Source organism: Methylobacterium sp. WL19 (genome assembly GCF_008040005.1).
Taxonomy (GTDB): Bacteria; Pseudomonadota; Alphaproteobacteria; order Rhizobiales; family Beijerinckiaceae; genus Methylobacterium; species Methylobacterium bullatum.
Genome location: NZ_VRVC01000033.1, coordinates 1 through 40455, shown reverse-complemented (window position 1 = coordinate 40455; position 40455 = coordinate 1). Strand labels below are relative to the sequence as shown.

General features: G+C 65.7%; 40 protein-coding genes and 2 pseudogenes. 18 read left to right on the top strand and 24 right to left on the bottom strand.

All coding sequences use genetic code 11. The features are described from left to right. Nucleotides 1-567: pseudogene (locus FV220_RS09130) on the bottom strand (IS3 family transposase); the annotation flags it as partial. 558 nt (nucleotides 568-1125) lie between these two features. Here FV220_RS09130 and FV220_RS09125 point away from each other — a divergent pair. The 5 genes from FV220_RS09125 (at nucleotide 1126) to FV220_RS09105 (ending at nucleotide 7407) form a co-directional block, all read left to right on the top strand. Further along, nucleotides 1126-3339 carry an EAL domain-containing protein gene (locus tag FV220_RS09125; protein ID WP_147830882.1) on the top strand — a complete coding sequence of 738 codons (2214 nt, stop codon included), beginning with the start codon at nucleotides 1126-1128 and terminating at the stop codon, nucleotides 3337-3339. A gap of 347 nt (nucleotides 3340-3686) precedes the next feature. After that, entirely contained in the window at nucleotides 3687-4496 is an 810-nt protein-coding gene (locus tag FV220_RS09120; RefSeq protein ID WP_147830880.1) for an EAL domain-containing protein, read from the top strand. After that, the gene (locus FV220_RS09115) at nucleotides 4486-4884 is read left to right on the top strand and encodes a hypothetical protein (protein WP_210245939.1); all 399 of its coding nucleotides are present in this window, start codon (nucleotides 4486-4488) and stop codon (nucleotides 4882-4884) included. The genes FV220_RS09120 and FV220_RS09115 overlap by 11 nt, the downstream gene beginning before the upstream one ends. A gap of 10 nt (nucleotides 4885-4894) precedes the next feature. Beyond that, nucleotides 4895-6181, top strand: a complete 1287-nt coding sequence (locus FV220_RS09110) for a sensor domain-containing diguanylate cyclase (protein ID WP_147830878.1) — start codon at nucleotides 4895-4897, stop codon at nucleotides 6179-6181. 17 nt (nucleotides 6182-6198) lie between these two features. Further along, on the top strand, nucleotides 6199-7407 hold the full coding sequence (locus FV220_RS09105) for an AMP-binding protein (RefSeq protein ID WP_147830877.1): 1209 nt from the start codon (nucleotides 6199-6201) through the stop codon (nucleotides 7405-7407). Between the two features lie 283 nt (nucleotides 7408-7690). On the opposite strand, the gene FV220_RS09100 is transcribed toward FV220_RS09105, so the two are convergent. Next, complete coding sequence (locus FV220_RS09100; RefSeq protein WP_210245940.1) at nucleotides 7691-8380, bottom strand: YoaK family protein; 690 nt, start codon at nucleotides 8378-8380, stop codon at nucleotides 7691-7693. Between the two features lie 266 nt (nucleotides 8381-8646). On the opposite strand from FV220_RS09100, the gene FV220_RS09095 reads away from it, so the two are divergent. Both FV220_RS09095 and FV220_RS09090 read left to right on the top strand, forming a co-directional pair. After that, on the top strand, nucleotides 8647-9207 hold the full coding sequence (locus tag FV220_RS09095) for an HAD domain-containing protein (RefSeq protein WP_348642080.1): 561 nt from the start codon (nucleotides 8647-8649) through the stop codon (nucleotides 9205-9207). Between the two features lie 187 nt (nucleotides 9208-9394). Then, a complete protein-coding gene (locus FV220_RS09090) occupies nucleotides 9395-10132 on the top strand; it encodes a hypothetical protein (RefSeq protein WP_147830872.1) in 738 nt (245 codons plus the stop codon). Nucleotides 10133-10343: 211 nt separating this feature from the next. On the opposite strand, the gene FV220_RS09085 is transcribed toward FV220_RS09090, so the two are convergent. From FV220_RS09085 to FV220_RS09065, 4 genes and pseudogenes are all read right to left on the bottom strand, one after another. Next, complete coding sequence (locus FV220_RS09085) at nucleotides 10344-10574, bottom strand: heme-binding protein (RefSeq protein WP_147830870.1); 231 nt, start codon at nucleotides 10572-10574, stop codon at nucleotides 10344-10346. A gap of 189 nt (nucleotides 10575-10763) precedes the next feature. Continuing rightward, nucleotides 10764-11150: pseudogene (locus FV220_RS09075) on the bottom strand (cytochrome c biogenesis protein CcdA); the annotation flags it as partial. Nucleotides 11151-11156: 6 nt separating this feature from the next. Beyond that, nucleotides 11157-11546 carry a thioredoxin family protein gene (locus FV220_RS09070; RefSeq protein WP_147830868.1) on the bottom strand — a complete coding sequence of 130 codons (390 nt, stop codon included), beginning with the start codon at nucleotides 11544-11546 and terminating at the stop codon, nucleotides 11157-11159. 41 nt (nucleotides 11547-11587) lie between these two features. Beyond that, on the bottom strand, nucleotides 11588-12388 hold the full coding sequence (locus FV220_RS09065; RefSeq protein WP_147830866.1) for a pentapeptide repeat-containing protein: 801 nt from the start codon (nucleotides 12386-12388) through the stop codon (nucleotides 11588-11590). 211 nt (nucleotides 12389-12599) lie between these two features. On the opposite strand from FV220_RS09065, the gene FV220_RS09060 reads away from it, so the two are divergent. The 3 genes from FV220_RS09060 (at nucleotide 12600) to FV220_RS09050 (ending at nucleotide 14374) form a co-directional block, all read left to right on the top strand. After that, nucleotides 12600-12938, top strand: coding sequence for a hypothetical protein (locus tag FV220_RS09060; protein WP_246689418.1), 339 nt, complete (start codon nucleotides 12600-12602; stop codon nucleotides 12936-12938). 250 nt (nucleotides 12939-13188) lie between these two features. Beyond that, nucleotides 13189-13653, top strand: a complete 465-nt coding sequence (locus FV220_RS09055) for an Rrf2 family transcriptional regulator (protein ID WP_147830864.1) — start codon at nucleotides 13189-13191, stop codon at nucleotides 13651-13653. Then, nucleotides 13643-14374 (top strand): class I SAM-dependent methyltransferase, encoded by a 732-nt coding sequence (locus FV220_RS09050; protein ID WP_147830862.1) that lies wholly within the window; start codon nucleotides 13643-13645, stop codon nucleotides 14372-14374. The genes FV220_RS09055 and FV220_RS09050 overlap by 11 nt, the downstream gene beginning before the upstream one ends. Nucleotides 14375-14672: 298 nt before the next feature. Here FV220_RS09050 and FV220_RS09045 read toward each other — a convergent pair whose 3' ends face one another. Further along, nucleotides 14673-15347: a Crp/Fnr family transcriptional regulator gene (locus FV220_RS09045; RefSeq protein WP_147830860.1), complete on the bottom strand. Its 675-nt coding sequence runs from the start codon at nucleotides 15345-15347 to the stop codon at nucleotides 14673-14675. Between the two features lie 213 nt (nucleotides 15348-15560). Here FV220_RS09045 and FV220_RS09040 point away from each other — a divergent pair, with 213 nt between their 5' ends. Genes FV220_RS09040 through FV220_RS09030 form a run of 3 tightly spaced genes read left to right on the top strand, consistent with a single transcriptional unit; the run spans nucleotide 15561 to nucleotide 17521 of the window. Beyond that, a complete protein-coding gene (locus tag FV220_RS09040) occupies nucleotides 15561-16361 on the top strand; it encodes a pentapeptide repeat-containing protein (RefSeq protein WP_147830858.1) in 801 nt (266 codons plus the stop codon). A gap of 44 nt (nucleotides 16362-16405) precedes the next feature. Beyond that, nucleotides 16406-16795 (top strand): thioredoxin family protein, encoded by a 390-nt coding sequence (locus FV220_RS09035; protein ID WP_147830857.1) that lies wholly within the window; start codon nucleotides 16406-16408, stop codon nucleotides 16793-16795. A gap of 6 nt (nucleotides 16796-16801) precedes the next feature. Continuing rightward, the gene (locus FV220_RS09030; RefSeq protein WP_147830855.1) at nucleotides 16802-17521 is read left to right on the top strand and encodes a cytochrome c biogenesis protein CcdA; all 720 of its coding nucleotides are present in this window, start codon (nucleotides 16802-16804) and stop codon (nucleotides 17519-17521) included. A gap of 256 nt (nucleotides 17522-17777) precedes the next feature. Here the strand turns inward: FV220_RS09030 and FV220_RS09025 are convergent, their stop codons facing one another. The 10 genes from FV220_RS09025 to FV220_RS08980 all read right to left on the bottom strand — a co-directional run bounded on the left by FV220_RS09025 (nucleotide 17778) and on the right by FV220_RS08980 (nucleotide 29791). Beyond that, nucleotides 17778-18938, bottom strand: a complete 1161-nt coding sequence (locus FV220_RS09025) for a hybrid sensor histidine kinase/response regulator (protein ID WP_147830853.1) — start codon at nucleotides 18936-18938, stop codon at nucleotides 17778-17780. Nucleotides 18939-18952: 14 nt separating this feature from the next. Continuing rightward, nucleotides 18953-19378: a response regulator gene (locus FV220_RS09020; RefSeq protein WP_018042937.1), complete on the bottom strand. Its 426-nt coding sequence runs from the start codon at nucleotides 19376-19378 to the stop codon at nucleotides 18953-18955. Next, entirely contained in the window at nucleotides 19362-20501 is a 1140-nt protein-coding gene (locus tag FV220_RS09015) for a PAS domain-containing sensor histidine kinase (RefSeq protein WP_147830851.1), read from the bottom strand. Before FV220_RS09015 ends, FV220_RS09020 begins: the two co-directional genes overlap by 17 nt. Nucleotides 20502-21048: 547 nt before the next feature. Further along, the gene (locus tag FV220_RS09010; protein WP_246689416.1) at nucleotides 21049-23805 is read right to left on the bottom strand and encodes a PAS domain-containing protein; all 2757 of its coding nucleotides are present in this window, start codon (nucleotides 23803-23805) and stop codon (nucleotides 21049-21051) included. Nucleotides 23806-23875: 70 nt separating this feature from the next. Then, nucleotides 23876-25591 (bottom strand): HWE histidine kinase domain-containing protein, encoded by a 1716-nt coding sequence (locus FV220_RS09005; RefSeq protein ID WP_147830849.1) that lies wholly within the window; start codon nucleotides 25589-25591, stop codon nucleotides 23876-23878. Nucleotides 25592-25729: 138 nt separating this feature from the next. Further along, nucleotides 25730-26983 (bottom strand): sodium:proton antiporter, encoded by a 1254-nt coding sequence (locus FV220_RS09000; protein ID WP_147830847.1) that lies wholly within the window; start codon nucleotides 26981-26983, stop codon nucleotides 25730-25732. Nucleotides 26984-27041: 58 nt separating this feature from the next. Further along, nucleotides 27042-28109, bottom strand: a complete 1068-nt coding sequence (locus FV220_RS08995) for an endonuclease/exonuclease/phosphatase family protein (protein ID WP_147830844.1) — start codon at nucleotides 28107-28109, stop codon at nucleotides 27042-27044. After that, complete coding sequence (locus FV220_RS08990; protein WP_147830842.1) at nucleotides 28106-28642, bottom strand: YetF domain-containing protein; 537 nt, start codon at nucleotides 28640-28642, stop codon at nucleotides 28106-28108. Before FV220_RS08990 ends, FV220_RS08995 begins: the two co-directional genes overlap by 4 nt. A gap of 100 nt (nucleotides 28643-28742) precedes the next feature. Next, nucleotides 28743-29078: a hypothetical protein gene (locus FV220_RS08985; RefSeq protein WP_246689415.1), complete on the bottom strand. Its 336-nt coding sequence runs from the start codon at nucleotides 29076-29078 to the stop codon at nucleotides 28743-28745. 158 nt (nucleotides 29079-29236) lie between these two features. After that, on the bottom strand, nucleotides 29237-29791 hold the full coding sequence (locus tag FV220_RS08980; protein ID WP_147830840.1) for a fasciclin domain-containing protein: 555 nt from the start codon (nucleotides 29789-29791) through the stop codon (nucleotides 29237-29239). Between the two features lie 424 nt (nucleotides 29792-30215). Here FV220_RS08980 and FV220_RS08975 point away from each other — a divergent pair, with 424 nt between their 5' ends. The 4 genes from FV220_RS08975 to FV220_RS08960 all read left to right on the top strand — a co-directional run bounded on the left by FV220_RS08975 (nucleotide 30216) and on the right by FV220_RS08960 (nucleotide 33350). After that, nucleotides 30216-30638, top strand: a complete 423-nt coding sequence (locus tag FV220_RS08975; protein ID WP_348642082.1) for a PRC-barrel domain-containing protein — start codon at nucleotides 30216-30218, stop codon at nucleotides 30636-30638. A gap of 26 nt (nucleotides 30639-30664) precedes the next feature. Further along, nucleotides 30665-30946: a hypothetical protein gene (locus FV220_RS08970; RefSeq protein WP_147830839.1), complete on the top strand. Its 282-nt coding sequence runs from the start codon at nucleotides 30665-30667 to the stop codon at nucleotides 30944-30946. A gap of 107 nt (nucleotides 30947-31053) precedes the next feature. Continuing rightward, nucleotides 31054-32049 (top strand): mechanosensitive ion channel family protein, encoded by a 996-nt coding sequence (locus FV220_RS08965; RefSeq protein WP_147830837.1) that lies wholly within the window; start codon nucleotides 31054-31056, stop codon nucleotides 32047-32049. After that, the gene (locus FV220_RS08960; RefSeq protein WP_147830835.1) at nucleotides 32046-33350 is read left to right on the top strand and encodes a DUF2254 domain-containing protein; all 1305 of its coding nucleotides are present in this window, start codon (nucleotides 32046-32048) and stop codon (nucleotides 33348-33350) included. The genes FV220_RS08965 and FV220_RS08960 overlap by 4 nt, the downstream gene beginning before the upstream one ends. Nucleotides 33351-33394: 44 nt before the next feature. On the opposite strand, the gene FV220_RS08955 is transcribed toward FV220_RS08960, so the two are convergent. From FV220_RS08955 to FV220_RS08930, 6 genes are all read right to left on the bottom strand, one after another. Next, nucleotides 33395-34786 carry an SLC13 family permease gene (locus FV220_RS08955; RefSeq protein ID WP_147830833.1) on the bottom strand — a complete coding sequence of 464 codons (1392 nt, stop codon included), beginning with the start codon at nucleotides 34784-34786 and terminating at the stop codon, nucleotides 33395-33397. A 254-nt stretch (nucleotides 34787-35040) separates the two neighbouring features. Beyond that, nucleotides 35041-35430 (bottom strand): exopolysaccharide production protein YjbE, encoded by a 390-nt coding sequence (locus tag FV220_RS08950; protein WP_147830831.1) that lies wholly within the window; start codon nucleotides 35428-35430, stop codon nucleotides 35041-35043. 164 nt (nucleotides 35431-35594) lie between these two features. Further along, nucleotides 35595-36275, bottom strand: a complete 681-nt coding sequence (locus tag FV220_RS08945; RefSeq protein ID WP_147830829.1) for a response regulator transcription factor — start codon at nucleotides 36273-36275, stop codon at nucleotides 35595-35597. Nucleotides 36276-36278: 3 nt separating this feature from the next. After that, on the bottom strand, nucleotides 36279-38354 hold the full coding sequence (locus FV220_RS08940) for an ATP-binding protein (RefSeq protein WP_147830827.1): 2076 nt from the start codon (nucleotides 38352-38354) through the stop codon (nucleotides 36279-36281). Nucleotides 38355-38459: 105 nt separating this feature from the next. Next, a complete protein-coding gene (locus FV220_RS08935; protein ID WP_147830825.1) occupies nucleotides 38460-38690 on the bottom strand; it encodes an Rmf/CrpP family protein in 231 nt (76 codons plus the stop codon). 228 nt (nucleotides 38691-38918) lie between these two features. Continuing rightward, nucleotides 38919-39368: a hypothetical protein gene (locus tag FV220_RS08930; RefSeq protein ID WP_147830823.1), complete on the bottom strand. Its 450-nt coding sequence runs from the start codon at nucleotides 39366-39368 to the stop codon at nucleotides 38919-38921. Between the two features lie 529 nt (nucleotides 39369-39897). On the opposite strand from FV220_RS08930, the gene FV220_RS25445 reads away from it, so the two are divergent. After that, complete coding sequence (locus FV220_RS25445) at nucleotides 39898-40068, top strand: hypothetical protein (RefSeq protein ID WP_187273364.1); 171 nt, start codon at nucleotides 39898-39900, stop codon at nucleotides 40066-40068. Nucleotides 40069-40321: 253 nt separating this feature from the next. On the opposite strand, the gene FV220_RS08925 is transcribed toward FV220_RS25445, so the two are convergent. Further along, the coding region (locus FV220_RS08925; RefSeq protein ID WP_147830821.1) for a BA14K family protein at nucleotides 40322-40455 on the bottom strand (134 nt) is incomplete at its 5' end.

Genomic DNA, 40455 nt, shown 5'->3' with positions numbered 1-40455 from the left:
AGGAGCCGTCGTTGAGCCAAAGGCGTGCCCGTTTCGGCTGGCGAGCGGGAACCTTGAGCCCTTCGAGCCGCCAGATGCGTTCAACGCGCTTTACGTTCACCGTCCAGCCGTCGCGCCGGAGCAGGGCTGTGATCCGGCGATAGCCGTAGCGCCCGTACTGCAGAGCCAAAGCGACGATGGCGGACGTCAGAGCGGCCTCGTCCTCGATCACCACGGCGGATTTGCGCTGGGTCGAACGATGCTGACCCAGAACACGGCAGGCGAAGCGTTCCGACACGCCGTGCTCGGCAATGACGTAGTCGACACAAGCCCGGCGGCGAGCCGGGCTCAGAAGTTTTGCTGGCGCTGCCCTTCGGGTCCCGCAGCCGCCTCCTTCAGGATGAGCTTCTCCAGGGTCAGATCGGAGATTGCTCGACGAAGGCGCTGGTTCTCGGTCTCCAGAGACTTCAGCCGCTTAACTTGGTCACCCTTCAGACCGCCGTACTCGGAACGCCAGCGGTAGTACGTGACCTCGGTCACTTCGATGGACCGGATTGCATCAGCAACTTTACGGCCCTGCGAGACCAAGACATCGACCTACCGCAGCTTAGCGACGATCTCTTCAGCCGTATGCTTCTTCCGTCTCATGAAAACATCCTCCACATGGCTCGAAGCCATACCTCAGGGAGGACCACTTTTCAGGAGGCAGACCAATCAAGCCAGATCGGCCATTAATGCGTTCTTCTTGCCGCGGCAGATGAACGCGAATTGCTACGACAACCTCTCCATATGCCTAAGGTTGTGTTCACGGAGGATCAGCGTTCTTCTGGCATTAGCCCAATCCCCATACTGCTCCCGGCATGGGCCTAAGCTAAATGGGCAGCCTGTTACGCATTGGAATCCGTTTGTCTTCTAATGCGCTCGCCGAATAATTTGTTTAGACAATGGCTTCCATGGAAGTGCAATTTATTCGGCGGATGCTCGTAATTTTGCAGCGAAAAACAGAACAACATTTTTCAACCAAAGCGATATTAAAGTATGTGAACGCACACACCTGCCTCTGCGGCACAGTAACTCCAAATTTCGTCTATTACCGTACAAATCCTGTTAATATCTGACAGACAAGATCACCCTCGGACACAACCGATGGCCCTCGCCGTGCAACTGCCTCACAACTCATCTGACGAAGCCATAGTCGACAATGGCATAGCTGATCCCGAATTGACGGAAGCAGCTTCGGTAGCCGCCTTCACCGACATTGTGGCATTAGCTACTCGCATGTTTGATGTCGAAGCCGCCTTCGTTTCCCTGCTAGATAAACAGCGCCAAGTATTTCAGGCACATATCAATTCAAGCTTGTACGAAATCGGCCGCGAGGTGGCATTCTGCTCACATACCGTGTCGCAGGAAAATGCCTTCGTAATCTTAGATGCTGCTAATGATCCATGTTTTAAGGACAATCCCTACGTCGTCGGAGCGCCCCACATCCGTTTCTATGTTGGTATCCCCCTACGTACACCTTCGGGCAACGCTGTTGGGGCACTTTGCCTCGCGGATACAAAGCCGCGCGACGGTTTCTCTGATGTGGACGTGCACTCACTTCGGCAACTGGCCAACCTCGCGATTAGTCACATGGAGCTGAATAGGCTCGAAATAGCGCAACGCGAAAGCCAAAGTCGTTTCGAACACATTACCTCGACATCACCCGATGGAATCGTATGCGCCGACGCAGACGGCCACATCACTGTTTGGAATGCCGCTGCGGAGCAAATGTTTGGTTACAGCGGTGCCGAAGCAGTCGGGCAGTCTATCGACCTGATCGCCCCCGAACGCATGCGCGGGAGCCGTGTCGACGGTCTCCAGCGTGTGGCAAGCGGAGGAGATCCTTTGATGATTGGCAAGACTATTGAGCTACAGGCTCGACACAAGAATGGCGAGGAATTTCCTATCGAGCTCTCATTGTCGCAATGGCAGGAGGACGGGCGGACCGCCCTCGGCTCGATCGTACGCGATATCCGTGGACGGCGCGCAAATGAGGAACGTCTTTTCCGGCTAGCTCATCTTGACCCTTTGACAGAACTTCCAAATCGTTCAGTTCTTCGCAAGCGCCTCATCGAAATTACAAAAGCAACACAGCCTGTTTCAGTACTGATGATTGATCTTGATGGCTTCAAGGAGATCAACGACAATTATGGCCATGCTACTGGTGATGCGCTTCTTAAAAAAATGGCTTCCCGACTGTGCAACTGCGTAAAGCCGACTGATACAGTGTCGCGCCTGGGCGGTGACGAATTTGTGCTTCTCCTTAATAATATTGACGATCCAGTCAGAGCAGCCGACGTTGCCAATGCAATTATAGCAGCTGTTGCGACACCATTCGACTTTGAAGGCCAGGCGCTGATAATACGCTGCAGCATCGGCATTGCGTTATCATCAGATAATAAAGAAGGTGCAGACAGCTTACTTTCGTGCGCCGATCTTGCGCTTTATCAAGCTAAAAATGAGGGGCGCAATTGCTATAGAATTTTTACGCGAGTTTTGAGAGACAGGGTAAGGCGCACTCGCACTTGTAGAGAAAATATAGGCCGCGCAGTCGAATTTAATCAGTTTAGATTGCACTATCAGCCGCAGGTACGGCTTAAGGACGGTGCCCTCGTGGGGGCCGAAGCCCTGATTCGGTGGCAGCATCCAAAGCACGGTTTACTGACGCCCGAGGCATTCCTAGACGTTCTGGATAACAGCCCTCACGCCACCGAGGTGGGCAACTGGGTGATGAGAACTGCATGTGCGCAGGCTGCAGAATGGCGGAGATCAGGAGCCAGTGAGTTCCGCATGGGGGTGAATTTATGTAGCGCACAGTTTCGGCAGGGTAATCTCGCCGAGACGGTCCGAAAAACCCTCATGGTCACAGGCCTTCCCGCTGCGAATTTAGAGCTAGAGATAACTGAAAACATTGTGCTTCGACAAGAAGCTGGTTTAGCAGAGACATTACATTCCGTACGTGAGAGCGGCGTTGGCATTGCATTTGATGATTACGGGACTGGCTACGCCTCCCTGAGCCTTCTTAAGCGATTTCCGCTGACCCGCCTAAAAATTGACCGCTCATTTGTGACGGGCATGATGGGGTCGAGCAAGGATGAAACGATCGTACGTGCGATTCTTCAGCTTGGACATGGATTCGGTTTGCAAGTGATTGCTGAGGGTATCGAGACAGCGGCCGAACACGCACGGCTGCGTGCTAAGGGATGTCAGGAGGGACAAGGCTATCTGTTCGGCAAACCGATGCCAGCAGATATGTTTGCGGCCCGGTTTGATCTCGGCAATAGAGACGATCTGGCCAATAAGCTTGCAGCCCACTAGTTCTTCGATTGCGTACGCCCGAAGCATCGTGCGATCTATACCTATATTTAAACGACATAAAATTACAATCCGTTTATACAAACTTAGATTTATTATATATTGATCGTTAGATGATTTTTTCGAAAGTTATCATCAGAACTATAGTAGCATCTAGCTTGTTCGAAATTTATGGTCCACCAATTTTTCTGAAAGCGGCTGCTTTAGGACGTCTCAGCGGGCAGCGTCAAAATGGAACATTTAAACATCCATTTTTGTTGTTAACACAGCCCCCTGCTTTCATTTACGCGGCCTCAATGTTTACGAGGGCAGGGTTGTATGGCGCGGAATACCCATCGGAAAGTTGACCTATGACACGCGGATGCAAGGGCTGCCAGAATGGCCAGCCGCTGCCTTTCGAGTTCACGATGGCGTTTCACCCCATTCTTGACCTCGTTGAAAACACCGTCTGGGGCTACGAGGCTCTGGTCCGGGGCACGGAAGGCCAAGGTGCCGGGCAGATCCTCGCCATGGTCGACGATGCGAACCGATACAAGTTCGACCAATCTTGCCGTGTTAAGGCGATCGAACTTGCCGGCGCGCTGTTTCCCAACGCTGAGACCCGCCTGTCCATTAATTTTATGCCCAACGCTGTCTACGAACCCGCCGCGTGCATTCGTGCAACCCTGGATGCCGCTCGCCGTGTCGGCTTTGCGCACCGGCAGATCATGTTCGAGTTCACCGAGAATGAGCGCATGACGGATGTCGTGCACGTACAGCGGATCGTCGCAGAGTATCGCAAGCAGGGGTTTGCAACGGCGATTGACGATTTTGGGGCCGGCTACGCCGGGCTAAATCTCCTGGCAAACTTCCAACCCGATTTCATCAAGCTCGACATGGAGCTCATCCGCGGGATCGATACATCGCGGCAGCGCCAGACCATCGTCGCCGCAGTGGTCGCTATGGCCCAGAAGCTGGGCGTGGCGGTGATCGCGGAGGGGATCGAGACGCAAGCAGAACTCGTGACCCTACGAGCGGCTGGAATTCATCTGGTCCAGGGCTATCTCTTCGCCAAACCGGCCGTCGCTTCTTTACCAGCAGTATGGCTTCCGCAACGGGATCTCAGCGCTATAAGCGCTAAATTGCCTGTCCTCGACGCGATCGATGCGCATGCAGCCTGAGCATCATATGCCCAACCTCCAAGGCACAACCATGCTCTCCTTCGAAACAATCTCGTTGCGTGATCTCAACACCCACGACGTGGAAGGGCTGGATGCGCTGCCATTTGGGGTCGTTGGCTTCTCGTCGGACGGCATTGTCGAACTCTATAACGCAACAGAAGAGCGGCTGGCCGGCCTGCCTCGCAAGAGTGTGCTCGGCACACATTACTTCTCAACAACGGCGCAGTGCATGAATAATTTCATGGTTGCGCAGCGCTTTGAGGATGAAACGGAGATCGACGCCATCATCGACTACGTCCTTACCCTGCGCATGCGCCCTACGCCCGTTCGTCTTCGGCTCTTGAAAGCATCCGGAATGGATCGGCGCTACATCCTCATTCAGCGTTGAGAGTGGCCCCGTGACAACCGAGCTCGAAGCCGAAAACACGACCCTCCTTCAGTTCCTCTACGCGTGTCCTGCTGGCCTCATCGAGTTCTCGGCTGCTGGCGATATTGGCTTGGTCAATCCGGTCGCGATGGGCCTCCTGCTCCCGATTGCCGGGCGTCCCTTCGTCACCAATCTCTTTGAGGTCATGGACGGCTGCGCGCCGGAATTGTTGAACATGATCCAGCAGTTCGCATCGGTTCACGGTACGGTCTGCGATAGCCACCGCATCGTGACCGGGCGCGGAGGGCAATCGGCGGTCCTCGCATGCAGCATCGTGAAGCTGACCGAGGACCGTTACATCGCGACGCTGTCGGACGTGACCGAACAGGTTGCGCGCGAGAAGCGGCTGAAGCAGGCGGAAGTTTGGTTCGCGTCGCTCCTGGACGGCATTGATGACGTTGCCGTCCTCTCCTTGGACGTTGACGGCTGCATCGATGGAGTGACATCGTCCGTGGTCCGGCAGACCGGTTTTACGGAAGTCGATTTGCTCGGTCGGCAATTCGAATCCTTCGCCCGGCCAGATCGTGCTTCGGCGATGCCGCTCCCCGGTGAGGCTATCACCGTTGCCCGAAGAGACGGCTGGCACCTGCACGAGGGCTGGCATGCCCGTGCCGACGGGAGCCGATACTGGTGTCAACGGCTGGTTGCCGTACGCGATAACTCGGATGGAACAACGGCCGGCTTTACGCTCGTGTTGCGAGCGGTGACACGACAGGGACGGGACGCTGCAGATCTGCGGCGGATGCTGACGCGCGATCACCTGACCGGCGTGAGCAATCGCGCTCATTTCTTCGAGGCGGCGGAGCGCCACTTCGCTCGGTGCCTTCGAGATGGCCGATCCCTGGCGCTGATCGTTCTCGATGTGGATCATTTCAAGCAGGTGAACGACGAGCACGGGCACGCAGCTGGCGACACCGTGCTCTGCGAGGTGGCGCGCCGCTGCCAGAGCGAGCTCCGCCCCGAGGACGTCTTCGCCCGACTGGGAGGCGAAGAGTTCGTTGTCCTTCTGCCCGGAGCGACACTTGAGACAGCGGCGGTGGCGGCCGAGCGCTTGCGCATCGCGCTCGCAAGCGATGGCTTCGATATGGGAGGGATTGAGCTGCGGATCACGGCAAGCTTTGGCTGTAGTGCTCTCGATGCGGGAACGACCGCGTCCCTCGCCGGACTGCTCGCGGCCGCTGATACCGCCTTGTACCAAGCCAAACGAGCAGGTCGAAATCGGGTCGCCGTGTCGGAAGCGGACCAGGTGGCAGCCTGAGCACCGGCTCTCCAGCGATGCTGTCGCGACGCGCGCTTGCGACCGTCCTCCAAAATCTCCTTGGCGCAGAGCTTCTTGTCGCGCGCGGTCGTGGCAACCCCGGCGCACGGCAGCCCATCGACCTTCCGTCCGAATGGCCACTGGCCCTGCAGATCACTGACAACACGAAGGTGGGGCTCGGATGTGACTCCCTAGAGGCGATGTGGCTCGCCTCTGCGGTCAACGAGATGTTCCATCTGCACGAGGCGGCCAGCGAAGAGGTACTTCTGACGGACACAACGTTCGGAGACTGGATAGAGCGCATTGAGGCGGCGTGGAGGTCCGGAGTGGCCGCGATCACCTTCACGACGTCGGGAACGACGGGGACACCGAAGCGATGCGCCCATTCTGCCGAAGCCCTGCTGACAGAAGCGTCCTTTCTGGCCCGGCTCTTCCGGGATCGGCGGAGGGTCGTCTCCCTGGTGCCTGCACACCATGCCTACGGCTTCCTGTTTGCCGCGCTTCTGCCGGATATGCTCCGTGTCGAGCACCTCGACGCAACGCGCTTCAGCGCCGCGGAATTGGCCCGCAACCTTACACCGGGCGATCTCGTCGTCACCTTTCCCGATCGCTGGCGGTGGCTGGAGCGATCCCTGCCGATCTGGCCCCGGGACGTGGAGGGTGTGATCTCGACGGCACCGTGCCCGCCAGCCCTGATTACATCCCTTTGCGAGCGCGGCCTCTCGGCGATGACGGAGGTCTACGGGTCGTCGGAGACGATTGGTGTGGCAGTGCGCCGGTGGCCGCAAACCTCCTACCAGCTCATGTCGCATTGGCGCTTCGCCGAACCCATCCGTGAAGACGCACCAGAAATCGTCCATCGATCCGGCCGTCACTTCCCATTGCCGGATCGCATCCGGCTCCAGGACGGGGGTCGCTTCCACTTGGCGGGCCGGAACGATGGAGCCGTACAAGTCGGCGGCGTCAACGTGTTCCCGGATCGCATAGCGGCGACCCTCCGAGACATACCGGGTGTTCGAGAAGCAGCTGTGCGGCTCATGCGGCCGGAGGAGGGAGCTCGCTTGAAGGCTTTCGTCGTACCCGAGCCAGAGACCGACCTGACCGTCTTACGGAGAGAGCTCGATGCATGGATCGACGCATCCCTGCCGGCTGCGGAAAGGCCGACGGCAATCACATTCGGTCCCAAATTGCCGAAGAGCATGATGGGCAAGCTGGCCGAATGGTAACCGACGAAGGCGGCTATCCCATCTCATCTCCTCATCCCGAATTTCGTCAGCATAGTCAGCGGCTAAATAAGGGCGACCGGTCGTCGTCTCGGCGAAAACGACGGGCGACCGATCGATCCCGCTTCGCTGCATCGAGAAGTAGCTCTATCTGGGCCGGTCTGCGCCGTTCCGAATAACCCTCGATCGTTGGCACATGGAAGAAGAAGGTACGTATCTCGGCTGGTGAACGGACCTCGTCCTATCATTCGGAAGCGGACGTTCCACTTCGACTTAAAGCAGTGGTTTACGAACTCGGCTTCTGATCGGGAACGATCAACAATCCGACCAAGATGAAGGCAGGCACAAGCACGCACCAGAAGGACAAGGCGGCAACACCGAACGCCCCCGCCAATGCGCCCGCCGCGAACGCCAGCACGGCGGACAGTGTGCGCCGCAGCCGGATCCTAACCTGCTCACTGAGCCTCGCCCCGCACAGGCGGTCGGTTAGGTCGATCACGGCCTGCGTGACGTTTACGGTCATCACCGTCGTTGCCGCCAAGTGGCCGATCACCAGACGCCCGATCCCGTTCTGGATGCCCATCGCAGCGACCCCGAGCATGCCGACGCCAATCGCCTTCGCGCCATCCGGTGAGCCGAGCGGCGACATGGCCGCGCCCACAATCGCAAAGGCGATCAGGACGACGGCTTCGAGCGCCAGCAAGGGGCGCAGCGGCGACGACCCTCTCCGCTCAAGGGCCAGGGCAATCAGGCGCGTGGCAGCGACGGCCAAGATGAACGTCGGCAAGGCGAGGAGCTTTGCGATAACACCGGTCGAGGTCGAGATTAACTCCGCACCGATCAGGACGAAGTTGCCGGTGACGTGGGCCGTGAACAGGCCAGTTAGGGCGATGAAAGCGGCGGCATCCACGAAGCCGGCGACGAAGGCAAGCCCGGCACCGATTGCGGTGTCTCTAGCAGTGTGAGCGGACACGATGCATCGGCCTCCTCAGCACCCAACCCGGTTATAGGGCTTCATCCACCAGGCTGCTGTAAAGCGGAACTACCGAGAGTCTGCAACGGGTCGGTTTCCGCCCGTCGACGTTTAAGAATTTTCCTCGCAACAGCGGATGGTCGATCTCTGCTGAACGCTTTACCGCCCGCGCTTGGGATGTGCTTCATCCGCGCGCTGGACGGTCGTAGCGACGCATTGTAGGCGTCCGCGGCGGAAGCGAGATCGCTGCACCAGACGAGGTTGGCCTTTTGAATGAGCATGGAGGCACCGCACCGTTGACGGTCTACCTCGACGTGGACGGCGTCGTGACGACGGTCAGCTATCAACAGCAGGCCGGCAAGGACAAGCTCAACCCGGCCCAGGTCGCCATCGTCGCTGGCTTGGTGAGGGAGTTCGACGCCAAGGTGGTCGTCTCCTCGACGTGGCGCGTCGACGACTGCCGTCCGACCCTGGTTGATGCCGGCCTTCCCGAGACCTGCTTTCACCCCGACTGGCGCACTGCCATCCTGCCGACGAGCCGAGATGCTGCAACGGGCGGCATGCTCTCCGCCGAACGCGCCGGGCGCGGCGACGAGATCGCCGAGCACGCGACCCGAAATCGCATCACGGATTACCTCGTCCTCGACGACGTCGAGGTTGGCCCTGCCCATCTGGGTCGTCACGTCCGACCGCTCGCGGATTTCGGCCTGAGCGAAGCGGATCGGCGCTTGGCCCGGAGGCTGCTGGCCGGGATGGTCGATCTCCGCCGGGCCATGGATCGGAATGGCTCACGTTCCACGACCGTCGATTTACGCTTCCGTAGGGATTGAACTTTCCGAAGGCTCGGGTCATTCCATGACAGCGGTGTGACACACGCGTCATGCTGCCCCCGACATCGATAAGGTCACCTCGACCTTCGCCGGACCAGCCAGTCCGGTCCGTCCTCGGCACCGCATCCGTGCGACCGCTGGGAATGCGTCGCGTCGGATTTTCGCGTGGCGGGAAGGAGTGGCTGCGATGTTAAGGTTCAAGAATCAGGACACGCTGTCCAGTCCCTCGCTTTCCGCCTTGGGGATCGTCGAACGGTCGGCCGCAAAGGCCTATGCTGATCTCATCGCCACTGGCTGGTCCGAGATCGGTTTCGGGTACCATGGCACCGTCCATGCGCATCCGGACCACCCGGACGTTGTCGTGCGCTTTGCACGCAAGGCGGACGGGTTCGGCGATTATGCGGCTCTGCTTCGCAAAGGTTTTCCGGGCTCCGACGGACCGCATGCGCCTCGTGTCCACGACATGCATGTCAGCCGTTGCGGCGCGCTGATGACCGTGGGGTCGCGTCTCACCGATCCCGCGCGCGACGCCTGGTGGCTGGCTTATGCCCACGCCGTCATCGCGGACCACCCTGGCGTCACGATGGATGAGGGCGTGCGCGACCGGTTCAAGGTGGAATGGCCGGCGCACGAGCCCCGGGTCGATCATCCGAGCTTCGACGGCATCCGCGAAGCGTTCAGGGCTGCATGGCCCGGATACGAGGCCTATGTCGCCGACTTGCGGGCCGTGTCGCCGCAGGGGCTCGACCCTAATATCGGCAACGTCCTTGTCGGCGGTGACGGCAGTCCTGTCGTGAACGATCCGCTATGCGACGACGGATACGGCCTGTGGCGCTCACCGCTCTTGCGGATTCTGTCTCGCTGCGCGGATGTCTCGCGGCGGCTGATCGGTGACGCAATCGGCAGAACCCCCGCTCCCGCCTGATCGCGGGGGCGACCCCGGAGGGCGGACGGGCGCGTCGGACCGATGACTAGAACACCATCGACGGTTTCTTCGTACGAGACCTGCTTTCGAGAGGCCATCTCAACACGGCATTCCCTAATGTCCGATTCGGCGATGAACCAAACATCGTCGCCGCGACTGGGTCGGGTCGCGAGCAGACCCAGTGGCATCGCTACCGACATCAGAGTTTCCGTCACGCAAAAGCTAAACCCGGCCGCGTACCCGATCCCCGCGCCCCTCTCCATGCGGTGGCTCCGGCGGTCGCGCAGGCGAGGTCCTGTACCAGGGTCGCCTCGCCGTAGACGCCGACTGCGCCGATCAGGATACCATCCCGCCTCAGGGGTATGCCGCCGCGCTCGTGGAACGCTGCGGTACCCTCGCCCTCGACGACGGAACAGTAGAGGTCGTCCCCGGGCGGGGGCATAATCTCGCTCGGCTCGCCCGATGTCCGTCGTCAGATGATTTGGGATATTCTGCGGTGTTCAGGAGCGGAGGCTCTGGTCCATCTGGGGTAAGAGGTTAGGCGGCCTGCGCGTGGTGGCGCAAGCGGCGATCCATGAGGGTCTGGCGCTTGATGCGTTCCCGCTCGGCCAGGATCCCTTCGCCGCGTCCGAAGTAGCACCCCGACGCCGAACTGGCCGGGCAGCCCGGCGGTGGAGAAGCCGCCGAACCGGCTCTCGGTCCAGTTGCTCACCGGACCGGCGGCCACGGCGAGCCGCGTCTGGGCCGCCGGGACCATCAGGACCATTCCGATCAGGATCAGCATGACGGCCGCGCCGGTCCGGAAGATGCCGGCGTCGAGGCCGATGGCGAAGCCGACGGTCGCCACGAACAGGCCGATGACCACGAACGACAACGCCAGGCCGGCAGCGAGTGCCGCCGGGCCGAGCCTATGCTCCGACGCCGCCGCGCCGAGCACCAGCGGCAGCAACGGCAGCACGCAGGGCGACAGCACCGAGAGGATGCCGGCGAGGAAGGCGAGGCCCAGGCTCGTGACCATGACGGCTCAGATCGCCTTGTCGAGGAGCGAGGAGATCGCCTCGGGCTTGGTCTCGCCGGCCGAGCGCCCGGTCTCCTTCTCGCCCTTGTAGGTGATGAGCGTGCTCTGCATCGTCGCGCCGAACCGCTTCACCACGTCCTTGCGGCTGTCGAAGTCGACGTCGAACACCTGCAGGTCCTTGAACTTCGGGTCGGCCTCAAGCTTCGACAGGATCGGCTTCTGGGCGGCGCAGGTGGTGCACCACGGGGCGGTGATGTGCACCAGGATCGGCTTGCCGGCCTTCTGGGCAGCCTCGAAGGCGGCGGGCGTGTATGCCATCTCGGCGGCGCCGGCGGCGGTGCCGAACAGCATGGGGGCGACGGCGAGGGCGGCGAGCAGGATGCGGCGGGTGGTCATGGATGTTTTTCCTTCGCGGATGGATCGATGTGGAAGAGGGCTCAGTTCGAGACCTGGGTGATGGCGCGGTCGACGTTCACGCGGGCCGACCAGTCCTTGGCGCTTTCCTGACCCTTGAGATCGATGAGCCGGGCGGCTGTGACGTCGACGTTCTTGAAGTCGGCCCCGGCGACGGTCGCGCCGGTGAGGTTGGCGCCCGACAGGTCGGAGCCCATCAAAACCACGTCGGTCAGGTTCGCATCGGTGAGGTCGGCGTATTCGAGGCGCGAGCGTCCGAGGTTCGCCCCCTTCAAGTTGGCGCCCTTCAGGTTCACCGAGACGAACACGGCTCGCATCAGGCCCATGGACTGGTTCTTGATGTCGGCGCCGCCCTTGAGGTCGACCAGCGTCGCACCGGCCATGTTGGCGCCCTTGAAGTCGCCGATGGGCATGGAGCGGCTGAGGTCGGCCTCGCTGAGGTTGGCGTCGCGGGCGGTGATGCCGAACATCTTGGCGCCGACGAGCTTGGCGCCCGAGAGATCGGCCTTGATGAACCAGGCCTGCTCCAGGTTAGCGCCCGACAGGTCGGCGCCGCGCAGGTTGGCCTTGTTCAGGCGGGCGGTGCGCAGGTTCGCGCCCTTCAGGTTCAGGCCCGACAAATCGAGGCCGGCGAGCGCCTTGTCTGAAAGGTCGATGGGCTTGCCGTCGGCCTTGGCGATCAGGGCCTCGACGTCGGCCCGGGTCATCTCGGCCTTCGTCATCGCCGCAGAGCCCATGTCGGCACCGAGCAAGAGGTCCTGTTCGGCATGGGCCGGCAGGGCCAGAAGCATGGAGGCGAGCAGAAGGGGGGCGAGGCGGCGCATGGTTTCTCCCGATGGTTTCGCCCCGGCCCACGGGAAGCCTTTGCCTCCTCATGCCGTCGCCTGAGCGGATTTTTGTTCTCTGGGGACGATGGTACTGAGGACGTTTCCACGCGTCTGTGACCCAGGTCACCGAAGGCTGTGGATCCCCAGGTTTCGCGCATCGACCAGGGCATGGTGGCGTTCGACGACCGCCAGCCCGAGGAGGAAGACCATGCAGAGCGCCCATCAGGTCGAGCGCTGGATCGAGCGCTTTCCGCTGGTTCGAGGTTTCAGCGCGAGCCATCTTCAGCTCGCGCGGGGCACGGTCGGTTTCCCCACCCTGGAAGCCGGGGCGATTGCCTACGAACTCCAGGACTCATGCGCGAACTACCTCATGTGCATCGACGGCCGGACCCGGGTGTTCCGGATGTCGGAGGGCGGTCGCGAGATGCTGATCTATAAGGTCGGTTCCGGCGGTACCTGCTGCTGGGCCCCCCAAAAGTTGTCAGTGGGCTGCGGAAACCTGTCAGCTGAGAAGGCCATAAGTGGCAGTCGCCGAACGCACGATTGAATCGACCTTCCAATGAGGGGACCGCCGGGCCTGAAAGGATCGGCGTGAATTGACCATCGCGGTCCCTCTGGCTGTCAGGAAGGGCGCCGTCGTTGTCACGCGCCCTCGGCCATCCGATCCCGCGCCCATTCGGCATCCACCTCGGGCCCGCTCGATGGCTCCTGATGGGCTGGAGGACATCAGGGTACTGTGACGGCCACGGAATGTGGCGGCATTGACAGGCGTGCCATCATGACACTATTGAAGTTACATGAGACGGGACAGTCGACTGTCGGGCGTGCTCCACGTCCTTCTCCACATGGCCGAGTTCGAGAAGCCGGTCACATCCGAGCGGCTGGCCGTGATGATGCAGACCAATCCGGTCGTCGTCCGACGCGTCATGGGCGGGTTGCGTGAACTCGGCCTCGTCGCCTCCGGCAAGGGGCATGGCGGGGGGTGGACGCTCGCCTGCGACCTCGACCGGGTAACCCTGCACGACGTCTACCTCGCCCTCGGCGCGCCAGGGATCCTTGCGATGGGCCATCGCAGCGAGACCCCGGAGTGCCTCGTCGAGCAGGCCGTCAACGCCGCGCTCGCGGCCGCTTTCGAAGATGCGGAGCGCTTGCTGCTTTCGCGCCTGGGCGACGTGACCCTCGGACAGCTCAGCGTCGATTTCCATGCCCGGCTCTCCGGGCGGCAACGCAACCTGCAGGACAATCATCCCGATGACGCCTAGCGACCGGAACGAACCCTTGCACGAGCACCGGCACGAGCCCTTGGACTTCATCGCCGCCTTCGAGGAGCCCGAAGCGGCCGCCAGGTACGCCGAGGGTCCGCGCCGCTTCGTGCCCGGCTTCGACGCCCTTCACAGGATGACGGGCATCCTTCTGGCCGAAAGCACTCCGCCCGACGCCCGTGTCCTCGTGCTCGGCGCGGGAGGGGGATTGGAGTTGCGGGCCCTGGCCGAGGACCATCCGGGATGGACCTTCGTCGGCGTCGATCCGGCGAGGGAAATGCTGCGGCAGGCGGAACGGACGCTCGGTCCCCTGATGGACAGGGTGACCTTGATCCACGGGTACATCGACGACGCGCCGGCGGGGCCCTTCGATGCCGCGACCTGCTTGCTGACCCTGCACTTCCTCCACGCCGGCGAACGGGAGAGCACGGTCCGCGCGATCCACCGTCGACTGAGGTCGGGCGCCCCGTTCGTCGCCGCACACGCGAGCTTTCCCCAAGCCGAGGGCGAGCGTTCGCAATGGTTGGATCGCTACGAGGCGTACGCCGTGGCGTCGGCCGCGGAGCCGCAGATGGCCCGGAAGGCCCGCTCGGCCGTGGACCTGGGCCTTCCCGCCCTCGGACCGGATGAGGATGCCGCGATCCTGCGTAACGGGGGCTTCCGGGACGTGGCGCTTTTTTACGCGGCCTTCACGTGGCGTGGCTGGGTCGCGCGAGCCTAGTCGTGGAAATCCGACGCTTGGCACCGGCGACGAACGTTAGCGATGGACGGCATGTCGCGTGTCCGCTTCCGACCATCCTGGACATGAAGCCGACCTTCCTCGGTTGCATCCGATCTACGGAACCGACAGCTTGACGACGCGCGGAGGGATGGGCCCGGCATGGACCTACGATCCTTGTGCAACCGTGGAGGCAGCCAAGCCGCAGTCTACCCAGTTCGGACGTAGGGCGGACCAGCGGTTAGCGACCCAATTTGGTCATTCTGTCTGTTCGGCCAGTGGCTCTTACTCGGAGGTAGGGTCAGTTCGGCATTCTCGCTGCCAAGCTCGCCCGGTCGATCACCTGCACCTGGCCTCGGCGGATCTCGATAAGCCCGATGTCCGCCCATTCCCCAAGAAGGCGGCTGATGACCTCCCGAACGCTGCCGACGTCCGATGCGAGTTGCTGGTGCGTCTTCCAGACGATGCCTTCAGCGTCGGCCTCGATCAGCAGCCGCCTGGCGAGGCGCTGCTCCAGGGGGGCGAAGGCGATCTCCTCGACCAAGTCGAACATGCCGGACAGGAGCCTTGTGAAGTCATCAAGGACGAAGTCTCGGAACGTGTCGCTCTCCCGCATCAACTGGCGAAAAGTATCTGACGGCAGCGCCGCCAGTTCGGTCCTGGCTTCCGCGATGCTTTGCGCCGGGAATCCCCCGCCCGACAGCAAGCATTGGGTGGTGAGCACGCAGGTGCCGCCGGCACTGACCTTGTAGATCAGCATCTCCCGCCCGCCCTCGGACATCCGAAAAACCCGAGTTCGCCCGTCGATGCACATCAGGTAGTTCGCGCAGGTGTCCTGAAGCTCGTAGGCAATCGCGCCAGCCTCAAGCACGGGGAAGTGTACCGTGCCGCGGGCGATCTGGAGATGGCCGGCGCTGAAGCTCCGGACCAGCGGAAAGCGCTCGATCCAGCGCTCGACCTGATGGGCGCTCTGCATGGTTCGTCCTCCCGGAGGGGGCGGTCGTTGGATGCCGCCATACCCCGTTGAAGCAATGGATCTTCGCATTCCGGACCCATCGGTGACCTGGGTCACAGACGGTGGGAGCAGACCCCAGTACCACCGTCGTCAGAGAACAAAAATCCGCCCAAACGGCGTCTTGAGGAAGCACGGGCTTTCCATGGACGCGGGCGAGATGATCCGGGAGAAACCATGCGCCGTCTCGCCCCCCTTCTGCTCGCCTCCGTCCTTCTGGCCGCCCCCGCCCATGCCGAGCAGGACCTGCTCTTGGGAGCCGATATGGGCTCTGCGGCGATGACGAAGGCCGAGATGACCCGGGCCGACGTTGAGGCGCTGATCGCCAAGGCGGACGGCAAGCCTATCGACCTCTCCGACAAGGCGCTCGCCGGCCTCGACCTGTCGGGCCTGAACCTCAAGGGTGCCAACCTGCGCACCGCCCGGCTCAACAAGGCCAACCTGCGCGGCGCCGACCTGTCAGGCGCGAACCTGGAGCAGGCCTGGTTCATCAAGGCCGACCTCTCCGGTGCCAAGCTCGTCGGCGCGAAGATGTTCGGCATCACCGCCCGCGACGCCAACCTCAGCGGAGCCGACCTCAGCCGTTCGATGCCGATCGGCGATTTCAAGGGCGCCAACATGGCCGGGGCGACGTTGGTCGACCTCAAGGGCGGCGCCGACATCAAGAACCAGTCCATGGGCCTGATGCGGGCCGTGTTCGTCTCGGTGAACCTCAAGGGGGCCAACCTGAAGGGAGCGAACCTCGGGCGTTCGCGCCTCGAATACGCCGACCTCACCGATGCCGACCTGACCGACGTGATCCTGATGGGCTCCGACCTGTCGGGGGCCAACCTCACCGGCGCGACCGTTGCGGGAGCCGACTTCAAGAACGTCGACGTCACCGCCGCCCGCCTCATCGATCTCAAGGGCCAGGACAGCGCCAAGGACTGGTCCGCCCGTGTGAACGTCGACCGGGCGATCACGCAGGTCTCGAACTGAGCATCGACTTCCACCTCTAGCCATCCATCACGGGAACAACATCCATGACCACCCGCCGCATCCTGCTCGTCGCCTTGACCGTCGCCCCCATGCTGTTCGGAACAGCTGCCGGCGCGGCCGAGATGACCTACACGCCCGCCTTGTTCGAGGCTGCCCAGAAGGCCGGCAAGCCGATCCTGGTGCACATCACCGCTCCGTGGTGCACCACTTGCGCCGCTCAGAAGCCGATCCTGGCGAAGCTCGAAGCCAACCCCAAGTTCAAGGACCTACAGGTGTTCGACGTTGACTTCGACAGCCGCAAGGATGTGGTCAAGCAGTTCGGCGCGACGATGCAGAGCACGCTCATCACCTTCAAGGGCGAGAAGGAGACCGGGCGCTCGGCCGGCGAGACCAAGCCCGAGGCGATCTCCTCGCTCCTCGACAAGGCCATCTGAGCCGTCATGGTCACGAGCCTGGGCCTCGCCTTCCTCGCCGGTATCCTCTCGGTGCTGTCCCCCTGCGTGCTGCCGTTGCTGCCGCTGGTGCTCGGTGCGGCGGCCGCGGAGCACAGGCTCGGCCCGGCGGCGCTTGCCGTCGGCTTGGCGCTGTCCTTCGTGATCAACGGCCTGTTCGTGGCGACCGTCGGCTTCGCCATCGGCCTGGATGCCGGCATCTTCCGGACCGGGGCGGCCATCATGCTGATCCTTGTCGGGCTGATCCTGACGGTCCCGGCGGCCCAGACCCGGCTGGCCGTGGCCGCCGGCCCGATGAGCGACTGGACAGAGAACCGGTTCGGCGGCTTCTCAACCGCAGGCCTGCCCGGTCAATTCGGCGTCGGCCTGCTCCTCGGCGCGGTGTGGAGCCCCTGCGTTGGACCGACCCTTGGCGCTGCATCCCTGCTCGCCTCCCAAGGACGCGACCTTGGCGTCGTCGCCCTGACCATGCTGCTGTTCGGCTTAGGTGCCGCCCTACCGCTCCTGCTGATCGGCACCCTGTCACGCGAGGTGCTGATGCGTTGGCGAAACCGGATGATAGGTCTGGGCAAGGGGCTGAAGGTGACGCTTGGATTGATTCTGATCGTCACCGGCATGACCATCGTGGCCGGTTACGACAAGGTGCTGGAGACCGGTTTAGTAAACGCTTCGCCGGCCTGGCTGACAGACCTGACGACAAGGCTCTGAGCCCTCAAGCCATATCTGTCGAACGAATGTCTGCGACTGCGGTGCTCCGACCGGAAGCGGGCTGGCAGGAACCCACCCGTCCCGGACGCTCGGTGCCGGAGACCGTCGCTCCAGTCGAGATCGAGGATCTGCCGAACGCCCCCGACATCGGCTACTCGCCGACCCTGTGCGATCAGGGCCCGTTGGCAAGAGCGGTTACTGGGATGATCAAGGCAACGCATGGTATGCTTGGATACGCTTCACATCGGGGCGGACCTCAGGCAACCGCCAGGGACCTTGGGCTCGGGTCTACGGCAGGTAAGCGGAACCGGAAGGTCGTTCCTTTGTCCACGGCACTTTCGACGGTGAGCGCGCTGCCCTGGCGCTCGACGAGGTCGCGGCAGAGCAGGAGCCCGAGGCCGCTGCCGCGCTCGCCCGCGGTGCCGTTCGTGGTCGTGCGCCGGTCCAGGCGGAACAGGTCGTCGACCTTGCCCGGAGGCATGCCGACCCCGGTGTCCGTGACGGAAATCTCGACGGCGTCGCCATCGTGCCAGCCGGTGACCGTGATGGTCCCGCCGGGAAGCGTGAACTTGACCGCGTTGTTGACGAGGTTTCGCAGGACCGTGGCGAGCATGTCGCGCTGCGCCCGAACCTTGATGCCGTCGCAGGCGACCGTCAGGGTCAACCCTTTGTCGGTCGCCGCCTCGGCGCAGCCCTGAATTACCTCGGAAGCAACTATCCCTAGTTCGACGTCGGTAATGGTGACCGCCATCGTGTCCATCTGCAGGCTCGCCCAGGAGAACAGGCTTTCCAGTAGGGAGTAGGCCTGGGTGGCGGCGTCGTTAATGCCTTTGGCCCGGCGTTCGATGGAGGCATGGTCCCGCGAGGCTACCGCCTTCCCGAGCACCTCGGACAGCCCCAGCAGCGCCTGAAAGGGATTACGCAAGTCGTGCGCGATGATCGAGAACAGCAGGGTCTTCTGCCGGTTCAGAGTATCGAGCTCCAGCGACTTCGCCTCGGCCTCGCGCCGGGATTCGTCGAGTTCGATCTGGAAGCCGCGGCGAGCCTCCGCGTACCGGATCGCGCGTGCAAGGCTCGACGGCGTTGCCTCCGCCTTGTCGAGGTAATCGAGGGCACCGGCGCGCATCAACCGGAACGCCAAGTCCTCGTCCGCCTCACCCGTCAGCATCAGCACGGCGTGCCCCTCACCCGGAAGGGCGAGGAGGGAGGCCAGCAGGTCGAAGGTGTCGACGTCCGGCAGTCGGTAGTCGAGCAGGATGCAGTCGAACGCCCCCTCCCGCGCCAGGCGCAGGCCGGTTGTGCCGTCGGGCGCCTCGGTCAGGTCGTGCGCGAGCCCCGACTTCTTCAGGGCGCGGCGCACGGATGTCCGGTCGACGGCGTCGTCGTCGATCAGCAGGATGCGTGTGGGGGATTCCACTAGGGTGCCGAACCCTATTGTGGGAACTCGACCACCTTCCAGAAGTGCTCCAGCATGGAGACCGCCTCCATGAAGGTGTTGGCCGGGTCCCGCTTGACGATGTAGCCGGCGACGTTGTGCCCGTAGGCCCGCATGCGGTCCTCGTCCGCCTTCGAGGTGGTGATCATGAACACCACGGCGGTGCGCAAATCCTCGTCGGCCCGGATCTCCTCCAGGAACTCGATGCCGTTCATGCGCGGCATGTTGAGGTCAAGCAGGATGAGGTGAGGCTTCGGTAGCTTCTCCTTGCCGTTCTGGCCTCGCAGGTACTCCAGCGCCTCGATGCCGTCGCGGGCGACCGTGATCGGGTTGCCGATCTTGCTCTTCTTGAAGGCACGCTTCAGCCCCTGGACGTCAACCTCGTCGTCGTCGACCAGCAGCAGGTTAACCGTCGAACCCATCAGTTCCCCCCTTCGCGCCGTCCTTCGGCCACGTGAAATGGACCGAGAGGCCACGCCCCTCCCGGCCCTCGGTCAGCCAGACCTTGCCACCCTGACGCTCGACGAGCTTCCTGACGATGGCCAGGCCCATGCCGCTCCCCTCGACCTCGTCGCGTGGCCTCAGGGTCTGAAACATGCCGAACACGCGTTCGCGGAACTGCTCGGGGATGCCGGCACCGTCGTCCGTCACGACGAACTCTACCATATCGCCCATGGAGTGCGCATCGACCCGGACGCGACCGTCCCCCGGATGGTCGTGGTGCTTGATCGCGTTGCCGATGAGGTTCTGGAGCGCCTGGGTTAGGGGGGCCTTCGCGGCATTCAGCGTCGGCAGGTCATCCGCAGCTGCGATCGCGAACCCCTCCGGCGGGCTAACCAGGACGGCGAGTTCCTCGACGAGGGCCTTGGTGTCGACTTGCGTGAAGGCCACGTCCGCGCGTCCGGCCCTTGAGTAGGCCAGCAGGTCGTCGAGTAAGCTCTCCAGGCGCCGGACCCGGCTCTTCAGGAGCTCCATGTTGGTCTGGACGTCGCCGGTCAGCGAACCTTCGAGGTCCTCCTCGATCCAGCCGACGAGGTTCTCAATGCCGCGCAGCGGCGCCTTCAGGTCGTGCGAGGCGACGTAGGCGAACTGCTCCAGCTCCTCGTTGGTGCGGCGCAGGTCGCGGGCCTTGCTGGCGAGGCGCGCCTCCATGCGCTTGCGGTCGGTGATGTCCGTGTTGGTTCCGTACCAGCGGATGACCTCTCCCCCCGCGTCGCGAAAGGGGTTGGCCATCGAGAGGAACCAGCGGTACTCGCCGGTGGCGGCGCGTAAGGGAAAAGTGTCGTTCCAGGCTTCGCCGGATTTAAAGGCGCGCGAGATCCGCTCGACGACCCGGTCGACGTGATCGGGATGGTGGACGGCCTTCCAGCCCCAGCCCTTCATGGAATCGATGGTTGTGCCGGTGTATTCGTACCAACGCTGATTGTACCAGAAGATGTCACCGTTCGCGTCCGCGATCCAGGCCATCTGCGGCAGGGTGTCGGCCAGGTTGATGAAGTCGGCTGCGTCGGGAGCGGTCGTGGCAGGGGCCGTCGGCTCGCTCATGGCTGCTTCCTCCGAAAACATGAGCCGGGTTCGTTCCGGCGGGAAGGGATGGGGGAAGGCTCCGCAGGCGATAGCGACGCTACCGACGCGAACGGGTCGGATCGGAGTTATGGAAATGGGATCGACCGATCCGGGACCGGCCGACGTCCCTCGGCGACCGCGCCATGTTTGTCCATCGAAAACGCATCCGAAACACTGGACCCTTCCGAATGATCCGGCATGCCGCTGCCCAGGGTTGTCCTATCATAGGGAACCATTAGCTCCATGCACGCTCGGATGGAGCCGGAGGGGCAGGCGCACTGCGCCTCGGAAGCGATCCGGGCCATCACATGTCGGACGGCGAGACCGAAAAATCCATGCCCTTCATAGAGAGCGACCGGGTTTACGCGTCCCCGGCGAACGCCAGCGAGAAGAACCTCGGCAGGACGTTGCGCGCGATGTACGACGCCGTGCCGTCACAACCGCCTTCCCGGAGGCTCGGAGAGCTGCTCCATCGTCTCCATAGGGCCTTTGTGGGAACGTCTCGCTAGGTCCCCATGGCTTGATGCTATGGCGGAGGCGTGTCCTCCGCCTGCAGGCCGCGCAGCGGGGCGTCGATGGTGCAGACCACGCCGGTGACAGGGTAGGACAGATCGACCTCGCCCCCGAAGCTGCCGGCCAGGCCCCGTCCGATGAGACGCGTGCCGAACCCGGTCCGTTTCGGCGGTTCGACGGACGGGCCGCCTTCCTCCGACCAGCGCAGGGCGCAGTAGGGCTCATCCGCCTCCTGCCGCACCTCCCAGGCCACGGAGATCTTCCCCTCGGCCGTGGAAAGCGCGCCGTACTTGGCCGCGTTCGTCGCGAGCTCGTGCAGGATCAGCGACAGCGACATCGCCGCCTTCGCGCCGACGGTGAAGGTCGGCCCTTCGACGACGAAGCGCCCGGGGTTGTCCTGGTGGGTCCTCAGCGCCCCCCGGATCACGGAGCCGATCGGGGCCGCGCCGACCTCGCCGCCGAGAAGCAGGTCGTGCGAGTTGCCGAGGGCGATCAGGCGGCCAGCGAGGACGTCCTTGGCGGTGTTGACGTCCGTGGCGTTGCGCATGGTCTGCGTGGCGATGGCCTGCACCATCGCCAGCATGTTCTTCATGCGGTGGCCGAGTTCCAGGTTGAGTGTGCGCTGGCGTTCCTCCGCCTCGATCCGGGCCAGCGCGGCGCGGGTCCGGTCCGCGATATTGCTGGCGAAGCTGACTTCCTCGGGCTTCCAGGCGTACGGCTCGGCCTTGAGCGCGAACAGCAGCGCCACGAACCGCCCGTGCTCCATCAGGGGCAGGTTGAGCAGCGAGCGCACGTGGATGGCCGCTAGGGCTCCGGCGTCCCCGGCCGTGCGCGGATCCTCGGTGACGTCGTCGATGATCACGGCGTGGCCGTTCTTCAGGCCGTCGATGTAGGTGCCGTAGTCCCGGAACCCGTGCAGTCCTCCGATGCCCGGGATGCCCGGGGCGGACCAACCTTCCCCGACGGCGATGGTCTCACGGTCATGGTCCACGTCGCCGTATCCGGCATGCGACAGTCCAAGCGTGCGGCCGAGGATCTCCGCCGCCACCCGGGCGATCTCCGTGCGGTCGCCGGTGTTGCGCAGGCGGTCACCGAGTTCCGCGAGGGCCGCTCGCCTCGCATCGGCGCGCCGCCGCTCGGAGACGTCGATGAACATCGCGGCGAAGCGGTTTTCGGATTCGCGATAGGCGCGGACCTCGAATGTCCGCATCAGTTCGGGCACCGTGATCTCGAAGACCTCCGGGACGCCGGTGTCGACCACCCGTGCGTAGGTCTCGATGACCCAGCCTGGAATGCCCGGGATCACCTCGCGCACGGTGCGTCCCACGGTCTCCACCTTGAGCCCGGAATGCGCGGCGAAGGCCGGGTTGATCTCGACGAACCGGTAGTCGAATACCCGTCCATCCGCATCCCGAAGGATCTCGCCGCTGAAGAACCCCTCCTGCATGCCCTCGAACAGGCCGCGCCAGCGCTGCTCGCTCTCGACGATGCGCTGCTCGGAGGCGCGCTGGGCCGTCACGTCGCGCGAGACCACCAGCAGCCGCTCGGGCCGGCCGTCCGGTCCGCGGATGGGAGTGACCTGTACGTCCCACCACTTCGCCTTACCCTTCAGGGTCTCCGCCGGTCCCTGAAAGTGCCCGGTGCCGCCGGCCAGCGCCGTCCAGAACGCCGCCTTGGCGTCCGCCTGGGCCTGTCCCTGCCAGAACCCGGTCCAGTCGCAGCCCTTCACTTGATTGAAGTCGTCGGCCTCCATCACCGACAAGCCTCCCTCGTTCATGAAGGTCAGCCGGGCGTCGGGGTCGAGCACCTTAATGCAATCGGCCGAGGACGACAGCACCCCGCGCATGAAGGCGGCGTCCGCCTGCTCCTTGGCGGCGGCGTTACGTTGCGTCGTGCGGTCGCGCAGGACCTTGATGAAGCCCTCGTGCCGCCCGTCCTCGTCGCGCAGCGGCATCATCTCGCCGTTGGCCCAGAAGCGGCTGCCGTCCTTGCGCACGTGCCAGCGCTCGTCGGCCCCGCGCCCGTGCAGAAGCGCCGCCCCCATCTCCCTTTCGGGTACGCCACCGGCGACGTCCTCCTCGGTGAAGAACACGTGTGCGGGCTTGCCGCACATCTCCGCCTCGTCCCATCCGAGGATTTGCTCAGCACCCGGGGACCAGCTCGTCACCATGCCGTCGAGGTCCAGGGAAACGATGGCGTAATCGACCGCGCTCTCCAGGATGGCCTTGTTGCGACGGTCGCTCTCTTTCCGCAGCCGGAGCGAACGGCGCAGCTCCAGGGTGGTAACAACCTGATGTGCCAGCGTGCGCAGCACGAACGCCTGCGAGGCCGTTAGCTTGTTCGGCTTTGTGTCGAGAACGCACAGCGCCCCGAGGGCGACGCCGTCCGCGGTCCGGAGCGGGGCGCCGGCATAGAAGCGGACCTGCGGTCCGCCCGTCACCAGGGGGTTGTTCGCCGTTCGGGTGTCGAGGGTCAGGTCCTCAATTTCGAACACGTCGTCCTGCCGCACGGTATAGGCGCAAATCGACTGGGAGAGGGGCGTCTCGCTCTGCCCGAAGCCGGTCTCGGCCTTGAACCACTGGCGGTCGCGGTCCCGATCAAGAAGCGAGATCAGGGATACGGGCATGCCGCAGGTCTCGGATGCCACCCTCACGATGTCGTCGAACTCGGCCTCCCCGGGCGTATCGAGGATATCGTAAGCGGCCAGCGCGACGTCCTTGCGCGCCTTGACCTTCTCGCCACCGTCGGTCTTGCCCCTCATAGCATCCATTGTCTTCGTGAGGCTGTATCAGCGGCCAGATGGTGTCGCGCGTAGCTCCGCGAAAGCATCCGTATACATATCAATGGACGGTCGCGAGAGGGCTTAGATGCGCCGCCCCCACCGGTCCCAGCGGCACGTCGAAGGAGAAGCGAAGGCCCGTCGGAGCAAAGTCCATCGAGACCGTGCCGTCGAGTTCGCTCTCCACGCTCACCGTGATCAGACGCGTGCCGAACCCTCGCCGGGCAGGGGGCGAAGTCGGCGGGCCGCCGGTCTCGGTCCAATCGAGCCTCAGGCGACCCGCGCCCCCGGCAGCGGCCAAGACCGACCAGCGCACCCGGATCCCGCCGCCCGCCACCGACAGCGCCCCGTGCTTGACCGCGTTCGTCACGAGCTCGTGCAGCGTCATGCCGAGGGAGAGGACATGCCGCGGCGGCAGGTCGACATCGGGACCATCGAACACGAAGGCGTTGTCGCCGCCGCGATAGGGACCGAGCTCGCTCTCCAACACAGACCGTAACGCGGCGCCCGACCAGTCGTCCCGCGTTAGCAGGTCGTGGGTCTTGGACAGGGCCAGTATGCGCGCCTCAAGCCGTTCGCCGGGGGCGTCGCCGCCGCGGGTCGATTGCCGTGCGAGCGCCTGAACCGTGGCGAGCGTGTTCTTCACGCGATGGTTCAGCTCGTGCAGCATCGTAACCTGCCGCTCCTGCATTTCCCGGCCGTTGCGGACCTCTTCGCGGAGCTCCGTCTCGTTGCGCTGCAGGCTGGCCGCCATGCCATCCAGCTTCGTCCCTAGCCGGCCGAACTCGTCCGGTCCCCGGAGGCCGGTCCTCGCGCACAGGTCACCGGACTGCCAGGCTGCGGCAGTCCGAAGGAGGCGGTCGACGGGCCGCCGGATGAAGAGCCGGCCGGCCACCAGCGCCGCGGCGATGGCGAGGACGGCCCCGAGCGCGATCAGCACGATTCCCCTGCGGGTCGCCGCGTCGATGTCGGCATAGGCGGTCTTGCGGTCCCGCCCGACCGTGATCCAGGCCGCGGCGGCCGGTCCCGCAGGATGCGCGTTGGCGAGCACGCGCTCGCGCCCGTCGATGCCCAGGTCGACCCGGACGCCCTCGCCGCGTTCCATCAGGATGCGCTGACGTTCCTCGGGTATGGGCTTGCCGATCCACGGCTCGCCGTCCGGGTAGCGGACCATGATGGTCCTGTCCTCGTCGGCCACCGTGACGGAAGTGCTTGGCAGGCGCAGGTTCCGCTGCAGGTGGCGCGAGAACCAGTCGAGGTCGATGGCCGCGACCAGCACGCCGACGGTTCGCCCATCGGCGTCCTTAAGGGGCTTTGCGAAGTGCAGGGACGACCGTCCCGTCGCGGTGCCCCTGACGTAGTTGCCCATGGCGAACCCGTCCCGGGCGATGGCGCGCCTGTGATAGGCGCGTTCGGCATTCGTGTAGGCGCCCGGTGCCGAGCCGACGCTGTTGCAGACCACGGTTCCGTCCGGAAGGGTGAGCGCGACGAGCGCGAGATGTGCCGAGTTCGCGGCCGCGCGGCGCAAGTACTCCGTGCAGCCGGAGGAATCGAGGCTGCGCACAGAGGGGTCCTGGGCGACGTAGTCGAGGGCCTGGCGCACGTTCTCGGCGACCTGCGCGACATCCTCGGCGACGGTACGGGCGGTGGCCATCGTGTCGGCGCGGATGACCGCGTCGCGCGAGGCGCGCAGTGCACACTCGTTGTAGCCCTGGATGGCCAGGGCCGGCGCGAGCGCCAGCAGGACGAGCAGGAGGATACGGTAGGTCAGCGACATGCGGCGTCAGGAGGCCGTCGAGGGGCTACGTGCGACCTTAGCCATGCGGCGCGGAAGCCTCATCGAAATCGCCATGCTGGATAGGCGTGCGGAAGGCATTGGCATCGAAGTCTCGTCTCGGCCATCGGTACCTCGTTCTCAGCCTTCCCGCAGCGTGCGCCGCGCCACCATGCCGAGGGTGGAGCCCTGGACGATGATGGTGAAGAGCACCACCGCATAGGTCGCCGCCAGGATCGCGGGCTTGGCGTCGCTCTCGGGAATGGAGAGCGCCAGCGCCACCGAGATGCCGCCGCGCACCCCGGCCCAGGTCAGGAACGGAACGTTGCGGGGGGAAAGGTGGCCGCCCCAGCGAAAGATGAGGAGAGGCGTCGAGACCGCCACCAGTCGGGCCAGGAGGACGATGGGAACCGCGCAGGCGGCGAGGATCAATCCATTCGTCTCGAAGCGCAGCACCAGCACTTCCAGCCCGATGAGCAGGAACAGAACCGAGTTCAGCACCTCGTCGATGAGCGTCCAGAGGGCGGAGACGTAGCCTTGGGTCCGCTCGCTCATCGCGTCGCGCGGAGCCCGATCCCCGACCAGCAGCCCGGCCGCGACCACCGCGAGGGGACCGCTGGCATGAAGCTTCTGGGCGAGCGCGTAGGTTCCGGCCACGAGCGCCAGGGTGATCAGCACCTCGACGGGGAAGTCGTCGATGGTTCGCATGGCCCGGTAGGCGACGTAGCCGGTGACGACCCCGAGGAGGAGGCCGCCGCCAGCTTCCTGCAGGAGGAGCCAGGAGATGCCGGTGGCGCTGGTGGCCTCGCCTCCGGTCCCGGCCGCAAAGGCGACGAGGACGGTGAACAGTACGATGCCGACGCCGTCGTTGAACAGGGCCTCGCCCTGCATCTCGACCTCCAGCGTCTCGGGGACTTTGACGTTCTTCAGGGTCGCCAACACCGCCACCGGATCGGTCGGGCTGATGAGCGCGCCGAAGACGAGCGCCCACGCGAGCGGGATGGGCCGGCCGACGAGGTCGGCCGCTAGCCAAAACGCGCCGCCGACGAGGGCCGTGGAGATCAGGGTGCCGAGGAGTGCCAGCGTCGCCACGGCCCAGGCCCGGTCGCGCAGCGTGCGAAGGTCGAGGCTCATGGCGCCGGCGAACAGCAGGAAGGCCAGCATGCCGTTCATCACCACGTCGGTGAAATCGACCTGACGCAGGACCTTGGTAAGGTCCTCGTAGAGGTGCTGGGCCGGGAAGGCGAGGTCGAGGCCGACGAGGGCCAGCGAGGCGGCAAGCCCCATCACCAGGAGGCCGATGGTGTGCGGCATCCGCAGGAACCGGCGGTTCAACCAGCCGAACAGGGCCGAGAGGGTCAGCAGCATCGCGGCAAGGTCGAAGATGGAGATCACGGGCGCTCCCCGCCCGCGCAGCGAGAGACTGCCGGGACCTGTCGATGGGTGATGGTCGTCAACGCGAGCCCAGCCGTTCTGTCGCGCCCGCCGAAGCAAGCACCGCGTTGGCCGTGGCGACATCGTCCGCATCCCGCTCGGGTGGAGCCTTCGCACCTTCCCCGGCCTGACGGCAGAGGCGGACGAGGTAGGGGAAGTGGTCCGATCCGAACGCGTCGAGGCGCTCGACGGACACCGTCGCGAACCCGCCTCCGTAGAAGACGTGGTCGAGGGGCCAGCGCATCCACCACGCCTTCGCGTTCCAGGTCGCGACGTAGCCGTAGCCGCGACGGGGATCGATCAATCCCGACAGTCTCGCCATGCGCTCGACTGCGATCTCCCAGGGCGTGGCGTTGAGGTCGCCGGCGAGGATGCCGGGCTCGACCCGCGCTTGCAGCACCTCAGCCGCCGCGTAGAGCTGGGCATCCCGTCCGCGTGCGGATTGCCAGGCTTGCGGGGGCTTCGGGTGAATGCCGACGAAGTCGACGGTCTCGCCGGTGCGCAGGGTGACGCCGGTGACGATGGCCGGGGTGTCCTGACCCGCGAGGTGCCGGATGCTCCCGTTTACCAGCGGCAGCCGGGAGTACAGGTGGATGCCGTAATACGAACCCGTGATCCGCTGGAGGGCATGGGGCATCGCCACGAGTACGGGCTTCAGGGCCTCGTCCCACCAGGCGTCAGTCTCCATCGCGAGGAACAGGTCCGGCTCGACCCGCGCGACGGCTTCGACCAGGGGGGCGGCCTTTCGGTTCCCGAGCTGCACGTTGGCGACCATTACGGACAGCCGCCGCTCGGCGGGACAGGCGTCGACGCTCAGGCCCCCGGTCGGCAGGTAGGGCCGAAGCACCCACGCATCGACGGTGAGGGCGACCGCCACGAGGGCCAGCGTCGACGCCGTCGATCTCGGGGATTCCCGGAAAAAGAACAGGAGGCCGAGGCCGACCGCGAGCAATCCCAGGGCGAAGGGCAGACGCGGGAAGTCGAGCAGGCGCACCCACCACCACTCGGTAGGCACCAGCGGGATCATGCTCGCGGTCGATAGGACCACCGCGAGGACGAGGAGCGCGTAGCGGACGAGAGATCTCACGGGCGGCCCGGATTGGGTCGGTCACTCTCGCGCGGCGGCACCCCATCCAAGCCGTCTTCGCGGCCGGAGAGCGACTTGAGCACGCTGATAGAGCCATCGGTCTCCAGAACCACCGCCGCAGCCTGGGAGAGGTCATCCAGCCCTTCCGAACGCAGGGCGGAGAGGACGTCGTCCCGGGTCAGGCGCTGGCGGCGCATCGCGCCCTCGACGAGATGCCCCTTGTGCGCGAGGAGGGTCGGCTCGGCCTTGACCAGAGACCGGACCCGGGCGGAGCGCACGCTCGACCATGTGATCGCGTATTGCAGGCCGATGAGGGTCGCGAGGGCAAGGACGCCCTCCAGCAACGCGACGGACTTCGTCAGGATGATGGACGACAACGTCGAGCCGAGCGCGACCGTGACCACGAGGTCGAAGGCGTTCAGCTTCGTCAGGGTGCGCTTGCCCGAGATCCTGAGGAACAGGATCAGGGCGATGTACGCGAGGGGGGCGACGACCACGACCCTGAGCAGGCCGGACCAGGTATCGAAGAACATCACGGAAGTCCTTGTCGCGACCCCCACCGATGGGCAGTGGGTGTCCGGGCCATCGGCCCATCGAGCCGGGGCTCGTCATCTCGACCGGCAGGCGCGCGCCTCAGCGCATGTCCTTCGGGAGGTGCTGGATCGGGTTGGTTCGACCGCCCTGGTCCTTGCCTTGGACAGAGCCTTCGGACTGCATGACGTCCGTCGAGGATTGGATCGCGCTCGGCGGCGCGACCCCGCCGGTGCCCTGGTGGCGCGCGGCGTCCGATCCCTTCGTGGTCGACGTTCCCGATGGGAGCGTACCGGGCGTGGGTTGGTCGATGGAGCTACCTGCGGACTGCGCCGCGGCTGGCCCCGCGAGGGCGAGGCCGAGGATGACGGCAAGGGGGCCGGCGAGGCGCGAGGCGGAGCAGCCCCTTGCAGGGCGGGGGAGGTCCGAGGCGTGCATCGGCGGGGTTCCGGTCAGACGCCTGGGCGTCGAGGTTGTCGAACCGAAGCGTTGCCCGCCGACTTTAGTTCCTGCCAGAGGCGCACACGCCGACCTGGTGGAACGCTTCCTGGACCGCCCCACCCCCGCTGGCGGAGGTAGGGCGGCTGTTTTTTCGGTTACTTCGGCATCAGCACGCTGTCGATGACGTGCACGACGCCGTTCGACTGGTTGACGTCGGCCTGCTCGACGAAGGCGCCGCCGCCCTTCTGGTCGATCAACGACAGCCGGTTGCCGTCCATCTTCACGGTCAGGACCTGGCCCTCGACCGTCTTCAGGTTGGCATCGGCGCCGCCCATCTTCGCCTTGGCCATCAGCTCCTTGGCGTCGAGCTTGCCCGGGACGACGTGGTAGGTGAGCACGCCCGTCAGGGTCTTCTTCATCTCGGGCTTCAGGAGCGAGTCGACCGTACCGGCGGGCAGCTTCTTGAAGGCGTCGTTGGTTGGGGCGAAGACCGTGAACGGGCCCTTGCCGCTCAGGGTGTCGGCGAGACCCGCGGCCTTCACGGCGGCGACGAGGGTCGTGAGGTTGCTGGCCTTGGACGCGTTCTCGACGATGGTCTTGTCGGCCATCATCGGCGCACCGCCAACCATTGGGGAGGTCTGGGCGAGGGCGGGAGCGGCCACGGTAAGACCAATGGCGAGGAGGGCGGCGTTCAAGTTCAAGCGCATCATGGGAAATCCTATAGGTGAGATGAAGCTTCGGAAACCGAGGCTCATGCCACCCATACGCATCGATTTGTCCATAAGTTTCAAAAGACGGATCACGATAAAGTCATGAATTCCAAGACGCGGCTTCAGGTCATTTCCGAGATATAGGTGTTCATTTCGGAAAATGCGCGGTGATGCCGCCCTTGATATCAGGATCATCCGTCCCACGGGAAAATCTGTGGGCCAAACGGCTTAGCCTATTCTATGCTGTACGCCGGTCGATTGACATGAACGTTTCCTGAACGGGCGCGTTGGACCTACGAACCGGTTGACCAAGCGTTGGTCGATCGCCGTCCAGGCCGCGCGGGCAGTCCCGTCCGTTCAGGCCCCCTTCCAGGAGATCCCCTTGTCACATCGCACCCTCGCCGCCGCCCTCGCGCTCACCTGCCTGTCGCTGCCTGCCGTGGCCCAGACCACTCCGGTCCCCGCTGCGCCCACTCCCGGTACCGCGATGCCGGCGTCCTCCGACATGGGGATGAAGATGGCCGACACGGCGACGGTGAAGCTGAAGTTCATGACCGTAAAGCCCGCCGATGTAATGTCCTCTAAACTCGTCGGCACCACTGTCTACAACAACAAGAAGGAGACGGTGGGCGAGGTCGAGGACCTTGTCATCGAGAACGGCAAGACACTCACCGGCGTCGTCGTCAGCGTCGGCGGCTTCCTCGGGCTCGGCGAGAGCTACGTCGTGCTCGACCCGTCTTCGCTGGCTATCAACAATAAGGACGGCAAGTGGATGGTCCATGCCGACACCGACAAGGACACCCTGAAGAACGCGCCGAAGTTCGAATATTCCAAGAAGAAGATGTGATCCCCGCAGACAGAGGAGACATGACCATGAAGCATCCCATTCTCGCCTCGGCGCTCCTGGCCGGCCTCGGCCTCTGCGCCTTCAGCCTGCCGTCCTCCGCCCTGCCCATGAACGCCTCCGGCGTGACGGCCTCGGATGGCGGTGAACTCGTGCAGGTCCGCATGACCCGGCGTGAGATGCGTCGTCATCGCATGATGCGCCAGCACCGTATGCGGCAAGGCTCGGCCAGCCGCGGCAACGCGAGCATGCCTTCGCGCGGGGCTAGCGGGCAGCAATACGGCGGGACGTCCGGCGGCCCGCGTCGCTGATCTCACCGCAACGGGCCTGCGCGGTCCGTGACTGCGCGAAAGCCCCCTGAGACGCCGCCGGATGGCACGCCCGCCACCGGCGGCTTTCCCATGACCCAAGGGTTCCCATGATCTTCTCGGAAGCGCTCGGGCGCCTCGAAGGGCTGGGCCGTTCGGCCGCCGCCCTCCTGCCGGGGCTGGCTGTCGCCCTCGTGCTGTTCGGGTTAGGGCTGCTTGTCGCCCGCGGGGTCCGCGCAGCCGTTCGCCGTGCCGCTACATTGCGGGAGGCTTCGCCCGGCTCCGCCTCGGTGCTCGGGCGCATCGCGGGCGGTATGACCATCCTGGTCTCGTTCCTGGTGGCGGCCTCGGTTGCCTTCCCCTCCGTCTCCGCCGCCGACCTGTTCAACCTCCTCGGCATCGGTGGCGTCGCCATCGGCTTCGCCTTCCGCGACGTGTTGCAGAACCTGCTGGCCGGCATCCTTATCCTGCTGACCCGCCCCTTCGTCATCGGCGACCAGATCCGGGCCGGTTCGCACGAGGGCACGGTCGAGGACGTTTGGGTGCGGGCGACGGTGCTGCGCACCTACGACAACCAACGCGTTCTGATCCCGAACGCCACGCTGTTCGTCGACAAGATCACCGTCATCACCGCGCACGACAAGCGCCGGCTCGCCTTCCCGCTGACCATCGGAAACGGGGACGACATGAAGGAGGCGCGCCTCGTCATCGTCGAGGCCCTGCGCGGGACCGAAGGGGTCCTGGCCGACCCAGCCCCGGAGGCGCTGGTCACGGGCCTCGGGGCCGCCGGTGTCGACATGACGGCGCGGTTCTGGATCGACCCGCCCCGGCGGCGCGACGCGGTCGACGCCCTCGACCACGCCATCTCGAACGTCAAGGACGCGCTCACCGCAGCCGGCATCGACCTGCCTTACCCCACAAGCCAGGTTCTCCTGCACGACCAGACCGAGGCGACGGACGGCGACCGCAAGAGCCAGCGCGAGGGCTGGCCCGCCGGTAAAAACCCGCCGCGTGCGCGTTGGCATGTGCTGAGCGAGGACCGTGACGACGTCCAACGCAAGGACCGCGAAGACCCGGGTTCGGAAAGAAAGGGCGAGCCGGCATGAGGGCACGTTTTCGAGCTTGGATCGAATCCCTCGGCGATCAGTTCTGGCTCCGGCCCGCCCTGATCGTGCTTGGCTGCATTGGCCTCGCCCAACTCGGGATCTGGCTGGAGACCGCCCATGTCGCCGGGTACGACGCCTCCTCGCCGGACCAGAACTGGGGCTATTCGGGCGGTGCCGAGGGGGCCCGGGCGCTCCTGAGCGCGGTGGCCTCCTCGACCATCGGGGTCGCCGGCACCACCTTCTCCATCACTATCGCGGCCCTGACGCTGGCATCCGGCCAGATGGGCCCGCGCCTGCTGCGCAACTTCACCCGCGACGCCCGCAACCAGATCGTCCTAGGCATCTTCCTTGGCACCTTCGCCTACGCGCTCATGGTCCTGCGCACAGTGCGCACGGTGCAGGAGAGCCCCTTCGTCCCGCACCTCGCGATCACGGGGGCCATGCTCCTGGCGCTGCTCTCGCTCGCGACCCTGGTCTGGTTCGTCCACCACATCGCCGCCAGCATCAACGTCGAGACCGTCGTCGACGCGGTCCACGGCGACCTCTGCGCCGCAGTGGCGGCGCGGACCTGCGACGCGGCCGGCATGACGGTCCCGGACCGCCTGCCCACCGCCGGCGGGGTCTCCATCGACGCCAGCGGCTACCTCCAGGCCGTGGACGAGGGCGGGCTGGCCGACTGGGCGCAGGAGCACGGCGCGACCGTCGTCCTGCGGGTTCGACCCGGCGACTACGTGCCGAGCGGGTTCCCCGTCGCGTTCCTCTCCGCCGGGATCGAGGATGCGGAGGCGGCCCTCCGGCGTTCGCTGACCTTTGGGCACCGCCCGGCCGCCCTGCAGGACCTGGAATACTCCATCCGGCAACTGGTCGAGGTTGCGGTCCGGGCCCTGTCCCCGGGCATCAACGACCCCTTCACGGCCGGCAGCGTCGTCGACCACCTCGGCGACGCCTTATGCCGAGTGGCGTCGCGCCATCTGCCCACCGGTGCCGTGGTCCGGGACCGCCGGGTGGCCCTGACCGTGCCGGTAACTGATTACGAAGGCTTGTGCGATGCCATGTTCCACATGATCCGCCAGAACGCCGCCGGGTCGGTGCACGTGCTTGCCCGCATGCTCGACGTCCTCACCCGCGTCGCCGAGGTGGAGCGCCTCAAGGACCGGACCGCCGAACTCGCCCGGCACGCGGACCTCGTGATCGCCGCTGCTCGGCGCGACGTCGCAGATCCCAATGACCTCGCCGACCTCGAAGCGCGTCACCGCCACTTCCACGCCGTTGCGGCCCCGTTCTCCCCGGCATCCGTTTAGGAACAGGCACGGTCTCGGCCCAGCGTCGGCTGCACAACGTCGGATTATCTGAGCGCCAAGCCGGTATGCGACCAGAAGACGTAGTAGGCGGCGATCATCAGCGCCGCATAGGCGGGTGCCAGCAGTGCCCCCAGCTTGAGCAGGTCCGTCGAGGTCCAGGCCGGGCGCTCCTCGCCCTGGAAGATCAGCAGCGCCTTCGAGGAGACCGGCAGGGTGAGGCAGTAATCCATGCCCGCATTCGCCAGGAAGGCGACCGCGACCGGATTGAGGCCGAGCTTGTCCGCCAGGAGTAGCAGGGGCGGCAGCAGCGCCACCACCCGTGCGGTGTGGGACACCATGTAGAGGTGCGCCGTCAGGCTGAGCGCCGTCAATCCGAGCAGGATCGGGAGGGTCGGGCTGTCGGCCCCAAGGCCGCTCGCTGAGAGCGCGGAGCCGATCAGCCATTTCGCGGCTCCCGTCGAGATCAGGGCGCGGCCGAGCACGAGGGAGGCCGCGATGAACAGGACGAGCGACCAGTTCACGGCCTTCACACCGTCCTCCCAGTCGAGGACGCCGATGACAGGCATCGTCAGGATCACCGCGCCGACGACCGCCACGGTGGCGATGCCGAAGGGATGATAGCCCTCCGTCAGCCACAGACCCAGCATGGCGAGCACCACCGCCCCGGCCCGCCACTCCTTGGCGGACAAGGGGCCTGACGACGCCTCGATCTCTGCGACCTGCCGGGCCCGGGTCTCGGCGTCGAGGAACAGGTGGCCGATCAGGAATGTCGTGATCAGGCAGGCGGCAACGCCGAAGGGCAGTCCCCAGAGCATCCACTGCCCGAAGCCGATGCTCTGGTCAGAAAGCCGTTCAAGCAGGTCGACGGTGACGAGGTGCGAGCCGGCGCCGGTAAGACTGCAGATCGTCGAGAGCGCGATGAGCGCGGGGATCAGCAGGCCGATGGCCTTGGCGAGGCGCGGGTCGTCGTCGGCCTCGGTCAGGCTGCGATGCAGCGGCAGGAGCACCGTGGCCCGCCCCGAGGTGGAGGGGATCAGGAAGGCGAGCGGGACGATGCCGAACGTCAGGCGCCACATCAGCCCGCCGACGCTGGTCCCGCGCCCGGCGATCAGGGCGGTGAGCCGGCCCGCGAGTCCACTCTTCTCAACCGCCGCGCCGAGCACGAAGGTGCCGATGACCAGCCAAACCACCTTCGAGCCGAGGCCCTCGATCAGCGCTCGCTGCTCGACGGCCCGGACCGCCACCAGGGACACGGCCGCGGCGACGGCGACGTAGGCCGCGCTGAGCCCGGTCAGGACCCACAGGATGGCGGCCCCGCCGAAGGCCAGCATGGCCGCCCGCGCGGGCCAGTCCAAGGCTTCTGGAAGGGACACGGCGAAAGCCAGGGCCGCAAGGAGTCCGGTGGCCGAGAGCGTCCGCGCGCTCATCAGAGGCATGGCGGGCAGACCCGCGACAGGACACGCGACGGCGGGACCACCGTTAAGTCAGGGCGACATGTAACCTCGGACGCGGCACGCTCGGTTTCATGGCACCCCCTGGGGCTCGGGAATGCCAACAGGTCATGAAGAGTCATTGGCGGTTCGGGTCCTTGGCCGCCAGGGTCTTCGATGACGAGGGGCAAACATAGGAAGGGCCCGCCTCGGCAGTGCTCGGCGGGCCCGGTGGGTTGGTTTCGATCAGACGGCGTGCCTTAGCAGTTGTCGTCCTTGCCAAGGCCCTGGTTCGCGCCGGCGTTGTTCATGGCGCCGACCGTGCCCGGCGAGGCCGGCTGTTGACCGCCGGCGAGGTTCTTGCTCGACGTGCCCACGCCGTTGCCCTGGTCGTTCTTCGCCTCGGTGCCCGGCTTCTCGCCGACCATCTGGTTGGTGCCGACGTTGTTCATGGCGCCGACCGTACCCGGCGAAGCCGGCTGGGGGCCGCCGGCCAGGTTCTTGCTGGACTTGTCGACGTCCGAGCTCTTCGGGTTCACGTGGTCCGGCGTTGGGTCCTTGGAGCGCGTGGCGCCCGTGTTGCAGGGGGCCGCGAGGGCCGGCACGGCCAGGGCGAGGGTGGCCACGGCGACGAGGGCGATAGTTCTCATGAGCGTTTCCTCAAGGTTTTTATCTTGTCGTCGACAAGACGTAGGGCGGCTTCGGGTTCCTGGGCGAAACCTCCGACACCGAGGACGTGAACGAGGTGCCCACCGCATCCGATGGCTGCTCTGACGCAGTCGACGACGGCATGATGACTCCGATGCGTGCCGGGCTACCTCAGCGTGAGCGCGTCGAGCCAACCGTGGGAGGCGGCGTAGCGGATGATCTCGGCACGCGACCGCAATCCGAGCTTCTCGGCCGCCCGGGCCTTATAGGTCTCGACCGATTTCACGCTGACCTCGAAGCGTCGCGCGATCTCCTTGTTGCTGAGGCCCTGCGCGATCAGGCGCAGCGTTTCCGTCTCCCGTGGGCTGAGCGCCTCGCCGGTCTCGGTCGGCCTGGGCCCCGCCGCCGCCGCGGAGTTCTCCCCCAGCGCATGACCGGCGACGGACGGGTCGAGGTAGACCCCGCCCGTCGCGACGGCGTGGACCGCCCGCAGCAGGTCCTCGGCCGCCGAGCGCTTCAGAAGATAGCCCCGGGCGCCGGCCTTCAGCAGCGGCTGGACGTAGGCGGCGTCCTCGTGGACCGTAAGAACGAGGACCTTGGTCCCGGGGCACTCCCCCGTGAGGCGCTCCGTCAGTTCGAGGCCGTTGAGGCCGGGCATCGAGACGTCGATCACGGCGACGTCGGGTGCCACGGAGCGGATCAGCGGTAGCGCCTCCCCCCCGTTCGTGGCCTCGCCCACCACCTCAAGCCAGGGATCGGCATTCAGCAGCGCCCGGATTCCGGCGAGGACGACGGGATGGTCGTCGGCGAGGACGACACGGATCCGGTTCGTGGGAAGGTCATTCATGCGTCAGGCAACCTGTGGAACGGGTATCGTGATGAACAACGTGGTGCCGACGCCCGGTGAGGATTCCAGCGTCAGCGTACCGCCGAGGAGGGACAGGCGCTCGCGGATGCCGGACAGGCCAAGGCGCGACTTGGCCGGCGACCCGTCCGCAGGGTGGCGCGTAATGGCCTCGGGATCGAAGCCGATGCCATCGTCCTCGACGATCACCCGCATCTCCCTCAGACGGTGATCGACCGACACGCTGACGGTCGCGGCCCGCGCATGCTTCAGGACGTTGGTGAGGGCCTCCTGAACGATCCGGTAGACGGCGCTCTCGGTGGCGGCGGGAACCCGACCGGGCTCGCCGAGGAACTCCAGGTCCGCGCGGACGCCGTGGCGCTGGCCCCACTCGCGCAACAAGGTGGCAAGGGCCTCGCGCAGGCCAAGGTCGTCGAGGGCCGTCGGTCTGAGGTCGACGGCGGCGCGGTGGATGTCGCGTCCGATCTCACCGGCCAGCTCCTGCAGCCACTGGACCTGGCGCTCGGCCTCCAGTGACATCTCACGCGCTTCGAGCAGCCGTTCCAGCCCCTTCAGGCCGAGCGATAGGCCGGTCACGGTCTGGCCGACCTGATCGTGCAGCTCACGCGCGATCCGGCGCTGCTCGTTCTCCTGCGCCTCGCCAAGGCGCCGAAGGAGTTCGAGGCGCTCGGCCTCGGCCCGCTTGCGCGGCTCGATGTCGGAGACCACGCCGTAGACCAGGCCGGCGGCGCCCTCGTGAAGGCGAGGCGCCCGGCCGGTCAGTCGGACCCAGCGCGGCTCGGGGTCCGAACCGACGACGCGGAACTCGACGTCGAGGGTCGCCCCGTCCGCCAGGCTCCAGCGCAGGTCGTCGGCGAGCCGGGCGCGGTCATCCGGGTGGATCGCCTCGGTCACCGCGCCGGCGGCGGCCTCGGTCTCGCCCTCCTGCACGACGGTGGTCGTCCAGCCAAGGAGATAAGCCGCGCGCGGCGAGCCGGTCACCGTTTGCCGGAACGTGTCCCATCGCAGCGTGCCGAGCTCCGCCGCCTCGGCCGCCACGGCGCCCTGCTCCTCGCTCGACCTGAGCGCCAGGGCGAACCGGGCCCGCTCGCCCGCCCGCCGTTGGGCCATGTCGCGGCCCACCAGGCCGACCAGCGCCAGGGCGAGGCCGATGCTGAGGACGCTGCCGCCGGCCAGGACGAGGTATGAGCGCAGGACCGGGGCGTTCAGCGTCGCGGCCGGCAACCCGAAATGAACCGACCAGCCCCCGGTGTCCTTCAGCGTGCGGTAGACGACCTCGACGTTCGAACCTTCCAGGGTTGAACCCGTGTAGAAGCCGTTCGGCGCGCGCCGGATCGCGGCCTGCAGGGCGGCGTCGGCCGGTTGGCCGAGTTCCTCGGCCTCGGCGCGGGTTCGGGCGATGGTGTTGCCGTCGGCGTCGACGATGGTCCCGACCCAACCGTCCGGTGCACCGGCGTCGCGCAGGATCGAGCTGACCGCGTCGTTGGCGAGACCGACCGTGAGGATGTAGCGAAGTTCGCCATCCCTGGTGACCGGCACCCTCAGGGCGACGAGACGCTTGCCCGAGACCGCGCCGACGGGACCGATGCCGCCGACCACGGGACGACGGGTGCGCACGACGGCGTCGAAGCTCCCGCGGTCGGCCGTGGGCCCGAGTTCGTCGTCGAGAGAGCGCAGCAGGTTGACGATCTGGCGCCCGTCCGGTCCGGCGAGCTCAACGGTCTCCCAGAGGGGGCGCCCTTCCTTGAGCCGCTCGGCCTCGGCGTAGAAAGCGGCGAGGTCCGGCTTGTCGAGGGTGGCGGACGCGGCCTCGGCTTCGAGGACGGCGACCTGCGCGGCGATGTCGGAGGCGACGCGTTCGGCGACCCGCGTCGCGCTGGCCACGGCCGCGCCGCGGGTAAGATCGCGCTGCTGCTGGGCCATGAGGGTGGCGACCCAGCCGCTGAGCAACAGCACTGGGATGGCCGCCGCCACCGCGAGCGCGACGAAGGTCCGGCGGTTGCCGCGGTCCAGCCGGGGCTGGCCGGTCGGGCCGGGGGAGGCTTCATTCCGGGTGGTCATGCGACGGGCACTCGAACCGCTTTCTTGCCTCGGATGCTTCCGGGCGTACGGTTCCGCGGTCCTTAGCCCATTGCCTCCCGGTCTCCGAGTTCGGTGCCGGGATCCCTACGCGGAGGCTGCCGCCAGACCCGGTGTCCCGCCGACGTCGCGTGCCAACGCCGCGGCCTTCGAGGCGATGGCCGGGTGTGACACCCTCGTGCCCGGCTCCCATGCCGATCCGTCGAAGCCCTCGAACCAGGCCCGACGCTCGCGGGATTCGGCGGGATAGGGACAGGCATCCCTGGGTCGGCCGGTGGTGCGGGCCCTGGCTCCCTGCCGGATGACTTCCATGATCATCGGGTATTGCCCTTTCGCTGCTCCGAGGCGTCCTCGGCACACCCGAGTAGCGCCCGGATCGCGGCGACCGACAAGCTTTTCCGCCCGCTCCTGCCGATCTTACCGACGCGTGTCAGGGCAATCCCGACAAGCGACGGAGCCGAACGGGCTTGACCGTGGCGGGGGCGCAGCGCCGGCTCCCCGTGAGGCGGACGAGGAACCCCGGCTCGGAGCCCCCGCCCGTGCGTCTCAGAAGCCGCAGCCGAGGTAGGGACGGCCGTAGCCGTAGCGGACCGGGGCGTAGCCATACCCGTAGCCGTAACCGTACGGACGGCCGTAGCCGGCGCTGTAATAGGCCGGCCGGACGGCCGCGGCGGCAAGACCGAGGCCAAGACCCGCCGCGAGGCCGAACCCGCGATAGCCGCGCCGGTAGCCGTAGCGGCCGTAGTGGCGCCCGTAGCCGTAACGGGCATGGCGGAAGCCGATCCCGCGATAGCCCCCGAACCCACGGTGGTGCGACCGGAAGCCGATGCCGCGGTAGCCGTGGTGCCCCCGGAAGCCGCCGAAGCCGTGATGCCCGCCGAAGCCGCCGTGATGCCCGTGGAAGCCGTGTCCGCGCCCGAAGGGACGCGCCTCGCTCGACGGGGCGAATAGGACGAGGCTCGATACAGCCGCAAGGGCGAATGCGATGCGTTTCATGGGTCTGCTCCGAGAGGGCCACGCGTGACGGAGGAGAGGCTCGTCCAGTGTTTGAATCTGGGGTCACCTCTCCGGCTCGGAGAATCATCTGTGTCGCCGAAGGCGGCCGTTCAGTCAGAGAAGCCCGCAGTCTTGTCGGGATAAACCTGACGGCCCCTGGGACGCCCTGCCGACGCGGCTTGCAAACGTTTCGGTACCATACGAAGTCCAAACCATGGTTCCAGGCGTCCGGGTCGTACTACGGCGACGGTCGGGTCCGGAGCTTCCTCGGTCAAGCCGACAAGGAGCGCCATGAAGGAAGCGATGGGTCGAACGGCACGTCTGGTCCGCACGCTCCGGCGGCGGCCTCCAGCCTCGCCATCGGTCGACGGTGTCGGCGGAACGGCGGCGTCATCTGAGCCGTCAGTCGAGGACTGGGCCCGATACGGCGGAGGGCTTTTGGCGGCCGACCTTGCCCCGGGCCAGGTCCGCGCCCGGTCGTCGGACCATGTGCTGCCAACCTGAGCCGGGCCCGAACCCCGAAAGGCCCTTGCACCAGGCTCCCTCGGCCTGCCGCAAGTGGCGAGGCTGGCCGCGGAAGCTTCCGGGACCGGCCAACGACAACGGCGTCGATGCCTTGGCGAGCCGCTTCCATGCGGTCGGCCTCGCCACCCTCGGATGCTTCGTCGTGCTCTGCCTATCCTTCGCCTACGCATCCTGACCGAGGATCGGTCGATCTTGATTACCTCAAGCCTTCGAGGCCTGCCTTGCAACGTGTCACGACCCGTAGACGACCCTAGAAGCAACTCGCTTTCGCTAGTCACCAAGGCGGGGAGCCGCGCACGTCCGATATCGTCCTGGGCGTGCTTGGCATCGCGCTTCTCGCCGGCTTCTGCCTGATCATGGCCGCCAAGGTCGTTGACGGCCTGACCGGGGTTACGGGCTGACGCATCCCCGTTGCGGGGATGCGGCGGTCATGGGCAGGCGTGGCGCGCGCCGTCATTGCCGAGATAGGTGCCGCTCGATGCGTCGTAGGACCGGAAACGGCGCGCGCAGGCCGCCACGGCCTCGGCGCCCGGCGTGCCCTGCGCCACCTGCGCCTGGGAGT

What these genes read in the sequence shown, in the direction of transcription:
- FV220_RS09125 (WP_147830882.1), top strand. Translation starts at nt 1,126, where the DNA reads ATGGCCCTCGCCGTGCAACTGCCTCACAACTCATCTGACGAAGCCATA.
- FV220_RS09120 (WP_147830880.1), top strand. Translation starts at nt 3,687, where the DNA reads ATGACACGCGGATGCAAGGGCTGCCAGAATGGCCAGCCGCTGCCTTTC.
- FV220_RS09115 (WP_210245939.1), top strand. Translation starts at nt 4,486, where the DNA reads ATGCAGCCTGAGCATCATATGCCCAACCTCCAAGGCACAACCATGCTC.
- FV220_RS09105 (WP_147830877.1), top strand. Translation starts at nt 6,199, where the DNA reads ATGCTGTCGCGACGCGCGCTTGCGACCGTCCTCCAAAATCTCCTTGGC.
- FV220_RS09090 (WP_147830872.1), top strand. Translation starts at nt 9,395, where the DNA reads ATGTTAAGGTTCAAGAATCAGGACACGCTGTCCAGTCCCTCGCTTTCC.
- FV220_RS09085 (WP_147830870.1), bottom strand. Translation starts at nt 10,574, where the DNA reads ATGCCCCCGCCCGGGGACGACCTCTACTGTTCCGTCGTCGAGGGCGAG.
- FV220_RS09070 (WP_147830868.1), bottom strand. Translation starts at nt 11,546, where the DNA reads ATGACCACCCGCCGCATCCTGCTCGCCGCCCTCGCCGTCGCCCCCATG.
- FV220_RS09065 (WP_147830866.1), bottom strand. Translation starts at nt 12,388, where the DNA reads ATGCGCCGCCTCGCCCCCCTTCTGCTCGCCTCCATGCTTCTGGCCCTG.
- FV220_RS09060 (WP_246689418.1), top strand. Translation starts at nt 12,600, where the DNA reads ATGCAGAGCGCCCATCAGGTCGAGCGCTGGATCGAGCGCTTTCCGCTG.
- FV220_RS09055 (WP_147830864.1), top strand. Translation starts at nt 13,189, where the DNA reads ATGAGACGGGACAGTCGACTGTCGGGCGTGCTCCACGTCCTTCTCCAC.
- FV220_RS09050 (WP_147830862.1), top strand. Translation starts at nt 13,643, where the DNA reads ATGACGCCTAGCGACCGGAACGAACCCTTGCACGAGCACCGGCACGAG.
- FV220_RS09045 (WP_147830860.1), bottom strand. Translation starts at nt 15,347, where the DNA reads ATGCAGAGCGCCCATCAGGTCGAGCGCTGGATCGAGCGCTTTCCGCTG.
- FV220_RS09040 (WP_147830858.1), top strand. Translation starts at nt 15,561, where the DNA reads ATGCGCCGTCTCGCCCCCCTTCTGCTCGCCTCCGTCCTTCTGGCCGCC.
- FV220_RS09035 (WP_147830857.1), top strand. Translation starts at nt 16,406, where the DNA reads ATGACCACCCGCCGCATCCTGCTCGTCGCCTTGACCGTCGCCCCCATG.
- FV220_RS09030 (WP_147830855.1), top strand. Translation starts at nt 16,802, where the DNA reads ATGGTCACGAGCCTGGGCCTCGCCTTCCTCGCCGGTATCCTCTCGGTG.
- FV220_RS09020 (WP_018042937.1), bottom strand. Translation starts at nt 19,378, where the DNA reads ATGGGTTCGACGGTTAACCTGCTGCTGGTCGACGACGACGAGGTTGAC.
- FV220_RS09015 (WP_147830851.1), bottom strand. Translation starts at nt 20,501, where the DNA reads ATGAGCGAGCCGACGGCCCCTGCCACGACCGCTCCCGACGCAGCCGAC.
- FV220_RS09010 (WP_246689416.1), bottom strand. Translation starts at nt 23,805, where the DNA reads ATGGATGCTATGAGGGGCAAGACCGACGGTGGCGAGAAGGTCAAGGCG.
- FV220_RS09005 (WP_147830849.1), bottom strand. Translation starts at nt 25,591, where the DNA reads ATGTCGCTGACCTACCGTATCCTCCTGCTCGTCCTGCTGGCGCTCGCG.
- FV220_RS08990 (WP_147830842.1), bottom strand. Translation starts at nt 28,642, where the DNA reads ATGTTCTTCGATACCTGGTCCGGCCTGCTCAGGGTCGTGGTCGTCGCC.
- FV220_RS08985 (WP_246689415.1), bottom strand. Translation starts at nt 29,078, where the DNA reads ATGCACGCCTCGGACCTCCCCCGCCCTGCAAGGGGCTGCTCCGCCTCG.
- FV220_RS08980 (WP_147830840.1), bottom strand. Translation starts at nt 29,791, where the DNA reads ATGATGCGCTTGAACTTGAACGCCGCCCTCCTCGCCATTGGTCTTACC.
- FV220_RS08970 (WP_147830839.1), top strand. Translation starts at nt 30,665, where the DNA reads ATGAAGCATCCCATTCTCGCCTCGGCGCTCCTGGCCGGCCTCGGCCTC.
- FV220_RS08965 (WP_147830837.1), top strand. Translation starts at nt 31,054, where the DNA reads ATGATCTTCTCGGAAGCGCTCGGGCGCCTCGAAGGGCTGGGCCGTTCG.
- FV220_RS08960 (WP_147830835.1), top strand. Translation starts at nt 32,046, where the DNA reads ATGAGGGCACGTTTTCGAGCTTGGATCGAATCCCTCGGCGATCAGTTC.
- FV220_RS08955 (WP_147830833.1), bottom strand. Translation starts at nt 34,786, where the DNA reads ATGCCTCTGATGAGCGCGCGGACGCTCTCGGCCACCGGACTCCTTGCG.
- FV220_RS08950 (WP_147830831.1), bottom strand. Translation starts at nt 35,430, where the DNA reads ATGAGAACTATCGCCCTCGTCGCCGTGGCCACCCTCGCCCTGGCCGTG.
- FV220_RS08945 (WP_147830829.1), bottom strand. Translation starts at nt 36,275, where the DNA reads ATGAATGACCTTCCCACGAACCGGATCCGTGTCGTCCTCGCCGACGAC.
- FV220_RS08940 (WP_147830827.1), bottom strand. Translation starts at nt 38,354, where the DNA reads ATGACCACCCGGAATGAAGCCTCCCCCGGCCCGACCGGCCAGCCCCGG.
- FV220_RS08935 (WP_147830825.1), bottom strand. Translation starts at nt 38,690, where the DNA reads ATGATCATGGAAGTCATCCGGCAGGGAGCCAGGGCCCGCACCACCGGC.
- FV220_RS08930 (WP_147830823.1), bottom strand. Translation starts at nt 39,368, where the DNA reads ATGAAACGCATCGCATTCGCCCTTGCGGCTGTATCGAGCCTCGTCCTA.